Consider the following 57,671-nt stretch of genomic DNA (forward strand, 5'->3'; position numbering starts at 1 on the left):
CGAAGCGGCCGATCCTTTGATGGTCATCAATGTGTCGCCCTTCTGGCATGTCAGGCCATCTGCGATATGAGTGACAATCTCAAGCGTCGGATCGACCAACCGAAAGGCAATCTCGGCGGCCTGCATGCCCGAGACACACGCATCTTCGCGTGCATTCAGCCGTGCGTCATAGGTGGTGTCTGACGGGATCACGGCGCGGGTGGTCACATCGCCATAGCTACCAAGATCCTCCATCAACGCGTTGCGGATCATCGGTTCAAGAACAAGATCGGGGACGGATGAGAAACTCATGACAGCTCCTTACAAGCTTGCGCGCGGATGGCGAGCGCGTCGGACAGATACATTTCAGATCGTGTGCCGGGACCCGCGACAGGTTCGGGGAAGTCGGAGCGTTCATGCGCGCCGCGGCTTTCTTCACGCACCAGCGCGCCAGCCGCGATCAGCGTGGCTGTGGCACACATGTTCAGGAAGGAAGGGCTGCTTCCATATGCCTTTTCCAGCGAGGCGATGGTTTGAAGTGCCCTGGTCAGACCCTTGCGGTCCCGGACCACGCCGACCAGTTGGGTCATGGTCTCGCGCAGCTCTTTCACCGCATCCGGGCAAGGGTGCTCGCCGCCCTCGTCGAAGGAAAGCTCAAGCAACGGGGCGTCTTTGTAGGATGCCAGAGTTTCCGCGATACCCTCGGCACAGATGCGGGCATAGACAAGTGCTTCCAGCAATCCGTTCGATGCCAAACGGTTTGCGCCGTGCAAACCTGTCGAGGAGGCCTCGCCGCAGACCCACAAGCCGTCAATGCTCGCGCATCCCTTTTTGTCGGTGGCAATGCCTCCCATGTGGTAATGCGCGGCGGGGGCGACGGGGATCGGCTCTTTTGCGGGGTCAATGCCATTGCGCGCGCAGTATTCCGCGACGGACGGGAATTGTGTTTTGATCGCCTCCCCCAGCACCTCGCGCGTGTCGAGCATTGGGCGATTACCCGCCTTCACCTCGGCATGGATCGCGCGGGCCACAACATCGCGCGGGGCCAGTTCGGCGTCCGGATGGATGGCCTGCATGAAGCGCTCGCCATGTTTGTTGATCAGGATCGCCCCTTCACCGCGCAGGGCCTCGGTCGCCAGGGGAGCCGGGTCTTCGCCCACATCCATGGCGGTCGGGTGGAACTGGACAAATTCGGCGTCAGTAATCAGCGCGCCGGTGCGTGCGGCCATGCCGATGACCTGTCCGCGGATGCGTGGCGGGTTCGTGGTCAGCGCATAAAGCCCGCCCGAGCCGCCGCCTGCCAGCAGGATCGCCGGGCTACGCAGCATGACAGGAGCCGAGCGCCCTTCGCCTGCGTCCTGAATGGCGACCCCAGTGACGCGCCCGCCCTGAACTTCAAGCTCCAGCGCCATTGTGCCTTCCAGCACCTGGATCGACTGCGTCTCGCGCACCTGTTCGATCAGCGCGGCCATGATCTGAGCGCCCGCCTGATCCCCCTTGACCCGAACCACGCGGGCAAAGCTGTGCGCGGCCTCGCGCGACAACACATAGTCGCCGTCTTCGGTCCGGTCGAAGGGGGTGCCCATCGTTGTCAGATCAAGAATGTAGTCGCGCGCCTCGCGGGTGACGAGGTCCGCCACTTTCGGGTCAACCGTGCCTGCACCTGCATTCACGGTGTCATTGGCATGGTTTTCCGGGCTGTCATTGGCATCCATTGCTGCAGCCACACCACCCTGCGCCCAAGCCGAGCTTGCGCCTTCGCCCAAGGTTTCAGGCGAAATCATCACCACCGGGTGTGGCCCAAGTTTTAACGCGGCATACAAGGCGCCCAGACCGGCGCCCACGATAACAACGCGGTCGGTGGTGATGGTTTTCATGTCAGATCAGAGACCCAGTTTCTTCGACAGGTCGATCATGGCCTGCACGGAATGGCGGGCTTTTTCGGCCACTGCGGGATCAACCTCGACCTGATCATCCATCGTGTGCAGCACATAGAGGATCTTTTCGAGCGTGATCTTCTTCATGTAGGGGCACATGTTGCAGGGACCGACAAAGTCGACCTCGGGCAGTTCGTCAGCGATGTTCGACGCCATCGAGCATTCGGTGATCAACATCGCCTTCTCCGGCTTCTCGTCCGTTACGTATTTGATGATGCCACTGGTCGAGCCCGAGAAATCTGCCTCGGCCACCACGTCCGGCGGGCATTCCGGGTGGGCGATCAGGCGGGTGCCGGGATTCCATTCGCGGAAATCCCGCAGGTCATTTGCTGTGTATTGTTCGTGCACGATGCACGACCCAGGCCAATAGACGACATTCTTGTCTGCCTCGTTGGCAACGTTCTGCGCCAGATACTGATCAGGCGTCATAATGACGGTGTCGCTGTCCATCGCGTTCACGATCTGAACCGCGTTGGACGAGGTGCAGCAGATGTCCGAGGCCGCTTTCACCTCAGCGGTGGTGTTCACATAGGACACGACCGGCGCACTAGGGTATTTGGCGCGCATTTCTTCAATGCCCTCTGCTGTGATGCTTTCCGCCAGCGAACAGCCTGCCTCCATGTCCGGCATCAGCACTGTCTTCTCAGGGCTTAGTATTTTCGAGGTTTCGGCCATGAAGTGCACACCGGCCTGAACGATGATGTCTGCCTCGACCTCGCTGGCCAATTCAGGGGAAGGCATCAGATCATAGTGGTCCGAGAGTTTGTTGTTTCTCTTCGGTTGATGAACATTCATACCTGTCGCCTTGCTTCGCGGATAGGGGTGGATAGTTCATCGGTTCTGTCAGTGTCCAGTGGACCTTTCAGCAAGCGCCGGTTTTCAGGACGCCCGGTATCGGTGAAACCGGCCACGGCTTCGCGGAGACAGTCATGAATGAACGTTTTTGCGGTTTCGCAGGCCAGATCAAGGTCGTTTCCCTGAGCAAGTCCGCAGGCTATTGCCGTGGCCAATGTGCAGCCTGTGCCGCGTCTGGTTGCGTCAAGCCTCGGAGCCGCGAAGGTGTGGCGCGCTGTCGTGGCGAACAGATGATCGACAGAGGTTTCGCCCGACGCATGGCCTCCCTTGATCAACACGGCCTGCGCCCCTTTGGACAAAAACCATTCCGCCTGGGTCGCGATCTCGGCGTCGGTCTGCGCTATGAGGCAGCCTGAAAGTGTCGCTGCCTCAAGGAGGTTCGGCGTGACGACATGAGCCAGAGAGAACAGCACATCCGGAAACCGCCCTGACATCAGTTGCCGGCCAGAGCTGGAAGCCAATACCGGGTCAAGAACGATGGGGCATGATTGGCCCTGAATGGCGTGACCCACCGCGCTGGCGGTTTCCTCATTACCCAGCATACCGATCTTGATGGCAGCAGGACTTGTGGTGGCCAGTGCGCTATCGATCTGGCTGGCGATCAGTTCAGGAGGCATGATCTGCATGTCGGACACCATTGAATCTGATTGCGCAGTGACGACGGGAAGACCCTTGCAACCGAGTGTCTGCGCCACAACCGCGTCACGTGTCAGACCAGCGCCTCCGCTGCTGTCCGTGCCGCCTATGATCACGACAGGCTTCATGTGCTTGCCTTCGCTGCAAGCAAAGCAAGGTCGGTTAGGCGTAGCGTGCGAGTGATCTGCACATCAGGCGCATACAAGATCGCCATTTCGCCACGCACGGGCCGCAGGTCTGGCAGCGCAGCCGCCCCACCAGTGCAAACGAGCTCAACGTCCTCCGGCGCAGGAGTGCCGTAGTGGATTTCCACCCCTAGCTTCACCAGCTTTGCCTCCAGATCCAGCAGCGCGCGGCGTGGGTCGAGATGCGCCTCTTCGGCAAAGAACAGCCCCTGCGAAAACCGGCCCCCAAGCGCAGGTTCCAGCTCTGTGATCTCCGCCGTGCTGATCAGCCGATGCCCTTTGGTGCGTCGGGCAAAGCGGGTCAGCTCGGCCCGGTCGCGCTGGGGTGCGACCACCAGCGTGCCACGCCGGGTGACGGGCGTGATCTCCGCCCACCAATCTGCCGCCTGCCGCCCTAGGCGTACCACCTCATCCTCAGCGCTTTCGCCCTCACAGAAGGGCGCCAGCATGCCGCCCGCATAGCGCGAGACGCTGCCTGCGCCGGGTTCTGCGGCGTCATGGACGGTCACCTCAGACCCCCGCTTCACCAGCTCCCACGCGGTGGCGAGGCCCGCAAGCCCCGCCCCCGCGATGCGGATCATTCCTCCGCCTCTTTGACGGGTACATAAAGGTCGCCGCCCTCGCGGAACTTGGCCGCCATCGCCTCCATGCCGTCTTTCTGAGCCTCGGCGCGGATGTCATGGCTGATCCGCATGGAGCAGAACTTCGGCCCGCACATGGAGCAGAAATGTGCCACCTTATGCGCCTCTTTCGGCAAGGTCTGGTCGTGGAAATCGCGCGCGGTATCCGGGTCAAGCGAGAGGTTGAACTGATCCTCCCAGCGGAATTCGAACCGCGCCCGGCTGAGCGCGTCGTCGCGGCGTTGTGCTCCGGGCAGGCCCTTGGCCAGATCGGCGGCATGGGCGGCGATCTTGTAGGTGATCACCCCGGTTTTCACGTCGTCCCTGTCGGGCAGACCTAGGTGTTCCTTGGGCGTCACGTAGCAAAGCATCGCGCAGCCGAACCAGCCGATCATCGCAGCCCCAATACCGGAGGTGATATGATCATAGCCCGGTGCAATATCCGTGGTGAGCGGCCCAAGCGTGTAGAACGGAGCTTCGTGGCAACACTCCAGCTGCTTTTCCATGTTTTCCTTGATCTTATGCATGGCCACATGGCCAGGCCCTTCGATCATCACCTGACAATCCTTGGCCCAGGCGATCTGGGTCAGCTCGCCTAGCGTCTCCATCTCGGCAAACTGTGCCTCATCGTTGGCATCCGCGATGGAGCCAGGACGCAGACCGTCGCCGAGAGAGAAGGACACGTCATAGGCGCGGCAGATGTCGCAGATTTCTTCGAAGTGTTCGTAGAGGAAGCTTTCCTTGTGGTGATGCAGACACCATTTGGCCATGATCGACCCACCCCGGCTGACAATGCCGGTCACGCGCTCCACGGTCATCGGCACCATGTGCAGACGCACGCCGGCGTGGATAGTGAAATAATCCACCCCCTGCTCGGCCTGTTCGATCAGCGTGTCGCGGAATACCTCCCAGGTGAGGTCCTCTGCGATGCCGTTCACCTTCTCCAGCGCCTGATAGATCGGCACGGTGCCGATGGGCACGGGGGAGTTGCGGATGATCCATTCGCGGGTGTTGTGGATGTTACGCCCAGTAGAGAGATCCATCACCGTATCGGCGCCCCAGCGGATCGCCCATACCAGTTTCTCTACCTCTTCCTCCATCGAAGAGGTCACGGCGGAGGTGCCCATATTGGCGTTGATCTTCACCAGGAAGTTGCGCCCGATGATCATCGGCTCGGTCTCGGGGTGGTTGATATTGGCAGGGATGATCGCGCGGCCTGCTGCGACCTCATCCCGCACGAACTCTGGCGTGACATAATCCGGGATCTTCGCGCCAAAATCCTCGCCATACCGCGCCTCGACGACATCTTCGCGCAGCTGGTTTTCGCGGATCGCAGTAAACTCCATCTCGGGCGTCACGATACCTGCGCGGGCATAGGCCAGCTGCGTCACCGGCTCGCCATCCTTGGCACGCAGCGGCCGCGTGCGGATAGGGAATTCCGGCGTCAGACGGTCACCGGTGACAAAGCCGTTGTCTTCGGGTTTCACGTCACGTCCCTGATAGGCTTCCACGTCGCCGCGCGCCTCGATCCAGGCGCGGCGCAACGGCGCGAGTCCCTGGTTGATATCCGTGAGAACATCGGGGTCGGTGTAGGGCCCGGAGGTATCATAGACGGGCAGCGGCGGCTCCCCCGCCGTTGGGTGTACCGAAATCTCGCGCATCGGCACGCGGATGTCGGGATATTGGCTGCCGGTCACGTAGATCTTGCGTGACGCGGGCATCTCATCGGTGGTGATCTCTGGGGTCGCGATGTTCATTTTGGTGCTCCTCAAGCTCAGGTCTCAAAAAGACACCAGATGAGTTTGGGGAGGAGGCGAAGGCAGTTCTTGCCTTGCTGTCGGGGGGTACGAGGTCGTCCGTGCCACCCTGTGCTTCCTACGCCAGTGTCAACTGGGTCAGGTTCAAAGGGTCGCATCACTGGGCAATTGCCCTGTCAGCCTCTCAGTCCCCTAAGCGGGACTCCCCTGCGTAGGTCGACTATAGAACGGAACATCCGGATTGTGAAGTTGCGCGTCTCGTCGGTCAGAACAATCCTCCGCGAATGTGCGGTTTCGGTTTGGGCAAAACCCACACCGGCGAATGACCGGATTGGCGACTCGCGCTGCGTCGCAACCACAAACGTGCCGCGTTTCCGAGCGAATGCTGCGCCAGCAATTGCAGCAGGTGCACAAGGCCGCTTTGTCCCGCATTGTGTGAGTTCGACCCGCATCAGTTTTTGCTTTTGCGGCGAATGTCGGCAATGCGGGCTGCAACCGCAGTATCGGGGGACTGGGTCGGATATCGTCTGTGGGTGGCTCCTGCATTGCAAGAGTTTTTTGCGCGATTGTTGCGGTCGTTTTTGTCAGTACCGTCGTCTGTCCGGCCTGTTTGTGCGGTGGTGTTCCGCCTGCCTTGATGAATTCCGCGATCGAGGTTCCAATCGGCTTGTCGACCTTAGGAGAGGGCCGCTGACATTCCCGGAGTGTCCATGCTCTTGGTTGACTTACTTTCGCATCATCACTTCAACGTCTTGCATTTCGTAGGCAGCTGGCGCGGTTAGAACGCGGGCTGTCGATATTCCTGTTTCTTCCTCAGCATCGCCCAGATGATCCTGGCTGCCTTATTCGCCATTGCAGTCGTGGCCAGCCGGAACGGCTTGTCAGCGATGATCTTCGCTGTCCAGAGATCGACTTTCTCTGGCGAACGATTCGTCATGACCGCGCACGACGTCATGCCGACGACCAGCAGCTTCCGGATATAGTGATCGCCTTTCTTGGTGATCTTGCCCAATCGTTCCTTTCCGCCACTCGATTTATTGAGTGGGGTGAGGCCTAGCCAAGCGGCCAGATCACGACTTGTCCGGAACTGATGCGCGTCACCGATTGTCGCGACAATCGCTGAGGCGGTGATCGGTCCTATACCTGGCATACGCATCAACCTGCGCGCATCCACATTGAGTAGCGCGTGTTGCTCAATCATTTTGGAATAACCTTCGATGCGCTCGTTCAGGCCGATGAACTGATAGCACTGAATGCCGAGCATGCCGTTGACGATCTCCGGCATGTCCGGGTGGTCACCACCCAGGTGACGCGTTGCAAAGGCCGTGACTGCTTCGATTCCGATGGGCAGGATATGCCCGAACTCGCGCGGCAAGCTGCGGATCATGTTGGCCATCTGCGTGCGTTGTCGGATTGCCAGATCCCGCGTGCGATGGATTGAGAGAATGGCCTGCTCCTCCTCCGTCTTGATCTCGACAAACCGCATGGTCGGGCGACGAACGGCTTCACAGATCGCTTCCGCATCAACGGCATCATTCTTGCCACGCTTCACATAGGGTTTGACGTAGCCAGCTGGCATCAGTTTCATGTCGTGGCCAAGCTTGGATAGCTGGCGTCCCCAGTGATGGGACGACCCGCATTACCCACACGCCGATCTCGCATAGCGTCCGTCCAGTCTTGCAGCGTGTCAGATGCAAGGAGAGCCGCGCCAACGCCAGTCAGAGCGCGCAAGCCGCGTATCGCTTCGGCAGGGTCTAGAGCCGGAACACCGCCTGCCGTGGGTGCAAAGTCAGCAAGCACAACATTGCTCTGAACTCCCGGTACAACAGGTTCAGCATAGCACCGGCAATTGTGCTCCTCGCCTGGATGCCCGCCTTCTGGGGAGCTGTCCCATCGGAAAACCCGGTCATCAAAGGCGGCGTGGCTGTCACGAACTTTGGCATCATCTTGCGAGCGCCAGATGTACTGTACAATCTCGAGGTCTTCCTGCCGGAGCTGGTTGATTAACCCGGCGAAAGCACGCAGCAGCCGTTCTTCCATGGCCGTTCGCAGTGGCCGCAGTCGCTGTTGGTGGTTTTGGTATTCGCTGAGAATGCTTTCCATGCGCACGTCCCATGCGCTCAAAGCTTCTTCTTTGGCATCTGACACATCCCTCAGATCGGATGCGGATACAGTTGGGACTGTGTCAGGCGGTGTTAGCGCGTTCAGGAGCATCCGAGTGTTTTCGGAAATCACCTGATCGAGGCGTTCGCTGAATTCGGCCCCTTAGAGCGGAATAGTTTGGGAACGTCGATTTGAGTGCCAATCCTAGACGACGACCAACGATACGGCCATCGCGCTGTGCAATAACATACTGGCCGTTGCCGCCATGCCTGAGGAAATCGCCGAAACTGTGTTGCATGGAACCTCCGCGTACGTGCGGAACAGGTTCTATTCATTATTGGTAAAGGAAGCCTAAGATCACCGTTCGCCATGTTCTCATCAAGCGCAACGAGGAGGCAGATGTTTACGCGCAAGATGGTCAAAAACCCTATGACAATACCTATGCGTCAAAAACGGTCGTTTTTGACCGTGTGCGCTGCGCAGCCCCAGATCAATCCCTTAGCGATGACAAAAACCCTCGGCAAAAGCTTTGCGGTTTTGGCAGGTTTTTGCCCGGAGTAATGATGGATAGCCGCCACTTTTCAATGCCCGCTTCCGGGAACGCTGCGGCGCAGCACCGGATGGCACGTCCAAGGTCCGGAATGGGCCGTGCGTATCCAGTACCGCCCAAACTTTGCAATTTTGCAGTGTCCGCTTTCTGCGCATTGCGAATTTTTGTTGTTGAGCCGAAGGTCAGAAATCTCCCAGAATGAAGAGTATCCTCTCTCCAAACCCTAACAAACGGTAAAACCGTCTCTATAACCCATTGAAATCCCATGATCCGAAATCTGTCCCACCATGGGACACCTGATTTCTCCGGGGCCCATCACTCCTCGATCCGGCCCCTCAGGGCCTTCACGTCCCCCCGCATTTTCTTGGCCTTCAATCTGCGTTTTTTTGACCCCAAAGTCGGCTTCGTCGCGATCCTTTTTTTCGGCGCCACCAACGCCTTCCGGATCAGATCCACCAGCCTTTGCCGGGCAATGTCCCGGTTTCTGGCCTGGCTGCGCGTCTCATCACATTGAATGATCAGCGCCCCCTCGGTCGTCCAGCGCCGCCCCGCCAGGCGCTTGAGCCGTGTCTTGACCGGGCAGGGAAGGGACGGGGAGCGTTCGGCCTCGAACCGCAGTTCAACGGCCGTCGCCACCTTGTTCACATTCTGCCCACCGGGCCCGGAGGCGCGCACAAACTGCTCGCTCAGTTCCCAATCCTCAATGGTGATGTCGTCATCAATCCGCAACATAGCCTTGGATACACCGAGTGGCGCGCACGAAAAAGGGCCACCCGATGGGCGGCCCTTCTCGAAATGTTTCGGAGGTTGTGCCGGTTAGATCAACCGACCAACTTGGCGGTCTGCACCGCGAAGGACTGCCTTAGCAGGAGACCTCCCAAGCTGTTCCGACACCTCTCTCCAATACCTTTCTCGACACTGGATCACCTCCTTTCAAATGTTGAACTCAAGGTGATGGTGGCACAGCGCCGGTAAAAGTCAACTGATTTAGGTGGCAGTGCCCGCGCGGGCGGTTACCCACCGGAAAGGTGCCAATGCAATAAGCGCCAGGGTCAGTTTCACCATCCAGTCCGCCACGGCGAGCGACACCCAAAGTGGCGCTTCGGGACCAACACCCAGCATCGGGAGGACTTCGCCCGCCCATGACACATCGTTGCCGGGCTCAAGCCATGTCAGGCTGGCTGAGAATGCGAGGGTAAAGAAAATGGCCGTGTCGACCGAACTGCCGATGATGGTCGAGGCCAGCGGCGCTTTCCACCATGTGCCGTTGCGCAGTGCGGAAAAGATGCCGACGTCCAGCAATTGGGCCGTCAGGAAGGCGAGGCCAGAACCAATGGCGATGCGGAAGGTCACGGCGGGGTAGGTGAACCCGTCACCCTGCAACATGATCTGGGTGCCGATGAGCGAGCAGAACACGCCAACGATGAAGCCGACAAAGACGACCGTGCGGGCTGGGCCTGCGCCATAGACCCGGTTCATGATGTCCGTCACCAGGAAGGCCAGCGGGTAGGTGAATGCTCCCCATGTCAGCCAATTTCCAAACAGGTATTGAACAAGGATGTTCGAGGCCACGACGATCATGGCCATGGCAATGATGCCGGGAAGGTGTGCGCGTGTCATATCTGGTGCCCGTTTTTGCAAGGTAGCGGCGACTTGGCCCGGCAACATGCCGGACGGGCGCCTCTTAGTCGCAGGTGGCGCCGCCCGCAAGGGTTTCCGTGAGGGCGTATTCAACCAGTTCTGTGCGCTGAACCGATATGAAGTTGTCATCTGAGACCATCGTCAGGCAGGTTGCGCCGCTGTCTGACTGCCAGATCGCCAAGCCTTCAAGATTGTCATGCCGTCCCGCACCGGTGGTCAGCAGCGTTTCGGCAGGTGTGTCTGGTTGGCTGGGATCCATACGGCGTATCCGGTTGCGAAAACCAAGAGGCGTGAATGTACGTTCCAGGATATAGAGCCGCCCATCCGGTCCGATATCCGCGCCTGCAGGCAAGAATGGCCCCGTGCGCGGCAAGGTTGCAATGATGTCCCAAGTGCCGTTTCGAAAGCGATAGATCGGGAACGGGCGCGCCAGATCACCCGACCGTTCCGGCAGCGTATAGAGCGTGCCGTCGTCATCCGCGGCCAGTGCCTCTAGCGACCCATTCGGATGGTATGTTGCGAAATCCGGGTGAGGGGGGATCCGCGTGCCATCCTGTGCAGCAATGGCCGCTGGCCCTTCGTAGCTGAAATACAGTGTGTCCCCGGCACGCGCCAACCCTTCGCTGTCGCGCTTAGGATAGGGTTGTCGGACCGGTTCAATCGTTACGCTGCCAGTTGAACGGTTCAAGATCAGCGCAGAGGCCATACCCCGATCCGATAGAACGATTGCCGAATTCGGATCCGACATCTCAATAGCGGACAGGCCGCCAAAATCCTGCCGGTCCGATCTGAGCGGCCAGCTTTGGATGAAGGTGAGCGGTTCGGCAAACGCAGCTGTTGCCGACAGGATCAGCGCGAGGCCAAAACGCCAGAGCATTGTTGTGGCAAGTCTCCTACACGCAGTTCGCGGCGCGGTCTGGGTTTGGGGGCGTTGGGATCGGGTGGTGGCGGATTCAAGATGTTGTTCACCCATTGCTGCGCATCAGCACATCCATCACCAGGGGGCGGGGCGGTCTGATCTACGCAGCCACGTGTGCCCGCGGGACAGTTGAGGCGGACGTGGAAGTGATAGTGGTGTCCCCACCATGGACGCACTTTGCGCAGCCAGCTTCGATCCCCTTTTTCGTCCTTGCACATCTGTACCTTGGCACCAGGGAAGACAAAGATGCGCGCCGTGCGGTTGTCGCTGGCGGCGGCCTTGATGATCTCGTGATGGGCGCGGGTCCAGCTGGAATTCGTATAGGCCCCGGACGCGCGACGGGTGGAAATGGAGCTGATGTTCTCACGTTCAGCTGCGGACAGCGTCAGATTGCTTGCGGGCAACATCCATATGTCAGCATCAAGGCCGATCTGGTGGCTGCGATGTCCGGTCAGCATCGGCCCGCCACGGGGTTGGCTCATGTCGCCGATATAGAGACCCGACCAACCCGGTTGCGCAGCGGCCTTGCGGCTGAGGTCCTGTACATAGTCTACCAGCTTGGGATGCCCCCAGTTCCGGTTGCGCGACAGACGCATCGCTTGCCACGTGGGGCCCGTCTCGGCCAGCTGTGTCCCACCTGCCAGACATCCCCGTGAATACCCGCCAAACGCTGCCGCCGTCTGCGCTGAGGCGCGGCGCTTGCCGCCAAACTGTCCCTTGGCGATGTTTTGCAGGGTAGCTGGATCCACATCCGGTGTTGGCGTTCCGTCAATGTCAGTCCCCGCGCCGCTTGTGCAGGCGCAAAGCAAAAAGGCGGTGATCAGGGTAAAGGAACGTCGGACTTTGACCATTGGGCGTGGTCTCCTTCGGGGTTCACGTAACGCAACAGGTATAGGCCAAGAATAAACAGCACTATGACGGGAATATAACCCAACTGCGCACTGCCTGTCATCGTCGAGAACAGTGCAATCATCATTGGGGCAAGAAAAGCGGTGGCCTTGCCAGACAGGGCAAACAGGCCAAACGCCTCGGTGGGCCGTTCGGGGTGGGTGTGACGCACCATCATCGAACGCGAAGCCGCATAAATTGCCCCGCCCGCGCCCCCGATGGCCGCGCCGCAGATGTAGAATACGATGTCTGGCAAGGCAGATCCTTCGGGCAGCGAGATCACGCCAAATATGCTTGTTCGTTTCATACCCACGATGACGAACGTGACGCCGATCAGGATAAAACAACAGGTCTTGATGACCGGTTTGGGGCCAAGGCGGCTGTCAAACCGGCCCCCGATCTGCGTCGCCACAGCCGCGGTGATGGCGCCCACGATGCCGAACACGCCGATCTGGATGATGCTCCACCCCAGAATGAGCGTGGCATAGACGCCCCCTGCAGAATAGAGTGCATTGAGCGCATCGCGGTAGAACATGGACGAAACCAGGAAGTTCAGAAGCGACCGCCGCTTGAGTGCGCCGGACAGCGACTGCTTGAGGTCGGCGACGGCCTCCGACACGCCGCCTGTGCGATTGGCCTGGCGCGGTTCACGCACCCACATAAAGAACGGGATCATAAAGACGGCAAACCATACAGCGATAAAGGGGCCGACAGAACGGGTACCCTCGCGCGCACTGGCATCTAGGCCAAACAGAGGATCGAGGCCGATAAGCGTTTTACCACTTTCGTTTTCGGCCAGAAGTAGCAGCATAATGAACAGCGACATCACGCCGCCCCAATAGCCAAGGGCAGCCCCGTTTCCTGAAATACGCCCAACATCTTCCTTGTTACCCAGCGAGGGCAAGATGGCATTGACGAAGATCAGCATGAATTCTGACGCGACCAGGGCCACGTTGAATGCGATGAGGATCAGAAACAGTGTCGATGCATCGGGCAATGTCCACCACAAGGCCGCGGTCATGGTGATGTAGATCAGACTGAACATCCAGATCCAAGGCATGCGCCTGCCGGTGCTATCGGCATAAGCCCCTATCAGCGGGGCCGTGAAGGCGATGAACAGCCCGGCAATAGTCGATCCCCAGAACCACAAGGCTTGACTGGACGCGCGCGCGGCGTCGGGATCAGAGGTCTGCGTCTCGAAATACCCAAGCGAGACCGCGGCGAAATATGGACCAAAAATAAAGGTCAAACCAAGGGTATAAAACGGCTGCGTGGCCCAGTCGAACGCCATCCAGCCCCATATGCGCTTTTTCAGCCCAATCTCTGCCATGCCCCATATCCCGTCTTTTTGTTTAGGCGACCAAAGCAGGCCGAAGGGCGTGTGGCAAGAAAAGGTTTAGGCGGCTGATTTCAAGTTGGGGCTCTCTGCATCTTGCATCGGTGGCCAAGGCCGCTGTGCCTCCGCCTTGATCCAAGCGGCAATCCATCCGGGACAGGTAGGTGAGGTCGGATCCTGACCCATGGCGGCCAGCACCCTGTGGGGTGGTACAATCCCGTTCTTGTCGGTCACAGCGGATCGGTACAGCACGTGGCTCGCGCATTCTCCGTCCGGTTTCCACATTGACTGTTCGAGATAGGTGAACTTGTCATCCCAGCACACGGCACGGCTGCGCATCTCGAACTTCTGAAAGGCGTGCAATCGGCGGCGATAGCGCACGGAAGAGCCCGCCATGGTCATGCCCCAGCGCTTGGCTTTCAGAACCTCGACCAGCCCGGCGCGCTGGCCAAGGCCAAGACGTCCAAGATCATAGAGCGTCAAGGCGCGCCCGTTGTTCAACTCCATGAAACCATCAAGGTCCCAAGGCCACACGCGGTGTTGCGAGATGTGCATATCGGTCATCCCCAGCGGCTGCTGTTGGCGGACTTTGATCATTTCTTTGGCAAGGCGAACGAATGGAAACATGGGTTGGCACTCCTTGTCTTGTAGTTGCGGCGTTGCAGCGGAAATTCAATGGGTTCTCAGCGTGACCTTGCGCCACATGGGAGTACGGCCTACGTCTTGGCCCGGAACAACGAAGGAAACCGCCCATGCTGGTGATCTATCAATTGCTCGATCTGGTCCTAAGCGTCGTCTACGTGATCATGATCGTCCACATCATCATGAGTTGGTTGATCAACTTCCAGGTGCTGAACATGCATCAGCCACTGGTTGGTCAGATATGGACCGGGCTGAACAAGTTGCTTGAACCGATCTATCAGCCGATCCGCAGGTTCATGCCGGACACGCATCCGCTGGACCTGGCGCCGCTTGTGGCATTTATCATCGTAATTGCATTGCGCAGCATCATCCTGCCTGCGATCTTCTTCTGATCCCCCTTGTTCACGGCCTGTTAAAATGTGAGTCTGTATCCAACGAGCAGACTACATAAAATTTGACAGGGTTTCGGACATGGCCAGCGCTGCCACGCTGCTAGGGGAGGTGTTTGGGTTCGACGGCTTCCGCCCCGGGCAGGAAGAGATTGTTGAGGCCGTAGCGGCGGGCGAAAATGCCCTTGCCATAATGCCCACAGGCGGCGGTAAGTCCCTTTGTTTTCAGTTGCCTGCATTGATGCGCGATGGGGTGACGGTAGTAATCTCACCGCTCATTGCTCTGATGCGCGATCAGGTTCGTGCGCTGCAAGAGGCGGGCGTGCACGCCGGTGCGCTGACCTCGGGCAACACGCCGGAAGAGACGGACGCCGTGTGGGAGGCGCTGGATCGGCGCGAACTCAAACTGCTCTACATCGCGCCGGAACGGCTGGCGGCAGGGTCCTCTATCGGCATGCTGCGCCGGATCGGCGTCAGTCTGATCGCCGTAGACGAAGCGCATTGCGTCAGCCAATGGGGGCACGATTTCCGTCCCGACTACCTCCGTATTGGCGAGTTGCGGCGTGCCTTGGACGTGCCCTTGGCCGCCTTTACCGCGACCGCGGATGCCGAAACACAGGTCGAGATTATCGAGAAGCTGTTTGACGGGGGGCAGCCACGCACCTTCCTGCGCGGGTTCGACCGGCCCAACATCCATCTTGCCTTTGCCGCCAAGAATGGTCCGCGTACGCAGATTCTGAACTTTGCCGCCGCGCGCAAAGGACAGTCCGGAATCGTCTATTGTGGGACACGGGCCAAAACCGAAACGCTGGCGCAAGCCTTGCGCGAGGCGGGGCATGCCGCCATCCACTATCATGGCGGAATGGAGGCGGAAGACCGTCGCGTCGCGGAACGCCGGTTCCAGCAGGAGGATGGCTTGATTGTGGCGGCCACGGTCGCCTTTGGCATGGGCGTGGACAAGCCCGACATCCGTTGGGTCGCGCATGCCGATCTGCCCAAGTCCATCGAAGCATATTATCAGGAAATTGGGCGTGCGGGTCGCGACGGTGCTCCTGCCGAGACGCTGACCCTGTTTGGACCGGATGATATCAAACTGCGTCGATCACAAATCGACGAGGGGCTGGCCCCGCCCGAACGGCGCATGGCCGATCACGCCCGGCTGAACGCGCTTTTGGGTCTGGCCGAGGCTTTGGAGTGCCGCCGCAAGACGCTGCTGGGATATTTCGGTGAGGCAGAGGTGACCTGCGGCAAGTGCGATCTTTGCGACCAACCTGCAGAGTTGTTTGACGGTACAACAGCGGTCCGCAAGGCGCTGTCGGCCATGCTGCGCACCGAGGAATGGTTTGGCGCGGGGCATCTGATCGACATCCTGCTGGGGATTGAGACAGACAAGATCCGGCAGCGTGGTCATTCCAGCCTGCCGACCTACGGCGTGGGCAAGGAATATTCGAAACCGCAATGGCAGACGGTGTTTCGGCAGATGATGGGCCATGACCTCGTCCGGCCCGATCCTGATCGCTACGGCGCATTGCGCATGACGGATGCAGCCTTGCCTATCCTGCGGAACGAGGCGCAGATCACGCTGCGCAAGGATACGATCAAGGCGGCTGCGTCGCGTCGCCCGGCGGTCAAGTCCATGGTGTCTGAGGAAGATGCGCCGCTCTTGTCCGCACTCAAGGCCAAGCGCCGCGCTTTGGCTGAGGCGGCAAAGGTACCCGCCTATGTTATCTTTCCCGACCGCACCCTGATCGAAATGGCCGAGCGACGTCCCGCGAACCTTGATCAGATGGCGCAGGTCAATGGGGTGGGGGCCAAGAAGCTGGAGAAATTTGGGGCGGCCTTCCTTGAAGTGATCAACGGCGAAGCTGAAGCCGTGCACCCGTCACGTCGCAAGTTGGCGGGGCACAGTGCGGGTACGATCTTTGACCAATTGCTGGCGGTTCAGGCCGAACTGTCACGCGGTGAGGATGGGACAGACAAGCCGCTGAGTTGCTCTGCCTCACAATTGGCGAAGGTGGCGCAGTTGCGACCGGACGATGATGCGGGCCTTGAACGCTTGCTGGGTGATCGCAAAGCAGAACGTTTTGGTCCTGCATTTCTGGACGTGCTGCGGGCGGCGGGCTAGATCAGCCGAGACGAGGATGAGGGGGCAGACATGCTTGTGGTGATTTCCCCGGCCAAACGGCTGGATTGGGCAGAGCGGGACGTTGAAATGACGACCCCAGCCATGCAGAACGATGCAGTGCGTTTGGCGCGTACGGCGCGCAATCTGACACTGGGCAAGCTCAAGTCCTTGATGGACCTCAGTGACGGTCTGGCCCGTCTGAACCGCGACCGGTTCCTGGCATTTGCTGAGGACCCCAACGCAGAAACAATTCGCCCGGCCATGCTCGCCTTTGCCGGCGATACTTATCAGGGCCTGGACGCCGCGACGTTGTCTGCAGATGACACTGCATATGCGCAGGATCATTTGCGCATTCTTTCGGGGCTCTATGGCCTGCTGCGCCCGCTTGACGCGATCCAACCCTACCGTCTCGAGATGGGCAGCCGCCTCAAGACCCGTCGGGGCGCCTCGCTATATGACTATTGGCGGACCGATCTGGCCAAGGCACTGAACGCGCAAGCTGAAGAAACGGGTGCCGACATGCTCGTGAACTGTGCGAGCCAAGAGTATTTCGGCGCCGTCCCGGAAAAGACGCTGAAGCCCCAACTGATCACGCCCGCGTTCATGGAGGACAAGGGGCAGGGGCCAAAGATCGTCAGCTTCTTTGCCAAGCGGGCGCGTGGTGCTATGGCGCGGCACATTATCCAAAACCAGATCACGGACGTGGACGGCGTGCACAGCTTTGCGACGGATGGGTATGTGTATCAACCTGACCTGTCGACATATGCCAAACCGGTTTTTGTTCGGCCCTACCCAACAAACTAGGCCGCGCCTTCCTCGGGAACTTCGCCGAAGGGAGGTGTGACCCCTTCTGGGCACATCTCGTGCAGCATGCCGTGGATTTCAGGCTTGCGCAGGGGTTTGGTCAGGTAGTGATCCAACCCCGCTTCCAAAATCCCCTTGTCGTCGCCATCCATTGCGTGTGCGGTGAGCGCCACGATGGGCACATGGCCACCGATCTTTTTCTCCTTTGCGCGGATTGTTTCGGTTGCTTCTTTGCCGTCCATCTTGGGCATGGAGATGTCCATGAATATCAAATCCGGGGACATCCTTTCGAACATCTCGACCGCTTCGAGCCCATTGTTCGCAAAGTGCAGGTCGATATCCGCATCCTTGACCATCTTGCCAAAGACAAGCTGGTTGGTCTTGTTGTCCTCGGCCGCCAGCACGACCATCCGTCGGGTTTCAGTCGGAGCAGGCGATGCACCATTTGCACCGATCACCGGGCCGACGCTTTCAAGTCGGGCAAACAGGTCAGCACGGGGTACGGGTTTTTGCATAATGGCATGTAGGTGCTTGGCACCTGGATCATTGGTGGCAAAGCTTGGATTTGAGCTGAGCAACAGGATCGGCGTGGTCACACCCGTCGTCCGCACCGCTTCAGCCAGCTCCAATCCGTCCATGTCGGGCATGTTGTGATCTGTCAGGATCAGATCGATGTCGGTCAACTGTTCAAGCGCCTCTGCACCGGACGCACAGCACACAACACCGAGACCCAGCTGTTCCAACTGACGCTGCAGGATCGTCCGATTTGCTTCGATGTCATCAACAACCATGACACGCCGCAGCCCTTCGGGCACCGGGGGATGCTCGGGCAGCTTCGCCTCGCTTAGCTTGAGAGGAATGCGGAATCCAAAGACAGACCCGATTCCCTCTTCACTGCTGACCCAGACCTCGCCCTCCATCAGCGACACAAGTCGTTGCGAGATGGCAAGGCCCAACCCTGTGCCGTCAAACTGGCGATTGCGTTCATTTTCGACCTGATTGAACTCGCCAAAGATGTGGTCGATCTTGTCTTCGGGAATACCGATGCCCGTATCCTCGATTACGATCGTGACGTCGGCATGTCCGTTTTCCAGATCGGGCACACCAGTCACGCGCACCAGCACGTGGCCTTCGCCCGTGAATTTGACGGCATTGCCCATCAGGTTGGTCAGAACTTGCCGGATGCGGCCGGGGTCACCCACATACATGGTGGGCAGGAACAGGTCATAATCCAGCAGGAGGGTCAGCCCCTTGTCGCGGGCTGATGGCTGCAGCAGCATAATGATTTCATGAATGCTGCGTTCGAGATCGAAGGGCTCAAGATGCAATTGCAACTTCTGAGCCTCGATCTTCGAATAGTCGAGAACGTCATTGATGATGACCAAAAGCGCCTCGCCCGAGTTCTTGATCGTGTCGACATAAAGCTGCTGTTCCTCGCTTAGCCCTGTGTCCCCTAACAGCTCTGCCATGCCGACGACGCCGTTCATCGGGGTGCGGATCTCGTGGCTCATATTGGCAAGGAATGCGGACTTGGCGCGGCTGGCCGCTTCCGCCTCGGTCCGGGCGGTCTTGAGTTCTTGTTGGTAGCGCACGGATTCCGTGATGTTAAGGCCGAGGGAAACGATATCACCGCCCTGTCCGCGTCGGTCGACCAGTTTGATGTATTGGTTGTTCCAGAGCCGTACCGTCACCGGGTCAGGTTGCGGCTGCATCCACCTGTCCAGCATCTTCTGGCGCCAGGCCTGAGCGTCCACCCCTTCGGTATTCACGATACCTTCGTCCGTCAGCACTTGCAGGATGGTGACATAGTTCACGCCGGGTCGAATGGTGTCGATGTTGTCAAAGATCGCCAGGTAGCTTGCGTTCGCAGCGATCATCTGGTTGTCCGAGTTGAAGAAGGCGAAACCGTCCGTAATCGTCTGCACCGAATGCCAAAGGCGGCGTTCGGCGATCTGGACTTTCTGGTTGGCTTGACCAAGCTCGGTTTTGACGCGCTCATTCTCTGTCTTGACCGTTGCCACCTCGGCCCGGGTTTCAACGATTTCTCCCTGCAAGGCGGCGGCGTGTTTACCCAGCTTGCGGTTCGCGGCTGACAGTTCGGCTTCCTTCAGCTCGAGCAAACGTTCTGCGGCCAGACGGCCGCGCCGCTCTTCTGCCAATTTGTTTGCCAGACTCATACCAGTCCTCCACCACACAAGATTGCCACATCATATGTCACGCCGACGGTGAAGAACCGCTTAACTGCTTCGGTGGCCCGTTGCGCCGCTCGCATCGGGCGTGTCAGACTGACGGCATTCTTAAATTGAATTTGGGAGCGGCATCATGCGCCACGCGTTGGTTGGACTGTTTGCACTACTTTGGGCAGCGGCAGCGTGGGGGCAGGGCGCGATACCGGATGATCGGTACATCGTGACCCAGGATGTCGACTATCCTGGTGAGGATCGCACCTCTCTGTTCGATACAACCTTTGATGCCTGCGCGCGCGCCTGCAGTACGGATGATGCATGCATTGGCTTCACGTTCAACGATCGGTCAAACGCTTGTTTTCCCAAGGCGCAGATCAATGAAGAACAACCCTATGCCGGTGCGCGCTCGGCCAAGCGGATTGTCATATCTGACGATCTGAAAACGGCGGCTGCGCGCCGCGCCACTGCGTTGGATTTGCCTCAGGCCGATTTTGATGAGGCACGCGGATTGGCATCCGACATCGGTTTGCGCTTTACCCAGTCAGGTCAGACGTTGGACGTGTCGCTGACGGCCTCCCGCGCTGCGTGGGATCGTGGGGACAGGGCTGCAGCCCTGCGCTGGACGGGAGTGGCAGTTGCATTGACGGATGCGCCAGACCTGTGGACACGCTACGCATACATCGCACTGCGCCAGGGCGATGATGTGCCGTCAGGCCCGCGTCGCAGCGCCCGGCAAGCTGCCGTGCCTGCTGCCTTGAACGGCTACTTGCGTGCTGACACCCCAGGTGGTCAGGTGAGCGCCTTGCAAACCCTTGCAGATGCTTTGGAACGCAACGGGCGGGGACGAGATACGATCCGAGCCTTGCGTCTGGCCCAAAGTATCCAGCCGCGCGATGACGTGGGCCGGGTGTTGGATGAAGTGATCGCGAAATACGGTTTCCGTGTCGTCGAACATCAGGTGGACAATGACAGCGCGGCCCCCCGCATTTGCGCCACCTTCTCGGAACCTTTGGTACAGAGCGGCGTGGATTACGAGCCGTTCGTGCGTATGGCGACACCCGGTCTGGTCGTTGCTGCAGATGGACGCGACCTGTGCATCGACGGGGTGCGGCACGGAGAGCGGTACAGCGTCACATTCCGCTCCGGCCTTCCAGCCGAAAGCGGAGAGGTGCTGGCCAAGGACGTGTCGCTGAACCTCTATGTCCGCGACCGCACGGCGGTCGTCCGCTTTCCGGGGCGAGGTTACGTTCTGGCCCGCGGGGCTGGGGCAAGCATCCCCATCGAGACGGTGAATGTGAACGAGGTTGATCTCGTGCTCAGCCGGGTCAGTGACCGCAATCTTGTCCAATCCCTGCGCCGCGATTTCTTTGGTCGTCCATTGTCACAATGGCAGGCTGAACAGTTCAATTCGGATATCGCGCAGGAAATCTGGCGCGGCACGGGCGAGGTGCAGAACGACCTTAATACCGAAATGCGCACGCGCCTTCCTCTGGATGAGGCGTTGGGCGACCAGCCTCCCGGCGTCTACGTCCTGTCTGCACGCGAACAGGGGCGTGATGGTTATGACGTTGTGGCCGCAACGCAGTGGTTTGTGCTGTCTGATCTGGGGCTCAGCACGTGGCAGGGGAATGACGGACTGACAGCCTCGGTCCGCGCGCTCAGCGATGCGGGTGCCGTGGATGGGGCAAAGGTGCGGCTGATTTCTCAGGCAAATGCCGTGCTGGGTGAGGCGCAGACAGACGGCGATGGGTTCGTGCAATTTGATGCAGGCCTGACCCGTGGAACAGGTGCCGCGCGTCCGGCCATCGTGCAGGTCGAAACAGCGGATGATTTCGCGTTCCTGCCGCTGACAGACCCGGCCTTTGACCTGTCTGATCGCGGAGTTGAGGGACGCCCACCTGCACCGCCCATCGACCTGTTTGTGACGACGGATCGCGGCGCCTATCGCCCCGGCGCCACTATCTACCTGACAGCGCTGGCGCGTGACGACAAAGCGCGAGCTATCGATGGCTTGCCGCTGACCGTCATTCTCAGCCGCCCGGATGGTGTCGAATACAGCCGAACGGTAAGTTCCAACGGACAAAGCGGCGGCCACGTCGCGTCGCTGCCACTTGGACCAACAGTGCCGCGCGGGACGTGGCGGATCGAGGTGAAGGGCGATCTGAAGGCGCCCGCGCTCGCCACCGAAACCGTGCTGGTCGAGGATTTCATCCCTGACCGTATCGATGTGACGCTGACGGCTGACGACGCACCGCTCGACCTTGATACCCCCGCAATCGTGGATGTGGACGCGCAATACCTGTTTGGTGCGCCCGGTGCAGATCTGGCGGTCGAAGGCGATATTCAGGTGCGGCAACGCACCGGACTCGCGGCGCATCCCGGATATCTATTTGGTCGGCATGACGCGGCTTTCTCTCCACAACGTCGCTACGTGCAGGGCGGGCGCACGGATGCGGAGGGTCGGTCCTACCTGTCCTTGCCTTGGCCAGAGGTAGAAGCTGATGACGTGCTGCTCGAAGCCGTGGCGACTGTCCGCGTGTCCGACAGTGGCGGCCGCCCGGTTGAGCGCAGCCTGACCCGCCCCATCGCGCCTGAAGGTACGGTGATCGGGATCAAGCCCGCTTTCGACGATGTCCTGCCCGAAGGCGGCAGCGCCGATTTCGAAGTGATCGCAGTGGATGCACCCGCCGACCTGCCGGTGCAGTGGACAGTCAACAAGATCGAAACGCGGTACCAATGGTACCAGTTGAATGGCAACTGGAACTGGGAACCGATCACGCGCCGTATCCGCGTGTCTCAAGGCGCTGCGGTTCTTGGCGATATACCGGTTCAGATCAGCACACCAACCGAATGGGGCGATTACGAGCTGGTCGTCGAAAGCACGCAAGAGGCCTATACAGCCAGCTCGGTTGCATTCGCGTCCGGCTGGTATGGCGCCGCAGACAGCAGCGCGACCCCGGATCGCCTAACGCTGTCACTCGATGCCGAGAACTATCGGGTTGGCGATACCGCGCAACTGCGGATCGTGCCGCCCCACGACGGCGTGGCGCTTGTATCCGTCCTGTCCGGCAACGTGATCTCGCGGCAGGCCATCCCTGTGCACGCGGGCGAAACGGTGATCCCGCTTGAGGTGACGGAAGGTTGGGGCACAGGCGCCTATGTCACCGCGTCAGTCTTGCGCACTGGCCTGTCCAGTAATCCCGGCCCGGCCCGCGTGCTCGGACTGGCCCATGCCGCCATTGATCCAGAGGACAAAGCACTGACTGTGGCCATCGACGCCCCGGAAGAGGTGGGTGGCCAAGAAGGACAGACCGAGGTGGCAGTGCGTGTCGATGGACTTGAAGGGGCCGACGGCTTTGTCACCCTCGCTGCTGTCGATGTCGGTATCCTGAACCTGACGGGCTTCGAAGCACCGGACCCCCAGGGACACTATTTCGGCCAGCGCCGTCTTGGCGTTGACTTGCGCGACGTCTATGGCCGCTTGATCGACGGTCAAAGCGGTGCGCTGGGCACGGTCCGTTCCGGCGGGGATGCAGGCAGCGCCATGCAGCGGCAAAGCCCACCCCCGACCGAGGCGGTCATGGCGGCCTTCTCTGGCCCTGTGCCCGTGGATGCCAACGGCGTTGCCAACGTCACGATCCCACGTCCGAACTTCAACGGCACCATCCGGCTAATGGCTGTGGCTTGGTCGGACAAAGGCGTCGGACAAGCCGCTTCCGACCTCATCGCGCGCGACCCCGTTGTGATCTCGGCGGCCTTGCCGCGCTTCCTTGCCCCGGGGGACCAAAGCCGCGTACAGTTTGAATTCGTGCACGCCGCAGGTGTATCGGGTGTGATGCCTTTGGAAGTGTCAGGCAGCGGCCTATCGGTCGGAACAGCACCACAAACCATTGACCTGGCCGACAACGGCACCGTCCGCGTCTCTCTGCCCCTCACCGCACAAGAGATCGGAGATCACAGCATCGACGTGGCGTTGACCACACCCGGTGGCACGGTCCTGACAAAGTCACTCACACTTGGCGTCCGCGCCAACGACCCCACCATCGCCATCACTCAACGCCTGGAACTGGCAGCGGGCGACGCGCTCACCTTCGACGACAATGTCTTTACCAATCTCCGGCCCGACAGCGCGCGGGCGACACTGGCAGCGGGACCGCTCGCCCGGTTCGATATGCCAGGGCTGATCGGGCAGCTTGACCGGTATCCCTACGGCTGTACCGAGCAGGTCACATCGGCGGCACTGCCGCTTCTTTATCTGCCGCGCACGGCGCGGGCGGCGGGTCTGACGGATGTCGACCAGCGGATCACGACGGCCATCAATCGCGTCCTGACCCGACAGGCCAGCAACGGGGCATTTGGTCTCTGGCGGGCGCAGTCGGGGGATTTCTGGCTGGATGCCTACGTCACCGATTTCCTCCTGCGAGCAAGTGATCAGGGGCACGAGGTGCCAGAGCGCGCCTTGCGGCTCGCCCTCGACAACCTGCGCAATCGGATCAACTACGCACCCGATTTCGATACAGGGGGCGAAGACATCGCCTACGCCCTCATGGTGCTGGCCCGCGCAGGATCGGCATCGATTGGCGATCTGCGTTACTACGCCGATACCAAAGCCGAGGCGTTCTCGACCCCGCTGGCCCGTGCACAACTGGGCGCGGCACTTGCCAGCTACGGTGAACAAACCCGTGCTGACCGGCTCTTCGGTCTGGCGCAGGACCTGGCGCTGCGGAACAACACGGACACCGGCCTGTGGCGTGCTGACTACGGCACATCTTTGCGCGATGCGGCGGGGCTGCTGCATCTGGCGGCAGAGGCCGGCAGCACCCGTGTCGATCAATCACGCCTTGCTGCAACGGTGACGACGGGCCATGCGGGGTACTCCACCCAAGAGGCGGCTCAGCTCCTTATGGCTGCGCAAGTGTTGCGCGACGGGACAGGCACCGGTGCTTTCCGTGGATGACACACCGGTGTCCGGCCCCGTGGTTCAAAGCCGCGCGTTGGGCGATACCTCATCGATCATTCGCAACGTTTCGGGCCAGCTACAGGATGTGACACTCACCACCTACGGCGTGCCGGTCACTCCGCCCGAGGCGGGAGGCTACGGCTACAGCATCACACGCGAAGCGTTTACGCTTGAGGGGGGCATTGCCGAAGGACCGTGGACCATCGGAGAACGGCGGGTGATCGTGCTAGCGGTCACACCGTTTGAAAAAGTCGATCCCCGCTGATAGTGGATGATCCACTTCCAGCGGGGATCGAGATCGACAACCCCAACCTGATCCGGTCGGGCGACGTGGCGGGCCTTGAATGGTTGGAGACAGCCAACACCGAACACGCCGAATTCCGCTCCGATCGCTTCCTTGCTGCGGTGAACCACACGGGGGCAGAGACATTCCGTCTTGCCTATATTGCCCGCGCTGTCAGCCCCGGCGATTTCCACCACCCCGCAGCGTTGGTTGAGGATATGTACCGCGCTGAATACCGTGCGGTGACGGGCACAGGCCGTACGGTTGTGACCGAGTGAAACGGCCACACCGTCCCCTGTTCGCCCTCGCGGGCGCCATGCTGGCTGTCGCCAGCCTGCATGACGCGTGGGATGCGTGGGTGGACCGGACAGTGCTGCCCACGACATTGGCCGAGACATCGGTAGAGATGCGCGACAGACACGGTCACCTGATGCGCGCCTTTGCGGTCGAGGACGGGCGTATCCGGCTGGCGGTCCCCCGCGGTGGCGTTGACCAGCGTTTGACCGACATGTTGATCGCCTATGAGGACAAGAGGTTCCGCACCCACAACGGTGTAGATGGTCGTGCCATGGCACGCGCGGTGGCGCAGGCTTTTTGGTCGGGTCACGTTGTCTCTGGCGGATCAACACTGACGATGCAGGTGGCCCGTCTGCTCGAAAACTCAGGCACTGGATCGGTCGGGGGTAAGCTGCGCCAGATGCGGGTGGCCTGGGCGCTGGAGCGGCGTCTGAGCAAAGACGATATCCTGCACCTCTACCTGCTACACGCCCCTTATGGCGGGCGGATCGAAGGGGTGCGCAGCGCCACATTCACATGGTTCGGCAAGGAACCCACACGTCTGACCGAAGCGGAAGCGGCCCTGCTCGTGGCGCTGCCGCAAGCGCCGGAGGCACGGCGCCCGGACCGCCATCCGGATACCGCTCAAGCCGCCCGAGACCGGGTGCTTGCCCGCGTCGGGGCGGGCCCGTCGCATACAAGCGTTCCAACACAGGCTCGTGCCTTGCCCCGGTTGGCCCCGCACCATGCGGACGCCTTGCGCGCCGCAGATCCCGATAAACAAAGGTTCGACACAACCCTGTCGACGGGGGTGCAAAAGAGCATGTCCAACCTTGCCCGCCTGCACGCGGCGGGTCAGGCGCGCGGTGTCTCTCTGGCGCTGATGGTAATGGATCACGAAAGCGGTGAGGTGCTGGCCCGCGTAGGCGCTCCGCATTATGCCGATACGGACGGCACACCGGGGTTCATCGACATGACACGGGCCAAGCGCAGCCCTGGCTCGACGCTAAAACCCCTGATCTATGCGCTGGCCTTTGACCGTGGCCTGGCCCACCCCGAAACAGTCTTTGCTGACCGACCCACGCGCTTTGGCCGCTACGCACCGCAGAACTTTGACGGGCTGTTCCGTGGCGACGTCACCGCCCGGCAGGCCCTGACCCTATCGCTCAACATTCCGCCCGTGGCTCTGACCGAGGCGCTTGGCCCGGAACGCCTGATGGCTGCGCTGCGCGCACTTGGGGCCAAACCCAAGCTGCCGGGCGGGCAGGCGGGGCTTGCCGTGGCGCTGGGTGGCGTGGGCCTCAGTCTGGAAGGCCTTGTAACTGTCTACAGCCACCTTGCCTCGGGTCGCGCAAACACACTGATCGCGCCGCGCGCTGCATGGCAAGTTGGTGATATCTTGCGGAGGATTGCGCCGCCGCCCGGTGCGCCATCAGGGCTGGCCTATAAAACGGGCACCTCCTACGGGCACCGCGACGCATGGGCTATCGGGTTCGACGGACGGCATGTCATCGGCGTCTGGATGGGCCGGCCGGATGGCACGCCTGTGCCCGGCGCTTTCGGCGGCGCACATGCGGCCCCGATCCTGTTCGAGGCGTTTGGTCGCCTGAAGCCACAGCTTGCACCAGCCCCGCCACCACCGCCGGACACATTGCTGCTTGCAACTGCGGATTTGCCGCTGCCCCTTCAACGCTTTGGCGCACGGATGAACACGGGCGACGGACCAGAAATGGTCTTTCCGCCGGACGGCGCGCGGCTTGCGCAACGCGATGCGGTCGTAAAGGTTGCAGGCGGAGCATTGCCCCTGACCGTTCTGGTCAACGGGGCCGTGGTCGCCACAGGGGCACGAGACCGGCAAATCACTATCGGCGCACTGGACACAGGGTTTTCCGAAATAGCTGTGATCGACGCATCGGGCCGTTCAACCCGCGCCGCGGTCGAGGTCCGGCCCTAGCGCCGCCCCTCGCGCAGCCACGCGCCTATGATGAAACCGGACGCCAGCAGCAGAACCAGCCACGGGGGCAACAGCCCCATCTGGCGTACATCCTGCGTTTCATAAGCACCGCGCGGCGTGATCCCGATCCATCCACGCCCGCCAGCGGGCCGCCCTTCGCGCACTGTTCGAATGCGCGGCGTGCCGTCTTCCAGCCGCAGCACGCCACCACGTGTATCTTCCACCCGTGGTCCAAGCAGATCAGCGGTCGCAATTGTCGCCTCAAACTCCTTTGGGGCCGCAGGACCCAAGCCAATGACGGTTTCGGCGTCGCCGTTCTCAAGACGGTAAAGACCGATATCCGGCCCCTCGTACCGCGTCTCGAACCGGCCCGGGCTGACTTCGGTCATCTCCAGTTCCACCATATTGCCGGACGGGTCGGTGATGGTCACTGGCGGCACGGTATCGGACAGCGTGCGCCGCTCGATCCGCATGGATTGGCCCGTTGCGGTGGCGGTCAGGGCCTCTTCCTCAAGCTCGGGTTCCTTCATCATCCAGTGGGCCAGACGGCGCAGCAGTTCCAACTGCGGCCCGCCGCCTTCGTACCCACGGTTCCACAACCACGCATGATCCGATGCCAGCAGCGCCACCCGGCCTTCTTCCACACGATCAAGGATCAGAAGGGGCCGTTCGTCCACACCTTCCATCACCACGCTGCCGGACTCGGCGGCCACATCAATCTGGCGCAACCAACGGCCCCAATCCCCTGCGGCAGGCAGGCCCGTGGTCACAGGGTGCTTCTGTCCCAGCTCGGACACTTGCGGGCGAAACGCCTCCTCCAGCACGCGGGCCGAGGGTTGGGCCGGCATCACCGACCCAAGGGGTGAGCGATAAAGACTGTCGGCACTGGCAAAATCCGGTCCCGCCGCCACCAGCACCGCGCCTCCGTCACGCACGTACCGCGCTACATTGTCGAGGTAGAGGGCAGGCAGGATGCCTCGCCTCTTGTACCGGTCAAAGATGATCAGATCGAAATCATCGATCTTCTCGAGAAACAACTCGCGAGTCGGGAAGGCGATCAGGGACAGCTCACCCACCGGCACACCATCCTGCTTTTCAGGCGGTCGCAGAATGGTGAAATGGACTAAATCGACAGAACTGTCCGATTTCAAAAGGTTGCGCCATGTGCGCCCCCCGGCATGGGGTTCACCCGACACCAGCAACACGCGCAGCCGGTCGCGCACGCCGTTGATCTGAATCAGGGCGGTGTTGTTGCGATCCGTCAGCTCTTCGTCCGCTTCGGGGACGGTGAACTGGATCACGTTGCGACCACCGTGGGGCAGACTGATGGGGAGTTCGAAGTCTTCGCCGGTGCGCACGTTGAAGCGCTGCGGCGGCGCCCCGTCGACCGAGATATCAAGCGGGGCAAGCCCGACATCAGGGGGCACAGCACCCATATCCTCGATCCGCAAGGTCAGCGTGACCGGCTCACCAATGATGGCAAAGGCCGGGGCGTTCTTGACCAGCAAGCGGCGGTCCCAATCCGTCTCACGCCCCGTCAGCAGCAGGTGCAGGGGGGCGGGCAGATCAAGGGGCAGGTCAGCGTCATGCACTTGCCCGTCGCTGAGCGCGATCAGGCCTGCAACACGGGCGCGCGGTTCTTCGGCCAGCGCGTCAGACAGGGCGGTCATCAGGCGGGTGCCTGCGTCTTCCTCTCCATCCGGGACGGTGACACGGCGTACCTCGGTGCCTTCGCGGGCGGACAGGGCCGCTTCGATTGCATCTGCGGCGGATGTCGTTTGATCAGGGCGATCCCGCAGCCTTTGGCTGGCACTTTCATCTTCGGCGACGATGACAATGTCGGACAGAGGCGCGCGGTCCTCTTGTTGCAACGATGGTCCCGCCAATGCTGCGAGCACAACAAGGGCTACCATACCGCGCAAAGCCCAGCCGTTCAGACCGCGCATCAGGGCCAGGACAACCCCGGCAATCGCCAAGACAGCAACAATAGCCAGCACAGGCCAAGGCAGCAGCGGATCAAACAATACCGTTCCGGTCATTGGCCCAACCGATCCAGCAGGGCAGGCACATGGACCTGATCGCTTTTGTAGTTGCCGGTCAGCACGTGCATGACCAGGTTCACACCAAAGCGGTAGGCCAGCTCGCGCTGCCGTTCGCCGCCAAAGCCACGGCCCACGGGTAGCATGGCTTGCCCGCTTGATGTTACCGCCCAGGCCGAGGCCCAATCATTGCCGCCGATGACCACCGGGGTCACGCCGTCGTTGAGATTGCGGAAGGGCATGCCCTCGACTTGCTCAGCCCCGGGTGGGGCCGCCTCGACCCAGACCTCTCCGTTCAAGTGACGACCGGGGAAATCCTGCAATAGGTAGAATGTGCGGGTCAGAACGTGGTCACGCGGCACTGGTTCAAGCGCCGGTATGTCGAGGGGGGCTGCCAAATCCTGCAGCTTGCGTCCGTTCGGGGTCGAGCCGCCAAAGCCCGCCACATCGCCGTCACGGGTGTCGAACAGGATCAAACCGCCGGACCGTAGATAGTCGTTCAGCTTGACATACGCCTCTTGTGAGGGACGGGGCTGATCCGGTGTGATGGGCCAGTATAGGATCGGAAAAAAGGCCAGTTCGTCCGTTTCCAGATCGACGGCGAAAGGCGTAGCGGGTTCAACCGATGTGCGGAAGAATAATGTGTCCGACAGACCGCGCAGACCGGCCTGCGCCACCTCGTCCACCTCTCCGTTTCCAGTTACGACATGGGCCAGCACAACCTCAGCCGCCGCTGCCACCTCGTCCGCTGGTTCATTCTGTGCCCGCGCGATGGGAGCATTGAAAGCCAACAGCATCGCGGCCCCAATCAGGGTCGCTGCAGTCGCCCGCACGCGACCCGTCAAACGGCCTGATAGAGCGAGAGAGGCCAACACATCTGCCAGCAAAAACCCGATAGCGGCTGCCAAAAGCAACCCACCCAAGGGGCGTTCTGGCGCTGCGGTCAGGCCTGAGACGGGAACATCGGCAGGCCATGTGGCGGCCTGCAATGTGGCGTCGGCCGTCAGCACGTTACGGGCCAATGCCCGGTCGCTCGAGATGTAGACACCGGGCAACAGGTTTGGCCCCGTCGGATTGCTTACAAGTGCGGGCCCGGGCACGCCGGGCATTGCACCCGCATCGCGTAATGTCCCAAAACCATCCATAACCACCTCCGGCGTCCAGATCGTGCCTTCCAGGTCGCCGGCCTCAGGCGATGATGTGGTGGCGGAGACCGCCAAACGTTCGAGCATTTCAACAAACAGTCCCGACAGGGGCAATGACGACCATTCGGCATTCGCGGTGACGTGGAACAGAACGATCTGACCCTGACCTTCGCGCTTGCGCGTGACCAAGGGCGTTCCGTCGCTCAGCTCGGCAATCACGCTTTCAGCGAGCGTTGGGTCAGGCTGGGCCACGACCTGCGCAGTGATTGCGACATCATCGGGCACTGACAGGCCAAAGAAGGGTGAGTTCTCGCGGAAGGGTGCCAGCGTCTTGGGCGATCCCCAGCTCATGGCCCCTCCGACGCTACGGCCCCCGGCACGCAGACGCACCGGCATCAGCGGGTCCTGTTCGGTGCGGCTGATGTCGCTGGCCGCGACCCGCGGCCCCGCAAAGCGCAACAGTAGACCGCCCTGATCGACCCATTCAAGAATCGCCTGCGTTTCGCCATCCGACAGAGTGGCCACATCCGCCAATACAATCACATCCGGATTTGCGGGCAGCACATCGGTCAAAGCCCCACGCAACAGGTCCGCATTGGGCGCAAGCGCGCGTTCAAGGTAGTGCAGGGGCGACAACAGCTCCAACCCCTCGCGCCCTTCGCGGCCTGCGATCAGGGCAATCTCGCGGCGGCGCAAACTGTCATCGACCAGCGTAACAGCCCCGGCAGAGCGGGCATTGGCAATTTCGAAACGGGTGACGCGCGCACGCAATTCAGCAGGCAGTGACAGCGATGCGGTGGCCGTGGTGGCCCCGGTATCAAAGACGGCATTGGCCCGAGCGAGAATGGTCGCATTCCCCGCGGGGTCGCGGCCCTGCGCCAGAATGCCTACGGTGCGTTCAGGGCCATCATCGGCGCGTATCGCGGTCACTTCGACCAGACCGTCTGCATATGTGGCGGGCGTCAAAGCAGTGATGGTTGTCGCGCTTTGCACAACCCGCACTGGTCCCCGCTCCTGCAAGACGGACAGCAGATCAGGACGGGCAGGGTAGTTGAGCGCATCGCTGAACCACACCGTTTCAAAACTGCCTTCAGGCAACAAAGCTGCAATCTCGGCAGCATCTGCGGGCTGCCATGGTGATGGTGCCAGACCGGGCAGCGTTGCAGTCAGCACATTCGCAGCCCGGAAGACGGGTTGTTCAGGATCGGCAAGGTCCAACAGGGCCACTTGTCGCCCGTTTGCACCGGCTCGGCGCATCTCGGCATCCAGTGCCTCAACCAGTCGCGGCCAGCGCGCCGCACCGGCCCAACTACCATCTATTGCAACCAGCAGGGGGCCATCGCCCGCCGTTCCATCGTCTTCAGGGTTCAGCACCGGCCCGGCAAGGCCGATGATCATCGCGGCCACGGCCAGCATCCGGATCAGCAGCAGCCACCACGGGGTACGATCCGACACGGACTCGTCATCCTGCAACCCCAGAAGCAGTGCCACGCCCGGAAAGCGCTGGCGGATCGGGGCGGGTGGGATCGCGCGCAGGATCAGCCACAGGATCGGTAGCGCGATCAACGCGACCAGCAACCATGGGGCAGCAAAGCCGATGGGTCCAAACACGGTCATGTCCGCGCCCGCCCGCCATCCAGCGCGCGCCATAGCCACAACAGGCCGGATTGTGCGGGTGTGTCGGTGTGGTGCAGCCCGTATTGCCAGCCCGCAACGGAACACAGATGCTGCAATTCGGCCTTCCGTTCGGCAAGGCGCTCCAGATACCTCCCCTTCAGATCAGACGCCTTGAGTGTTTCATGTTCCAGCGTCCCACCCACGCTTTCAAAGATGGTGCGCCCCCGAAAGGGGAACGCCTCTTCCGCTGGATCAAGGACATGCAGCAGCACGCCACGCACACCCCGGTCGGCGGCTTTCGTCAGCGCGGTTTTGACGTCGTCGATATTGCCCATGAAGTCCGAGATGAACACGGCGCGGGCGTGCGGGATCATTGCCCGGTGTTCCGGAGGGGCATAATCTTCGTTTGCATCCTCGGTAAACATTTCGGCCAGGCGCAGCACCTGCGTGTTGCCTCGGCGCGGCGGCAGGCTGGTCCCGGTCAGGCCCACACGCTCTCCGCCCCGGATCAGAAGGATCGCGGTGGCCAAGCCCAGAACGCGGGCGCGTTCGGCTTTAGTTGGCAAATCGTTGTTTGAGGCAAAGCGCATCGCTGCCCCCTGATCGACCCACAGCATCACGGATTGCGCAATCTGCCACTCGCGTTCGCGCACGAACTGCACATCACCCATGGCACTGCGGCGGTGGTCGATCAACCGGCGGCTGTCGCCGATCTGGGCCGGTCTGTATTGCCAGAAATCGTCACCCATCCCCGCACGACGCCGACCGTGGTCGCCCAACAGAACGGCGCCCGCCAACTGCTCGGCCCGGGCCAGCAGCGCAGGCAGCCGGGCCGCTTGCGTTTCGGCCTTTTCGCGCAGGGCGAGGGGTGTGATCACGCGGCGGCTTCCTTGCGGCTGAGACCGGCGGCGGTCTCTTCGATCAGGTCAGACAGGCTGTCGCCACGGGCACGGGCGGCAAAGTTCAGAGCCATCCGGTGGATCAGAACAGGGCGGGCCATGTCGATGACATCTTCCGCCGAGGGGGCCAGGCGACCCTGCAAAAGCGCGCGGGCGCGGACGGCCAGCATCAAGGCTTGGGCCGCACGGGGGCCGGGCCCCCAGGCGACCGTCTCGCGTACCTTGTCGGACGCATCGGCCTCACCCGGCCGGAAGGCTCGCACCAGGTCCAGGATCATCTCGACCACGCTGTCGCCCACAGGCATCCTGCGCAGCAAGGTTTGGGCCGCCAGCAATTCTTCGCCGGTGAATACGGCGGTTGATTGCGCGTCCTCTGTCCCGGTGGTGGCAATCAGGATATCTTTTTCTGTCTCGCGGTCGGGATAGAGCACATCGATCTGGACAAGGAAGCGGTCCAACTGCGCTTCGGGCAGGGGGTAGGTGCCTTCCTGCTCGATCGGGTTCTGCGTTGCTAGCACGTGGAAGGGTGTCCCCAGGGGACGGTCCTGTCCTGCGACGGTCACAGTCTTTTCCTGCATGGCCTGCAACAGGGCGGACTGGGTCCGGGGCGAAGCACGGTTGATCTCATCTGCCATCAAAAGCTGGCAGAACACCGGACCCGGTACAAAGCGGAAAGCACGTGTCCCATCCTCGGCCGTGTCCAGAACTTCCGATCCCAGAATGTCCGCTGGCATCAGGTCCGGGGTGAACTGGATGCGGTTGCCGTCCAGCCCCATGACCGTGCTGAGTGTCTCGACCAGACGTGTCTTGCCCAGACCGGGCAGACCGATCAGCAGGCCGTGGCCGCCGCACAGCAGCGCGGTCAAGGTCAGGTCCACGACCCGTTCCTGCCCGATGAAGCGCTTGGTGATCGAGGCCTTGGCCTCTGCCAGCTTGTTGCCCAGCGTCTCGATTTCGGCAACAAGGTCCTCTGCTTCGGTCATGACATCTCTTTCATTCGGGATATATATTTCTGTACCAACCTATTCCCTCAATTGAGAATGGCAAAACATATGAGCGGACAAAAAACCGTGACACCGGATGCAGATGGCCTTGTGGCGTCGATCACTGCTGCAAAAACACGCGGATTGCCGCCGGTACACCTTTGGAATCCACCCTTTTGCGGTGATCTGGACATGCGGATCGCACGGGACGGAACCTGGTTCTACCAAGGGACGCCCATAGGGCGACCGGGTCTGGTCAAGCTGTTTTCGTCCATTCTGAAGCGGGAGGAGGGGAAGTATTTTCTTGTTACTCCGGTTGAGAAGGTGGGAATCACCGTCGATGACGCCCCGTTTGTCGCCATCGATTTCGAGGTTGAGGGGACCAGCGAGACGCAGGTTCTGACCTTTGTGACCCATGTAGATGATGTGGCCGTCGCCGGGCAGGATCATCCGATCCGCGTTGAACGCGACCCGGAGACCGGCGAACCATCCCCCTATATCCTAATCCGGGCGGACCTTGAGGCGCTGATCGATCGCAAGAGCTTTTACCGTGTCGTCGACCTCGGCACACATCACGACGGTTGGTTCGGGGTGTGGTCGGGTGGCCATTTCTTTGGAATCATCCCATCGGCTGAGCTGCCCTGACGGACGGGGCGCAGGACACCTGCGCCTCACCACCTGCACAGCCAGTGTGCATCATTTCTGCTGCTCGGCCTCTACGTTCGCGTCATTTTGAAGCTGTAAGGCGGACGTGTCGTCCACCATTCGCTCGCGCATCAGCTTCATGCCCGTGGTCACGATCTGATCCTTGGTGCGCGCTTGGTCGACAAGCTGGCCACGCTTGAATCTGAAACGAACGCCGCCATCGTTGCAATGGATGGCAGCGACGCCAAACAGGTGGGTACCCTTTTTGCGTAAATCGGCAGCTCCTTGCGCGTTCCGATTTACAACCCGCCCGCTCGTCAGCGTGGGCCTATTGAGAAGCTTGATCCTGAACAGGTTCGTCGCGCTGCTGAGATACGGTGCAGGCAAGCGGCATTCAGTCTGCCTCACCTGCATCATAGGCCTTGAGGAACCGCTTGGGCGCCATGTCCCGCCATGTGCTGCGCAGCCGCGCTTCGGCCCAGTTTGGATCGATCCGGCCCGCGGTAACAAGGAGGCAGCCAAACTTGGCGTAATGCGGGTGCAGGATGAACGTGTCGGGATCGGCAGCCATCAGTGTCTCGCGTTCTTCGATGCTGCCCTTGAAGATGGCGGCTTCCACGCAGGGCGACCACCATGTCCACATCTTGCCGTGGGCCTTGAGGTTTTCGTTGCTCCAGCTTGTGGACACTTCGACTTTGGGCAAACCCAATGACAGGCCAAGAGTTTTGAGGTCTTCCCAAGTGTGGATCATGGTTTAACCTTTATTGTGCAAGGCATCCCGCAAATCTTGCATATCGTCTTCCCGGTTCCGCAGCAGCTTGGATGCTTTTTTGACCAGTCGTGCTGACCGAGACGGTAACCCATTGTCACGGGTGTTGCTGTCAGGACCTGTCAGCAAAAGAAACACGGCATAGGCAAAGGCACGCGTTTCTTATCTGAGGTAACCTTGCCACCCGGCTTCTTCCGCGCCTTGCATTTGTAGCGCGCCGAAGCCTGTCGTGATGCAGTGCAGATCGGTCGACAGTTCCTCGGCCTCCGGTCCGCCGGGCATGTCGAGTGCGGTCACGTGCAGGCGGTGGTGCATCACTTCGTGCACGAGTGTGGACAGGAAGGCGCGCCTTTGGGTGATGGTTTCAGGGTAATAGGTAATGAGAGCCTGCGTGCCGTCGCTTTGCCACGTGCCGCCAACAGAAGAGAATTGTCCATATTGATGCCGGTATTCCGCAGGCAGCCCGTTCAACGGTGCGGCGACGATAACCTGATTTTCGATGCCAAGGTGCTTCTGGATGGCGTGGATCAGCGCTTGCGCGACCTCTTGGTGAGGGCCATTCGGTGCCGGGAAGTTGGACTTGGTCACATGAATGGCGCGCGTGCTGGGTGTGAGCAGGTGGTTGTCGATGGCCCAGAAGAAAGAGTCGATGACCCAGTCTTGGGTGTCTTCGTCTATGCGCAGGCCGAACATGGTATTTCCGAAGGAATGGGTGCCATGCCTATCATGAACTTACGGGGCAGGCGGGATTGATTGCAAATCAGGTGCCACGAAGGCGGCGCGCGCTGTGTCGGAGAACAGGGTGTCCTTGTGGTAGTGGGTTAGCATGATCCGCGTGTCGAGCAGGCGGTCATCCTGTTTCAGGAAGCTGTCGAAGGAGGCCGCTGGCGTCGCCTTGTCCATGAAATATGCGACCGCCATCAGCCACGAGCGGGTGAGTGTTTCGTGGTATTTGTCAGCAGGTACGCCGTTGCGTTTCAGGAAGGCGTGGAGCGCTGCGCGCATCCGGGGCATGGCGGCATCGATCGGCCCTTCGCAGAGGTAGACATAGGCCTGTCGCAGGTGGGCGCGGCGGTTGAAGTCATCCGGCGCGACGCGCCCTGCGTCGAACTGGTCGCGGAAGGTCAGGTCGTCCGGTGCGGGCATCATGGTCATGTTGGGCTCCTTTCCGTCAGTGCGCTTCGGCCCAGTTTTGCCCCTGACCTGCATCCACCGTCAACTTCACGTCGAGATGCACGACGGGGTCATTGGCGCTTTCCATGACCCCCTTTGCCACGCCGATCAGGTCGTCGACTGCGGCGTCTTCCACTTCAAAGAGAAGTTCGTCGTGCACTTGCAGCAGCATAGCGGCGGGTATGTTCTTGATCGCCTCGGGCATGCGGATCATGGCACGGCGAATGACATCTGCGGCGGTGCCTTGGATGGGTGCGTTGATCGCGGCGCGTGCGGCGAAGCCTGCGCGGGGGCCTTTGGAGGCGATCTCGGGCGTGTGGATCTTACGCCCGAACAGCGTCTGGACGTAGCCGTGTTCCTTGGCGAACGCCTTGGTGTCGTCCATGTAGGTGCGGATGCCGGGGAAGCGTTCGAAATAGCGGTCGATGAAGCCCTGCGCCTCGGACCGCGGGATGCGCAGGTTGCGCGCGAGGCCGAAGCCCGAGATGCCGTAGATAACGCCGAAGTTGATTGCCTTGGCTTGGCGGCGGATTTCCGGGGTCATTTCGTCGAGCGGCACGTCGAACATTTCCGAGGCCGTGAGCGCGTGGATGTCGATGCCTTCGGCAAAGGCCTGTTTCAGTTCCGGGATGTCGGCGATGTGGGCGAGGATGCGCAGCTCGATTTGGCTGTAGTCTAGCGCGACGAGTGTTTTGCCGGGTTCCGAGACGAAGGCCTCGCGGATGCGCCGTCCTTCCTCTGTCCGGATCGGGATGTTTTGCAGGTTCGGGTCGGTTGAGGCCAGCCGCCCGGTGGACGCGCCGGCGATGGAGTAGGAGGTGTGCACGCGACCTGTATCGGTGTTGATGTGGTCCTGCAGCGCGTCGGTGTAGGTGGATTTCAACTTCGACAGTTGCCGCCAGTCCAGCACGCGGGCGGGCAGCTCGTGTTCGGTCGCGAGGTCTTCGAGTACGTCGGCGCCCGTGGCATAAGCCCCGGTCTTGCCCTTCTTGCCACCTTCGATGCTCATTTCATCGAACAGGATTTCGCCAAGTTGCATGGGGCTACCGACGTTGAATTTACGGCCTGCGAGTTCGTAGATTTCATCCTCCAGCCCCGCCATTTTCTGGGCAAAGGCGTTTGACATGCGCGAAAGCGTGTCGCGGTCGACCTTGATACCGGACCGTTCCATGCCTGCCAGTACATGCACCATGGGCCGCTCAAGCGTTTCGTAGACTTTCGTGACTTGTACGCGGTGGAGTTGCGGTTTGAACTGCTGCCAGAGGCGCAGCGTAATGTCGGCGTCTTCGGCGGCATATTTCACCGCGTCTTCGAGCGGGACTTGGTCGAAGGTTTTGGCCGACTTGCCGGAGCCGAGAAGCGGTTTGATCGGGATCGGCGTGTGGCCAAGATAGCGTTCGCTGAGCGTGTCCATGCCGTGATTGTGCAGCCCGCCGTGCATAGCGTAGGACAGGAGCATTGTGTCGTCGATGGGCGCCACGTCGATGTTCAGACGGGCAAAGATCTTGGCGTCGTATTTCATGTTCTGGCCGATCTTGAGGATGCTGTCGTCCTCAAGCACGGGTTTCAGCATTTCGAGCGCCTGTTCGAAGGGCATCTGCCCTTCAGCAAGATCGTCAGAGCCAAAGAGGTCATCGCCGCCTTGCTTGTGCGTCAGCGGAATGTAGCAGGCATGGCCGGGGTTCACGGCCAGTGAGATACCCACCAGATCGGCGATCATTTCATTGAGGCCGGTGGTTTCGGTGTCCACCGCGACGTATCCGCGTTCATAGATCAGGTCGATCCAGGTTTGCAGCTGGTCGGCGTTCTGCACGTGCTCGTAGGTGGCATCGTCAAAGCTGGGCGCTTCGGGCGCGTCCTGCGCCGCAGGTGCCGGTTCCCTGATCTCGGGCGCTTCGACGCCAAGCTGATCGGCGATGCGCTTGGTCAGGGTGCGGAATTCCATTTCCGCGAGGAATGGCATCAGTTGATTCGGTTTCGGGTCCTGCACCTCAAGATCGTCGAGCGTGAAGTCGAGGGGCGTGTTTTCGTCGAGACGAACAAGGTCTCGCGACAGGCGGATCTGGTCGGCGTGGTCGATCAGGGTCTGGCGACGCTTGGGTTGCTTGATCTCTTCGGCGCGTTCAAGCAGCGCGTCGAGATCGCCATATTCGTTGATCAGGAGGGCGGCTGTTTTGACGCCAATGCCTGGCGCGCCGGGCACGTTGTCGACGGAGTCTCCGGCAAGCGCCTGCACGTCCACCACGCGGTCGGGGAAAACGCCGAATTTCTCGAACACGCCGTCGCGGTCGATGCGGGCGTTCTTCATGGCGTCCAGCATTTCGACCCCGTCGCCCACAAGCTGCATCAGGTCCTTGTCCGAGCTGATGATGGTGACGCGGCCCCCTGCCGCGCGCGCCTCAACGGCGAGGGTGGCGATGATGTCGTCGGCCTCGTACCCTTCTTTTTCCTTGCAAGCGATGTTGAATGCTTCGGTCGCAGTACGGGTCAGTGGGATCTGCGGACGCAGGTCTTCGGGCATAGCCTCGCGGTTGGCCTTGTACTGGTCGTACATGTCGTTGCGGAAGGTGTGGCTGCCCTTGTCAAAGATCACGGCCACATGCGTGGGCGCGTCGGGGCCGTGGTTCCCTTCGACATATTTGTAAAGCATGTTGCAAAACCCACTGACAGCCCCGATAGGGAGGCCATCGGACTTCCGGGTCAGCGATGGCAGCGCATGGTAGGCGCGAAAGATAAAGGCCGAGCCATCGATCAGATGTAGGTGACACCCTTTGCCAAACGCCATGTTCATCGCCCCCTTGGTTTTTTCAGTGTTTGCGTGATGTGCCACGATTCCGGAAAAGGGGAAAGCACAAGCGTTTTGTTAACCCGGATTTGCCACAAACCGGGCATGACAGCGATGAACCGTTTAGGCGATGTTACTGACGTATTGGGCCAGCAGTCGGGGGCCACTGGTATCGCGGCCCGTGTCGAACTGTTGCGGGCCGTTGATATGATCCGTTCCCATTGCGCACGGGCGACCTTGTATTGCGCCGCGGGGCTGCTGTTTAATGACCCCGCTGATCACAAGGCCTGCATCGCTGGCATCGACCGCGCCATGCCGGGTGCACATGCCGGGATGCGCCTGTTGTCTGGCGGGCAGGTTGAGCGGGGTATCGATCCCGTCGCACTGGCGTGGTTACGCGAAACCGTGGCGGACATGTCGGACAGTGTTGCGCAGATGGGTCAGTTCGTGGCCGCGGTATCAGATTTGGCAGGGGCGTTCACGGCTGGAACCTGTACGCCACAACATTTGCGTGACGTCACCCGTTTCGCCGCGGGTGCGTTCAACGAACATTTTGCCAAACTGGTCAATCGGCTGAGTGAGCATTTGCACAGCGATAGGGTTGTACGTCGCACAACGGCCAACCAGACGGGCGCAGATGCCCGCAACGCGTTGCAAGAGATCAGCGAGATTTCACGGAATGTCGGATTGATCGCCATCAACGCATCCATCGAGGCGGCGCATGTTGGGGAACAGGGGCGTGGCTTTGCTGTCATCGCCGCAGAGATTCGCGAGTTGTCTGAAAAGATCGAGCATGCCAATGCCCGCGTACAGTCTCAGGTAGACGCATTGATCCACCAGGTGATCGACGACTGACCGCTTAGCTGTCAGCCTTGTCTGCGTATACATACTTGCAGTCGCAATAGGCGCATTCGACCCAACCGGTATCTTCGGGAATCTGCAGCCAGACCCGTGGGTGCCCCAATGGCCCTTCGCCCCCGTCACAAGCCACGCGGTGGCTGTGGACCGTCTTGATTTCGGGCGCTTCGATGGTCATGTCTGGTATCCTTGGTTGGGGCGCGTGCGCCCGCTTTTATGGGCTAAGGGCGTAGGCCACACAAGAGGTTACACACCCCGATCGATACGAGCCTGATAACAATTGTTGCGGGCAGACCGCACATGGATATAGGCCACATTCGGATCTGCAAAGATGGCCGTTAAACGGGTTTGGATATCAGTCGTGGGCGTGATCGCCCCGGTGCCGTAGACGATGCGGTCGTCTGCCGAATACCCTTTGATCAAATAGTCGGGCGAGGTGGTCAGAATCTCTGGCAGATCTGTGCCGCCGCCGCGGGGGCAATCATCGGCACAGAGAAAGATCGGGCCCACCTCGGCATAGGGGTGGGTGCCCTCAAACGGCTTGTGTGCGAGCACTAGCATCTCTTCTCCTGCCGAAATGTCGCACAGGCAATGGCGGCAGGGGTTACCTGCACCGTCTGAAATCTTGCGCTCGGGCCGGTTGCCAAAGGCATCCGGGCCGCCTGCGCGGTAGGCTTGGACAGTATCTGTCGGAAGTGCTGTAAAAACCGTCATGTGCGATCAATCCTCACCTGGTAGCAGTTATTGCGGCTGGACCGGACGTGGATAAAGGCGACGTCCGAGCGTTGAAAAAGCGCCCGTGCGGCAGGGATCATATCGCGTGGAGCAACGATCTGTCCCGTGCCGTAGATGATCCGTTCGTCTACCGAATACCCTTTGATCAGATAGTCGCGCGATGTCGTCATGGCCTGCGGCAGAGTTCCGTCATCTTGGTGACGCGGACATTGGGCGGCACAGACGAACAGCGGGCCGACCTCTGCATAAGCGTGCAAGTTCTCGAATGGACGATGCGCAACGATTAGAAATGGTGCGTCTTTGGGAATCAGACAAAGACAGTGCCGACAACGATTGCCGTTCCCGTCCGAGATTGCACGTTCGGGCAATTGGCCATTGGCATCGGGTTGACCGACACGCCAGCCAGCGACGATATCTGTAGGCAAGGCCTTGAACGAGGGCATGATGGAACTCCTTTGCCCGAACTTATGCAGGCGGTCCCAAACCACGCGACCCGAAAGCTGCGCAACTGTACTGGTCTTGGCTGTGCATCGCTGACGCGTTTGAGGCCACGGCTGTCTTAAAGTGCAGGGCTAAAGATCAAGCAGCAACGGGCAATGGTCCGAGACCTCCGGATCGTAGACCACGGTGAATTCCCGCACGGCTTCGACATCGTTGATGAGCATGTAATCAGCGAACTGACCTGGCTTCTTGTAGTGGGAATTTCTTGTGCCAGCGAAACCTTGTCCTGTCACCAGTTCAACTAGACCGGCATCTGCCAATATCCGCAGCGTTTCACTATCAGGCTCGACGTTGAAGTCACCACAAAGAACAATCAGGTCCTCTGGTTCTGTAACTTGCCGTGACAGGTCAAGCAGCCTCCGGGCTTGCTCTGCCCGTTCCGGTGTGTCCATTTTCCCGCGAAGATCGCGTAGCCCGTGCATGTGCGTGACGCTGACCGAACGGTTATTTTTGTAGTCGTACACACGAATGCCGTGGGCGCTGCGGGATCGAGGGTGGTCGCCATACCCAACGGGCGAATAACCCTTGTGAACGAAACCCTGAACCTGTCCGATTATCGGAACCGATTTGTGCACAAAGGTCGCCAATCCCCACTGTGATGGGGTCGATTGGTCTTTGTCCCAAAGGACACCTTGCGCTGCCGGACAAAATACGGCGGTGTGATCGGGCAAGGTTCTGGCCACATCACGGAAGAAGTTTGCCCGCTGTGGGAGGATATGATCCCCATCTCGGTAGGTCAGCCAGTCTTTTGCGGTAGCGGGGCTATGGACAACCTCCTGCAAACAGAGGATGTCAGGCGCCGTTTTTTCCACGTAGGGCAAAAGGTCTTCGTGTAGCTTTCCGCCCCAACCATTGAGACACATTATTCGCATAGCTTGGTCCTGCAAACCTGGGAAACCCGACATTCGCTGCATTGAAGGAAATCTACAAGTTGGGCGCATTCGAAACCTTGACCGCAAGTGAAGCATGACGGGCCTGGTACATGTGCGTGATGCGCAACTCAAAATCACATGGCCTTCCGTCCCGGGTGCGGCATGTGTGAGGGTTGGACCTCTTCTATTTCAAATAAGAACAAAATATGAATATAGTGGAGGTGTCCGCCCCCCGAATCTGCCATGCCAATGTTCATAGAACTGTCGATCACATCGAACTTCACTTTCCTCACCGGGGCGTCCCACCCCGAAGAGTACGTGAACCGCGCTGCCCTTCTGGGGATGGCGGCGTTGGCCATTGCAGATGACAATTCTGTTGCTGGTATCGTGCGGGCGCATACGCAGGCCAAGATGATCGCGCGGGCCGTGAAGGAAAGACAGGCGTTCGACACGCAGCACGGTCTCATTGGTCCGCCGCAGCCCGATCACCTGCCCAATCCGCCCCGGGCCCCTTTCACAACGACCCCGCGCCTGATCCCCTCAGCAAGGCTGCTGTTCTCTGACGCGCCTCCGATCACCGTACTGCCATTTGACCGACAAGGTTGGCGCAGCCTGTGCCGCATTATCTCACGAGGGCGGTTGAGGGCAGAAAAGGGGGAATGCGACCTTCAGCTCCAAGACCTCGAAGAGTTTGCAGAAGGTCTCCACCTGCTTGTGTGGCCACATGCGCAGGCGGTGCAGGGCGGCGCGGTTGATTGGGTGCACACCGCGAAACGGCTGACGCGCCGCTTTGCCGGAAACATACACGTGCTGATGAGCCCGCGTTATGATGGGCGTGACACGGTTCGCTTTGATCGGCTGGCGGATCAGGCGCGGATGTTGGGGTTGCCCACCCTCGCCTCGGCTGCCCCCCGTATGCATCACGGCGCACGGCGCAAGCTGGCGGATGTGGTCAGTGCCATCCGTCTCAAGTGCCGCGTCGATGCGCTGGGCCGTGCGGCTCTCAGCAACGGGGAAGGGCGGCTGCGGAGCGAGGCCGAGATGCTGCGGTTGTTCGTGGGCCACGAAGAGGCGGTGCATCGGGCAGGGCAACTGGCGAACAGCCTGATCTTTTCGCTTGACCAGTTGCGCTATGAATACCCGTCGGAAATCACCAGGAACGAAACGCCCAGCCAACGGCTGAACCGGCTGGCCTATGAGGGGTTGAAATGGCGCTATCCCGGCGGGGCGCCAGACAAGGTCAAGACCCTTCTGCGCCATGAACTCGCCCTGATCGCCAAACTAAAATACGAACCCTATTTCCTGACCGTCCGCGACATCGTCCACTTTGCGCGCAGCCGTGGCATCCTGTGTCAGGGCCGGGGTTCGGCCGCCAATTCGGTGGTGTGTTATTGCATGGGCATCACTTCGGTCAGTCCCGAGATGGGCACGATGGTGTTTGAACGTTTCGTGTCCGAAGCCCGCGATGAGCCGCCTGACATCGATGTCGACTTTGAACACGAACGGCGTGAAGAGGTGATCCAGCACATTTACGAGCGCTATGGCCGCCACCGCGCGGGCCTGTGCGCTACGGTCGTGCATTACCGCGGCAAGCGTGCCATCCGCGAGGTGGGCCGTGCCATGGGGTTGACCGAGGATACGATCAGCGCCCTCAGCTCGCAGCTTTGGGGTTTCTTTTCCACCAAGGGGTTGGAGGCGGAACGGATGGCCGAGATCGGCCTCGACTTCCGTGACCGCCGCCTGCGGCAGACCATCGAACTGGTCTATGAGATCAACGGCTTCCCCCGGCACCTGTCCCAGCATGTAGGCGGGTTCATCGTGACCGAGGGGCGGCTGGATGAACTGGTGCCGATCGAAAACGCCACGATGGAGGATCGCACGGTCATTTGCTGGGACAAGGATGACATCGACAGTCTTGGCATCCTGAAGGTGGATGTGCTGAGTCTTGGGATGCTGACCTGCATTCGAAAGGCCTTTGACCTGCTGAAAATGCACCATCAGCAAAGCTACACCCTTGCCACCCTGCCAAAAGAAGACCCGCGCGTGTACGATATGCTGTGCAAGGCTGACAGCATCGGAGTGTTCCAAGTGGAAAGCCGGGCACAGATGAACTTTCTGCCCCGAATGCGGCCGCGCAATTTCTATGATTTGGTGATCGAAGTGGCCATCATCCGCCCCGGCCCAATTCAGGGCGATATGGTGCATCCTTACATCCGCCGTCGGAACGGGGAAGAGGAGGTGTCCTTTCCTTCGGATGAACTCGGTCAGGTGCTGGGCAAGACGCTGGGCGTGCCGTTGTTTCAGGAGCAGGCGATGCAGATCGCCATCGTGGGGGCCGGGTTTACCCCCGACCAGGCGGACCGGCTGCGGCGCTCACTTGCTACCTTCAAGAAGCACGGGAGTGTCAGTGAATTCCGGGCGCTGTTCCTGCATGGCATGCGCAAGAACGGTTATAAGGATGACTTTGCCGAGCGGTGTTTTTCCCAGATCGAAGGGTTCGGCAGCTATGGCTTTCCCGAAAGCCATGCGGCGAGCTTTGCGCTCTTGGTCTATGCCTCAAGCTGGATCAAATGCCACCATCCGGGCATCTTTGCCTGTGCGCTGCTGAATGCACAGCCCATGGGGTTCTATGCCCCCGCCCAAATCGTGCGGGATGCACGCGAGCATGGGGTCAAGGTGCATCCCATCTGTGTGAATGCCAGCTATTGGGACAACACCATGGAACCTGATGGCAAAGGGGGCTTGGCTCTGCGTTTGGGGTTCCGGCAGCTCAAGGGCATGAGCGAGGAAGATGCCAGCTGGCTGACCGGCGCGCGCGGAAACGGCTACCAGTCAGTGCGCGATGTGTGGCGGCGGGCGGGGTTAATGCCCACTGTGATCGTACGATTGGCCGAAGCTGATGCCTTTGCTGCCGCTGGTATCAATCGCCGTGAGGCGCTTTGGGAGGCCAAGGCGCTTGCCCCTGGACCTGTGTTACCCTTGTTTGCCACGGATCTGGATGGTGAGGTGGTAGATGAGCCCGCAGCCTTGTTGCCCGAGATGACGCTGGGCGAAAATGTGGTCGAGGATTACGTATCGACGCGCCTGACCCTCAGGGCGCATCCCGTCGGCCTGCTGCGCCATATCCTAACCCCCGGAGCGGCCCCCATTGGCATGTTGCCGACGACGCAGACTGCGCCGGACCTCTCGAAAACCAGCTTTAGCCGTGGCAACCCGGATTGAAGGAGCCTTTTTGTGACCGCACTTATCCATTACAGGGCGGCATCTGGTACATTTGTGCCGGTGTGGACGCTTGAAATACAGACCTTGCCTGAAGACACGGATCGCATCTTGGATGCCGTGATGGTGGTACATCCGTTGGGCTATGGCCGCTATCAACGCAATGCCAGCATCTCGGCCACAGGGGCAGAGACGGCGCAGCCTGAACCCGGATCGACGACCACAACCCATGCGGACGGGTTCGAGGCGGGTGGGACCGAGACCTATCCCATGGTCGAACTGAAAATTTCCATTGAACGCGATGTGGCGGTACTCGAAAAGGTGATGGATGCTGTCATGGAGGTTCATCACTACGAAGAGCCCGTGATTTTCCTGCGCGAGGACTGGGCGAGCCGTGCGACCTACGATCCAAAAAACGACAATCCAAACAGGTGGTGGAACAACGGGCGTGGTCTGCCTGACCGTGTTGCATGATCCCGGCACTCTTTTCTGACCCATTTTGCTATGCCGTGCAGAGGAGTCGTCAGGTTTTTCCTGTCGGAAAACAGCTGGAAACCGCATCGGTTTCCGTTTGCCCGCCTCTTGCCTTTCAAAGCGCCAAAGCCCGCGTTAGAACCAAGCCATGACCGTTGACACCACACCGCCCAAACCCGTTGTTCTGTGTATCCTGGATGGCTGGGGCCTGCGCGAGGATGAAACAGGTAACGCCCCCAAACTTGCCCGCACCCCCACCGTTGATCGGATCATGGACACGTGTTCGCATGCGACCCTGATCACCCATGGTCCGGATGTGGGTCTGCCGCGCGGTCAGATGGGCAATTCGGAAGTGGGTCATACCAATATTGGTGCCGGTCGCGTGGTGGCGATGGATCTTGGTCAGATTGATCTGGCGATTGAGGATGGCAGCTTTTTTCGCAATCCGCGCCTTGCCGACTGGATTGCCGGGATCAAGGAAGCTGGCGGTCGGGCACACCTGATGGGTGTCCTGTCAGATGGCGGCGTGCATGGACACATCGACCACATGATCGCCGCGGCCAAGGCCTGTACCGATGCGGGCCTGCCGGTGGTGATCCATGCCATCACCGATGGGCGTGATGTGGCCCCAAAATCGGCCCTGACCTATCTGGAGCAGTTACACGATGCGTTGCCTGCAGGTGCGCGGATTGTGACGCTGACGGGCCGCTATTTTGCGATGGATCGCGACAACCGTTGGGACCGGGTTGAAACGGCCTTTGCCGCGATGGTGCGGGCCGATGCGCATATTGTTGAGAGCGCTCAGGCGGCGATTGAAGCCGCCTATGACGAAGGCAAGACCGATGAATTCATCCCGGCTGCTGTCATGGATGGCTACAAGGGCGCAAAGGATGGCGATGGGCTGTTCTGCCTGAATTTCCGGGCTGACCGTGCACGCGAGATCTTGGCCGCGCTGGGCGATCCCGGTTTTGACGCCTTTGCGCCCGAAGGTCGCCCCGCGTGGACCGGACTGATGGGCATGGCGGATTACTCGGAAGATCACAAAGCCTATATGACCACCGTTTATCCCAAACCCGAGATCGTGAACACGCTGGGCGCGTGGGTGGCCAAGGCCGGACTGCGCCAGTTCCGGCTGGCCGAGACCGAGAAGTACCCGCATGTGACGTTCTTCCTGAATGGAGGAGAGGAGAAGCCAGAGGATGGAGAGGATCGTGCGATGCCGAAATCTCCGCCCGTTGCCACCTATGACCTGCAACCCGAGATGTCGTCCGTCGAAGTGACGGACAAGTTCATTGCGGCGATCAAGGACGGCTATGACCTGATTGTCGTGAACTATGCCAACCCGGATATGGTCGGGCACACCGGCGATCTGGATGCGGCCATTGCGGCGTGTGAAGCGGTGGATACGGGGCTGGGCCGCGTGTTGCCCGTTCTGGAGAAGGCCGGAGGGGCGATGATCCTGACTGCGGATCATGGCAATTGCGAAACGATGATTGATCCTGACACGGGTGCTCCGCATACCGCACATACCACGAACCTGGTCCCAGTCGCATTGATCGGTGCAGCAGGTGCGTTGAGGGACGGCAAGTTGGCTGATCTGGCACCGACGATCTTGCAGCTCATGGGCTTGGGGCAACCGGCTGAGATGACGGGCGTTAGTCTGATCGAATGAGAGCGCTGGCCGCAATCCTCCTGTCTTTCTTTGCGCTTCCACTTTCAGCGCAGGAGGATGCAGGTAAACTTGCCCGCGACGCTGGCGCGCAGCTTGAGGCCGCTTCTATCCGTTTGTCGGAGGCTGACAGCGCGCGTAACCGTGTTCGCGCTTTGACTGATACCGTGCACGCCTATGAATCCGGGCTCGTGGCGATGCGGGCGGGCTTGCGGCGGGCATCGATACGAGAGGCGCAGCTGCGCGGCCAGCTTCAGGCCCGCGATGAGGAAATCGCGCAGCTTGTTGCCGTTTTGCAGACCTTGACTCCAAACCAGTCGCCCACCGCCTTTCTGCACCCAGGTGGCCCCAATGGAACAGCGCGCGCGGGGATGCTGCTGGCCGAGTTGACCCCGGCGCTGAACCAGCGTGCAAGCAAGTTGCGACAGAACCTCAGCGACGTGGAAAGCCTACGCATATTGCAGGAGCAAGCCGCCAAACAGCTACAAACTGGTTTGTCAGAGGTCCAGACAGCGCGTTCTGCTCTGAATCAGGCCATGGCCGAGCGGACGGACCTGCCGCAACGGTTCACAGAGGATCCGGTGCGGACTGCGATCTTGATCGCGTCGGCCGAAACGTTGGACGCGTTTTCGAGCGGACTGGCAAGCATCGCCGAGGGGGATGCGGGATGGACACCTCCGCAGATTGATGACCTGATCGGCGAATTCCCAATGCCCGCACGCGGCGTGATCCTGCGGCGCGCCGGTGAACCGGATGCGGCTGGCATCACCCGCCCCGGTGTTCTGCTGGCGACCCGCCCCGGCACGTTGGTGACGTCACCAACCGCGGCCACATTGCGCTATGTCGGCCCGCTTTTGGACTTCGGCACGGTCACCATACTTGAGCCACGTCCAGAGACCCTGATCATCCTTGCGGGGATGACAGTCAGCTACGGCAAGACGGGGCAGATCATCGCAGCCAGCACCCCTTTGGGCCTGATGGGCGGATTTCCGGCACAAAATGGCGCATCAACAGGTGGTGAGGGGGGTGGTGCTGATCGCTCGGAAACGCTCTATATAGAAGTAAGAGAGAGTAATGTGCCAATGGACCCACTCACGTGGTTCAGCACCGAACAGGATGGATAAGCTGGAATGAAGAAATTCGTGATGGCCGCTTTGGGCGGGACTCTGGCAGGTGCAATCGCCACGACGCAGGTTGCAGGCCCGCTTTTGGCGCAAGAAGGCGCCGCGAATGCAACCGTGTATGAACAACTGGATTTGTTCGGCGACATCTTTGAACGCATTCGGAACCAATATGTCGAGGATGTGGAGCCCGGTGAACTGATCGAAGCTGCCATTGACGGCATGCTGACGTCGCTTGATCCACACTCCAGCTATCTGTCGCCGGATGATGCCGCGCAGATGCAGGTGCAGACCCGGGGCGAGTTTGGCGGCTTGGGCATCGAAGTGACTCAGGAAGAGGGGTTCATCAAAGTTGTTTCGCCTATCGACAGCACCCCCGCTGCCGAGGCCGGGATCGAAGCGGGCGACTTCATCACCCATGTCGATGGCGAGTCGATGCTGGGCCTGACCCTGGACGAGGCCGTGGATCGTATGCGCGGCCCGGTCGGATCCGAGATCATTGTTACCGTCGTTCGCGAAGGCGAGAATGAGCCTTTTGATGTATCTATCATTCGGGACACGATCGAGTTGCAGGCGGTGCGCAGCCGGACCCAGGGCGATACGGTTGTGTTGCGTGTGACAACCTTCAACGACAAGACTACGCCAAACCTTGTGTCCAAGCTGGAAGAAGAGGTTGAAACGCTTGGTGGCATGAACAGCGTCAATGGATTTGTTCTGGATTTGCGCAACAACCCTGGTGGACTGCTGACCCAGGCCATCCGCGTGTCGGACGCATTCCTTGAAAAGGGCGAGATCGTATCGACCCGTGGACGTGATCCAGTAGATGGCGACCGTTTCAATGCGACGCCGGGCGATCTGGCGCAGGGCAAACCAATCGTTGTGCTGATCAACGGGGGGTCGGCGTCGGCTTCCGAGATTGTGGCGGGGGCCCTGCAGGATCACCGTCGGGCGATCGTTGTCGGCACCAAGAGCTTTGGCAAGGGTTCGGTTCAGACGGTTATGCCATTGCGTGGCGAAGGTGCCATGCGTCTGACCACGGCGCGTTACTACACACCGTCCGGACGGTCGATTCAGGCGCTGGGCGTGAGCCCCGACATCATTGTAGAGCAGCCCCGCCGCAGCCCCACGACCGAGGAAGAGGATGAACCGGCAAGCGCAGTGGGTCCCCGGACCGAAGGCGATCTGCGCGGTAGTCTCGACAACGACTCGTTGACCGACGATCAGGTGCGCCAGATCGAGGAAGATCGCGCAAAGGCGCAAGCGGCGGCTGATCTGCGGGAAGAGGATTACCAGCTGGCCTATGCCATCGACATCCTGAAAGGTCTGAACGCACTGGGGCCGGTCGAAGAGGACCGCAGAGCAAGTTCCAAGTGATCAGAGTGCGCGGTGGATTGGTCCACCGCGCCCCAATCATACGAACGAAACCCGTTGACCAATCAAACGCAGCGGATGCCTCCAGTGAATTGGGCCAGCGGCTGAAATGATCATGGATGTAGACATTCTCTACACGCTTGCGAGGCAAGGACGTAGGGCTTTAGGTCAAGATGGGTGTTCCAGTAAACATGTCGAAGTAGGCGGAAAGAACGATGCCTGCTTGCAAATCAACAGACGCAACTGAGAATACGGACGGTTGATTGGATTTGACCGCGCTTCCGACCGTGTTGAAAAGCCACCAAGCGCGCCTGATGCCGCTGTGTGGGGTGAACATGGCGGCAGCGGACACGTTGATCGTCATCATCAGCTTCTTGGCACACTAAAGGGTGATGGCGTGGCTGAAATTCTTCAGGCCGCTTCTGACGTCAGGCGCCAATCGCACTGCAAATTATCCAATCCCAATAGTACGGGATACGGTGCATCTCGGTGACCACGAGTTCAATTTTCAGACAGGCGACACGTCCCCCCGGCGAGGGTGCGGATCAAATCCACGACCCGTTCCATGCGCCGATAGTAGTCACTGATGGTCTGCTGTTCTTCGGGTATGCGACTGACGTCCGCATCGTCACCTGACACGTTTGCAATGAATCTGTAGTATCACGCAGTTAAAGCATAACCTCGTGCGGTGTCAGTTTGCTCCAGTCGAACGTTACACCGACGCCTGGAACGTCCGGCGCGACAGCAAGATGGTTCTCGATCACCAGAGGGCGGGTCGTGTAGCGGTCGATGGGGAAGCTGTGCACTTCGAGCCATCCGCCATGCGGTTGGCTTGCCACCAAAGAGACATGCAGCTCCTGCATTCCGTGACTGCAGACCGGAATGCCGTGGTTTTGCGCCATCTCTGCCACCTGCAGCCAACCGGTGATCCCGAGGCAGTTGGACGCGTCGGGTTGGATGAAATCGACATGGGGCAGGGCGCGTCGGAACTCGTGCATCGTGTGCAGATTCTCACCCTGTGCCACCGGCATGCCTGTAGCTTCGCGGATGCGTGCGAAATCTTCGTAAAGGTCGGGTTCAATGGGTTCTTCGAACCATGTGATGTTCTGATCCTTGACCGCATTTGCTATGCTAATGGCCTGATCGGGCGTCATGGAATAGTTCGCATCAACCATGAACGTGACATCGGGGCCGATGAGGTTGCGGACGGCCTTGATCCGTTCGACGTCTTCGGCTTCGGTCGGTTGGCCGATCTTGATTTTGACTGCGTTGTGGCCCCGTGCGAGGTAAGTACGGATGCTGTCGAGCAGCTTGGGCAGGTCGAAGCCCAGGTCGATGCCGCCCGCATAGGCCTTGCAGCGGTCAGACGCACCGCCAGCGGCCTGCACCAGTGATTGCCCCGTACCGTTCAACCGCGCATCCCACAGGGCGATGTCGACGGCTGAGATGGCGAAGCTTAGGATACCGCCCCGGCCTACATAGTGCAGGTGGGCGTCCATGGCGTGGGTGAGCTGTTCCACGTTCTCCGCGTCTTTCCCGATCAGGAAAGGCGCGAGGTCGTGGGTGATCATGGCCGCCGTTGCGTGCCCGCCCCGCCCGCCATTGTAGGTGTACCCGGTGCCCGTACGCCCATCGTCCAGCGTGACTGTTGCCGTGATCAGATGGAAATGGCTGTGATCGCCGTGCTTGGCGTCGACGAGGATTTCGTCGAGTGGCACGGCGAAGAGCCGTGCGGTGACGTCGGTGATCTTAGCCATTGAGATGTTTGGTTTCCGGCACGGGTGTGATCACCAGCCCGTTGTCGAGATGGCTGATGAGGTTGTCGACGACCAACGTGCCCATCGCGGCGCGCGTTTCATGCGTGGCGCTGCCCACGTGGGGCAGAAGGATGACGTTGGACATGGTCTTGAGCGCGTCGGGGATTTTGGGTTCTTCCTCGAACACGTCGAGGGCGGCGTATCCGAGCTTACCGGATTGGAGGGCGGCGACCATCGCGGCCTCGTCAATCACCGAGCCGCGCGAGACGTTGATGAGCGTCCCGTCCGGTCCTAACGCTTCGATTACGTTGGCATTGACAATGTGGTGCGTCGAGGGGCCGCCGGGGGTGATGCAGATGATCACCTCGACCGCCTTTGCCATGTCCACGAGGTTGGCGTGGTAGGTGTAGGGCACGTCCCTTTCGCTGCGGGTGTGATAGTGGATGTCGGCGTCGAACGCTTTGAGCTTGTCCGCGATGGCCTGGCCGATGCGCCCGAGACCGAGGATGCCGACGCGCCGGTTGTCGGCGCTGCGTGATAGGGGTGCGTTGCCGTTTTTCTCCCAATTGCCGGAGCGGGCGTGCGCCTCGTCCGACAGGAAACTGCGGAAGCTGGTGAGCATGAGCATGATCGCCGTCGTTGCCACCTCGGCGTTCAGCACGTCGGGCGTGTGGGTGACGATGATGCCCCGTTCGATGCAAGCGTCGGTGTCGATCGCGTCGTAGCCCACGCCATAGCTTGCAGCGACCTTGGCGTTTGTGCACTTGGCAAGGATATCCGCAGGCACGCCGTCATGGCCGTTGGTGACGATGTGGGTGATCGCCTCTGCCGGATAATCGCCGCTGGCCTGATGGATGGTGAACCGTTCGGACAGACGGTCACGCATGGTATCGGTGATGCCGCCAATTTGCAGAAGATCAGGCATCCTGTTTCACCTCTTGCCGTTGGGTGCCGAGGCCAGCGATTTCCAGTTCCATGACGTCGCCCACCTTAAGGTAGGTTTTCGGGTTCATCCCGTCGCCCACACCCGGAGGGGTGCCTGTGCTGATCACGTCGCCGGGGTGCAGGGTGAAGAGTTGGCTGAGGTGTTCAATGATCTCGGCCACGGAAAAGATCATGGTGGCGGTGTTGCCTGTCTGCATCCGCTGGCCGTTGACCGACAGGCTCATATCGAGCGCTTGCGGGTCGGGGATTTCATCGCGCGTCACGAGATACGGACCCGTAGGTCCATAGGTGTCGCAGGATTTACCCTTGGTCCATTGGCCCGTCAGGTTCTGCTGGAACTCGCGTTCCGACACATCGTTGACGATGCAATAGCCAGCCACGTAGTCGAGCGCGTCGGCCTTGGAGACGTATTTGCAGGTCTTGCCAATGACAGCACCCAGCTCGACCTCCCAATCGGTGCGCTTGGAACCGCGCGGCATGACCACATCGTCATTGGGGCCGACGATCGCCGAGTTCGCCTTGAAGAACAGGATGGGATGCTCGGGGATCGGCAGGCCCTGTTCGGCGGCGTGGTCGGAATAATTAAGGCCGATGCACAGGAACTTGCCGATATTGCCGACACAGGGGCCGATGCGGGTGGAGCCGTCGACCGCTGGCAAGGTTGCCGGGTCGATGGCGCGGAGTTTGTCGAGCGTCGCGTCGTCCAGTGTTGCGCCATTGATGTCGTCCACGTGACCGCTCAGGTCGCGCAGCGTGTCGCCGTCGAGTAGCCCTGGTTTTTCGTGACATGCGTCACCGTATCTTACGAGTTTCATATGGCGGCCTCTCAGTGGTTGTCGCGCGGCATGTGTTTGCGCGAGATGTCTTGGTATTTGGTTGCGCCACGCAGAGTCATGCCTTCGTCAAAGCGGCCCACATAGTCGCGGAAGATCTCTTGCCATGGGCTTTGGTTTTCGGGGACGGGGTAGCCGCCTGCGGCCATGATCGCTTCGGCGCGCGCCTGAAGCGTGGTGTCGTCCACCAGCATATCGGCGGTGCATTTCTTGAGGTCGATGCGCACGCGGTCGCCGTTTTCCAAGAGTGCCAGGCCGCCGCCATCCGCTGCCTCGGGCGAGGCGTTGAGGATTGAGGGCGAACCTGAGGTGCCGGATTGGCGACCGTCACCGACGCAAGGAAGCGCCTGAATGCCTTTTTTCAGCAGGTAGGACGGCGCGCGCATGTTCACGACTTCGGCCCCGCCGGGGTAGCCCTTGGGGCCCGCGCCACGCATGAAGAGGACGCAGTTTTCGTCGATCCCTTCGGCTTCGTCGTCGATGCGGTGGTGGAAGTCCTCGGGTCCGTCGAAGACCACGGCACGCCCTTCGAACGCTTCGGGGTCGTCGGGATTGGACAGGTAGCGGTTGCGGAATTCCTCGGAAATCACAGAGGTTTTCATGATCGCGCTGTCGAAGAGGTTGCCCTTGAGGTTGATGAACCCGGCTTCCGCTTTCAGCGGGTCGGACACCGGCTTGATCACCTCGGTATTCTCGCTGCGCAGATCGGCGCAGTTTTCCCGCATCGTCTTGCCGTTGGCAGTGATGACGTCGGGGTGGGGCAGGAGGTCGGCAGCGATGAGTTCGCCGATAACTGCCGGGACGCCGCCGGCGTGCTGGTAGTCTTCGCCCAAGTATTCGCCTGCGGGCTGGAGGTTCACCAGAAGCGGCACGTGGTGGCCGTGTTGCTGCCAGTCGTCGTTGTTTAGCGGCACGTCTAGGTGCTTGGCCACGCCGTTCAGGTGGATGGGTGCGTTGGTTGACCCGCCGATCGCGGAGTTGATGACGATCGTGTTCTCGAACGCTTCGCGCGTCATGATGTCGGAGGGGCGCAGGTCTTCCCACACCATGTCGACGATGCGTTTGCCGGTCTCGTAACTGATCTGGCTGCGCTCGCGGTATGGTGCCGGGATGGCGGCGGAGCCAGGCAGTTGCATGCCGAGCGCTTCCGCCAGCGAGTTCATCGTGGTGGCCGTGCCCATTGTGTTGCAATAGCCGACGGAGGGGGCGGAGGAGGCGACGAGTTCCATGAACCCTTCGTCGTCGATCTCTCCCTTGGCCATCATCTCGCGCGCTTGCCAGACGATGGAGCCGGAGCCGGTGCGTTCGCCGCGGAACCAGCCGTTGAGCATGGGTCCGACCGACAGGGCAACGGCTGGAATGTTGACGGTGGCAGCGGCCATGAGGAGAGCGGGCGTGGTCTTGTCACAACCGATGGTCAGGACAACGCCGTCGAGCGGGTAGCCGTAGAGGGTTTCGACGAGGCTCAGATAGGCGAGGTTGCGGTCGAGCATGGCCGTGGGGCGCTTGCCGGTTTCCTGGATCGGGTGGACTGGGATTTCGATGCAGGTACCGCCTGCGGCTACGATGCCGTCGCGCACACGTTTGGCGAGTTCGATGTGGTGCCGGTTGCAGGGCGACAGGTCGCTGCCCGTTTGCGCGATGCCGATGATCGGCTTGCCGGATTGCAGCTCTTCCCGCGTCAGCCCGTAGTTCAGGTAGCGTTCAAGGTAGAGCGCGGTCATTTCCGGATTGTCCGGGTTCATGAACCATTTGCGGGAACGCAGGTCTTCTATTCCGATCTTCTTCTTGGTCATTGTCCTGACCAGCCTCCATCAATGATGTGGGTGTGTCCTGTGGTGAATGCGCTTTCGTCGCTGGCAAGGTAGACGACGAGGGCGGCAATTTCTTCGGCTTTGGCCACGCGGCCCATGGGTTGGCGGGCGACGAATTGTTCCATGGCCTTATCGTAGCTGCCGAGCTGCTCGCCCAGTGCCTTGACACGGTCGTGCCAGCTGGGGCTTTCGACGGTGCCGGGGCAGATGCAGTTACAGCGGATGCCTTGGGTGATGTAGTCCACGGCGACGGATTTGGTGAGACCGACGACGGCGGCCTTGGTCGTGCCGTAGATGAAGCGATTGGGCGCGCCGATGATGGACCCGAGGGCGGACGACATGTTGATGATCGAGCCGTTGCCGCGCTCCAGCATCCCCGGCAAGGCGGCGCGGATGGTGTGGTACATGGACCGAACATTCAGATCGAAGGCGAAATCCCATTCATCATCCGTGCTGTCCATGATCGTGCCGTGATGCACGAAACCTGCGCAGTTGAACAGGATGTCGGGTTGGGCCTTGGCCACCCCGTCCCGAATGCTTGCTGCATCACGCGCATTGAGAGGGAAAGCATCGATGTTTGCGTGGTCAAGTGTGCTTAAAGCGTCGGCGTTGATATCGGTGGCAAAGACATGTGCCCCTTCGTTTGCCATCGCCAACGCGCTTGCACGGCCGATCCCTTGGCCCGCTGCGGTCACAAGTGCGCTCTTTCCGTCAAGACGGCCCATGCACTCCTCCCTATTCGATCAGGTGTTGCGCAGCCCGAAGGTCTGCGTTTTGGTGTTAGCGTAGGACAAGCTGTGGGTGTTGACCAGACGTCACGGCAAAATCGGAGGATTGTCATGGCGTTCGAGAATGTGGCCCTGTTAGGCACCGGGTTAATGGGCTTTCCCATGGCGCGGAATCTGACGCGGGCCGGTGTGCCGGTCACCGTTTGGAACCGGACGCAGGCGAAGGCGGAACCACTCGCGGATGAGGGTGCAGCGGTAGCGGCCAGCACGAATGCCGCCGTGACAGGGGCGGATGTCGTTATTTCGATTATGAGCGATGGTCCCACGGTGCTGTCTGTCATTGCCGAGGTATCGCCCAGCCTGTCCAGGGGCGCGTTGTGGATCGACATGTCATCGACCAAACCGACAGAGGCACGCAAGGCCCGTGCGCTGCTGTCAAAGGTGGGTGTCGGATTTCTGGATGCGCCAGTTTCCGGCGGAACCAAGGGGGCCGAGGCGGCGTCCCTTGCCATCATGGTTGGTGGTGAAGCTGCTGACTTCAATCGTGCGCGCCCGGTCTTCGAAGAGATGGGTCGGCCTGTGCATGTCGGCCCCACCGGATCTGGGCAATTGTCGAAGCTCTGCAACCAAGCGATTGTCGCAGTGACTATCGGTGCTGTGGCTGAAGCGATGCTGCTGGCCGAGGAGGGGGGCGCGGACCCTGCCGCGCTACGCGCCGCGTTGAAAGGTGGCTTCGCTGACAGCACCATTCTGCAGCAGCATGGTGAACGCATGACCACTGGTAACTTCGAGCCCGGAGGACTGTCGAAGTTTCAACTGAAAGATCTGGACAACGTATTGGTCGAGGCATCGGCTGCTGGTGTGACCCTGCCCATGGTGCGGGACGTCCGCGATCGATTTGCCCATTTCGTCGATCATATGGACGGCGCGGACCGGGATCATTCTGGGCTGTATCTTGAACTGAAGGCACGGCAGGGGGATCGCGCATGAAGCGCATACTGATTCTTGGCGGCGGCGGCATGGTCGGTCAGAAGTTGGCAAAGAGGCTTGAAACGCAAGGACTGACCGGTTTTGGTGATTTCACCGTGACTTTGCACGATTTGGGGTTTGCCGAAGACGCTGTGGGTGACGACAAGCGCGTCGGTAACCTGTCGGTTCTGGCAGAGGGGGCGGCTCTGGCGGCTGAGCGGTTTGACGTGATCTTTTTCCTCGCTTCCATCGTGTCGGGTGAAGCGGAGACGAATTTTGATTTAGGCTGGCAAACGAACCTTTGGCCGATGTGGCATTTCCTTGAGGCGCTACGGGCACAGCACCGGGCTACGGGCGGCGCTTATGTGCCTCGGGTGATCTTTACCTCATCGATTGCGGTCTTTGGCGGGCCGTACCCGGACAAGATTGGGGACGAGTTCCTGACCTCACCCCAGACCAGCTATGGCGCGCAGAAGGCGGCGTGTGAGCTGTTGGTCCAAGACTTTTCTCGCAAGGGTTTCATTGACGGCATGTCGCTGCGGTTGCCGACAATCTGCGTACGGCCCGGCAAGGCGAACCTGGCCGCATCGTCGTTCTTTTCCGGGATCATTCGCGAGCCGCTGAACGGGTTGGAGGCCGTCCTGCCCGTGGACGACACTGTGCGCCACTGGCACGCGTCACCACGGTCGGCGGCGGGGTTCTTGGCCCATGCTGCCGTTCTGGAC

The 57,671-nt window shown here is 60.6% G+C and carries 48 protein-coding genes, 2 pseudogenes and 1 riboswitch (1 of these 51 running past the window's edge); of the genes and pseudogenes, 16 read left to right on the top strand and 34 right to left on the bottom strand.

The window, feature by feature from the left end; all coding sequences use genetic code 11:
- The 14 genes and pseudogenes from Q1A75_RS10170 to Q1A75_RS10235 all read right to left on the bottom strand — a co-directional run.
- Positions 1-291 (bottom strand): annotated as a pseudogene (locus tag Q1A75_RS10170) (nicotinate-nucleotide diphosphorylase (carboxylating)); the annotation flags it as partial.
- A complete protein-coding gene (locus tag Q1A75_RS10175) occupies positions 288-1,856 on the bottom strand; it encodes an L-aspartate oxidase (RefSeq protein ID WP_299592298.1) in 1,569 nt (522 codons plus the stop codon). The pseudogene Q1A75_RS10170 and the gene Q1A75_RS10175, both read right to left, overlap by 4 nt.
- 6 nt (positions 1,857-1,862) lie before the next feature.
- Positions 1,863-2,651, bottom strand: a pseudogene (nadA, locus tag Q1A75_RS10180) (quinolinate synthase NadA); the annotation flags it as partial.
- Between the two features lie 56 nt (positions 2,652-2,707).
- On the bottom strand, positions 2,708-3,535 hold the full coding sequence (locus Q1A75_RS10185; protein WP_299592296.1) for a hydroxymethylpyrimidine/phosphomethylpyrimidine kinase: 828 nt from the start codon (positions 3,533-3,535) through the stop codon (positions 2,708-2,710).
- The gene (locus Q1A75_RS10190) at positions 3,532-4,173 is read right to left on the bottom strand and encodes an FAD-dependent oxidoreductase (RefSeq protein WP_366142195.1); all 642 of its coding nucleotides are present in this window, start codon (positions 4,171-4,173) and stop codon (positions 3,532-3,534) included. The genes Q1A75_RS10185 and Q1A75_RS10190 overlap by 4 nt, the downstream gene beginning before the upstream one ends.
- On the bottom strand, positions 4,170-5,969 hold the full coding sequence (thiC, locus tag Q1A75_RS10195) for a phosphomethylpyrimidine synthase ThiC (RefSeq protein WP_299592294.1): 1,800 nt from the start codon (positions 5,967-5,969) through the stop codon (positions 4,170-4,172). Before thiC ends, Q1A75_RS10190 begins: the two co-directional genes overlap by 4 nt.
- A gap of 98 nt (positions 5,970-6,067) precedes the next feature.
- Positions 6,068-6,188, bottom strand: a riboswitch (TPP riboswitch).
- 559 nt (positions 6,189-6,747) lie between these two features.
- Positions 6,748-7,557, bottom strand: a complete 810-nt coding sequence (locus tag Q1A75_RS10200) for an IS110 family transposase (RefSeq protein ID WP_366142196.1) — start codon at positions 7,555-7,557, stop codon at positions 6,748-6,750.
- Positions 7,554-8,183 (bottom strand): phage minor head protein, encoded by a 630-nt coding sequence (locus tag Q1A75_RS10205; protein WP_299550745.1) that lies wholly within the window; start codon positions 8,181-8,183, stop codon positions 7,554-7,556. The genes Q1A75_RS10200 and Q1A75_RS10205 overlap by 4 nt, the downstream gene beginning before the upstream one ends.
- 754 nt (positions 8,184-8,937) lie before the next feature.
- Positions 8,938-9,354: an alternative ribosome rescue aminoacyl-tRNA hydrolase ArfB gene (gene arfB / locus Q1A75_RS10210; RefSeq protein WP_299550747.1), complete on the bottom strand. Its 417-nt coding sequence runs from the start codon at positions 9,352-9,354 to the stop codon at positions 8,938-8,940.
- Positions 9,355-9,609: 255 nt separating this feature from the next.
- A complete protein-coding gene (locus Q1A75_RS10215; protein WP_299550749.1) occupies positions 9,610-10,242 on the bottom strand; it encodes a queuosine precursor transporter in 633 nt (210 codons plus the stop codon).
- Positions 10,243-10,306: 64 nt separating this feature from the next.
- Positions 10,307-11,140 carry an esterase-like activity of phytase family protein gene (locus Q1A75_RS10220; RefSeq protein ID WP_299550751.1) on the bottom strand — a complete coding sequence of 278 codons (834 nt, stop codon included), beginning with the start codon at positions 11,138-11,140 and terminating at the stop codon, positions 10,307-10,309.
- The gene (mepA, locus tag Q1A75_RS10225; protein ID WP_299550753.1) at positions 11,113-12,033 is read right to left on the bottom strand and encodes a penicillin-insensitive murein endopeptidase; all 921 of its coding nucleotides are present in this window, start codon (positions 12,031-12,033) and stop codon (positions 11,113-11,115) included. The genes Q1A75_RS10220 and mepA overlap by 28 nt, the downstream gene beginning before the upstream one ends.
- Entirely contained in the window at positions 12,003-13,400 is a 1,398-nt protein-coding gene (locus Q1A75_RS10230; protein WP_299550755.1) for an MFS transporter, read from the bottom strand. The genes mepA and Q1A75_RS10230 overlap by 31 nt, the downstream gene beginning before the upstream one ends.
- A gap of 66 nt (positions 13,401-13,466) precedes the next feature.
- Positions 13,467-14,033, bottom strand: a complete 567-nt coding sequence (locus Q1A75_RS10235) for an acyl-CoA thioesterase (protein ID WP_299550757.1) — start codon at positions 14,031-14,033, stop codon at positions 13,467-13,469.
- A 125-nt stretch (positions 14,034-14,158) separates the two neighbouring features.
- Between Q1A75_RS10235 and Q1A75_RS10240 the strand changes: the two genes are divergently transcribed.
- The 3 genes from Q1A75_RS10240 (at position 14,159) to yaaA (ending at position 17,366) form a co-directional block, all read left to right on the top strand.
- Entirely contained in the window at positions 14,159-14,440 is a 282-nt protein-coding gene (locus Q1A75_RS10240) for a YggT family protein (RefSeq protein WP_299550759.1), read from the top strand.
- Positions 14,441-14,519: 79 nt separating this feature from the next.
- Positions 14,520-16,562 (top strand): DNA helicase RecQ, encoded by a 2,043-nt coding sequence (gene recQ / locus Q1A75_RS10245; protein ID WP_299550761.1) that lies wholly within the window; start codon positions 14,520-14,522, stop codon positions 16,560-16,562.
- A gap of 30 nt (positions 16,563-16,592) precedes the next feature.
- Positions 16,593-17,366, top strand: coding sequence for a peroxide stress protein YaaA (yaaA, locus tag Q1A75_RS10250; protein WP_299550763.1), 774 nt, complete (start codon positions 16,593-16,595; stop codon positions 17,364-17,366).
- On the opposite strand, the gene Q1A75_RS10255 is transcribed toward yaaA, so the two are convergent.
- Positions 17,363-19,543, bottom strand: coding sequence for a response regulator (locus Q1A75_RS10255; RefSeq protein WP_299550765.1), 2,181 nt, complete (start codon positions 19,541-19,543; stop codon positions 17,363-17,365). The two genes, yaaA and Q1A75_RS10255, sit on opposite strands and share 4 nt — an antisense overlap.
- Positions 19,544-19,688: 145 nt before the next feature.
- Between Q1A75_RS10255 and Q1A75_RS10260 the strand changes: the two genes are divergently transcribed.
- Genes Q1A75_RS10260 through pbpC form a run of 4 tightly spaced genes read left to right on the top strand, consistent with a single transcriptional unit; the run spans position 19,689 to position 27,025 of the window.
- Positions 19,689-24,509 carry an alpha-2-macroglobulin family protein gene (locus Q1A75_RS10260; protein WP_299550767.1) on the top strand — a complete coding sequence of 1,607 codons (4,821 nt, stop codon included), beginning with the start codon at positions 19,689-19,691 and terminating at the stop codon, positions 24,507-24,509.
- Complete coding sequence (locus Q1A75_RS10265) at positions 24,502-24,777, top strand: hypothetical protein (protein ID WP_299550769.1); 276 nt, start codon at positions 24,502-24,504, stop codon at positions 24,775-24,777. Before Q1A75_RS10260 ends, Q1A75_RS10265 begins: the two co-directional genes overlap by 8 nt.
- A 2-nt stretch (positions 24,778-24,779) precedes the next feature.
- The gene (locus Q1A75_RS10270) at positions 24,780-25,073 is read left to right on the top strand and encodes a hypothetical protein (protein ID WP_299550771.1); all 294 of its coding nucleotides are present in this window, start codon (positions 24,780-24,782) and stop codon (positions 25,071-25,073) included.
- On the top strand, positions 25,070-27,025 hold the full coding sequence (gene pbpC / locus Q1A75_RS10275; RefSeq protein WP_366142197.1) for a penicillin-binding protein 1C: 1,956 nt from the start codon (positions 25,070-25,072) through the stop codon (positions 27,023-27,025). Before Q1A75_RS10270 ends, pbpC begins: the two co-directional genes overlap by 4 nt.
- On the opposite strand, the gene Q1A75_RS10280 is transcribed toward pbpC, so the two are convergent.
- The 4 genes from Q1A75_RS10280 to Q1A75_RS10295 are packed head-to-tail and all read right to left on the bottom strand — an operon-like array spanning position 27,022 to position 33,708.
- A complete protein-coding gene (locus tag Q1A75_RS10280; protein WP_299550773.1) occupies positions 27,022-29,064 on the bottom strand; it encodes a hypothetical protein in 2,043 nt (680 codons plus the stop codon). The genes pbpC and Q1A75_RS10280 overlap by 4 nt on opposite strands.
- Positions 29,061-31,826 carry a DUF4159 domain-containing protein gene (locus tag Q1A75_RS10285; RefSeq protein WP_299550775.1) on the bottom strand — a complete coding sequence of 922 codons (2,766 nt, stop codon included), beginning with the start codon at positions 31,824-31,826 and terminating at the stop codon, positions 29,061-29,063. Before Q1A75_RS10285 ends, Q1A75_RS10280 begins: the two co-directional genes overlap by 4 nt.
- Entirely contained in the window at positions 31,823-32,704 is an 882-nt protein-coding gene (locus Q1A75_RS10290; protein WP_299550777.1) for a DUF58 domain-containing protein, read from the bottom strand. Before Q1A75_RS10290 ends, Q1A75_RS10285 begins: the two co-directional genes overlap by 4 nt.
- Positions 32,701-33,708 carry a MoxR family ATPase gene (locus Q1A75_RS10295; protein ID WP_299550779.1) on the bottom strand — a complete coding sequence of 336 codons (1,008 nt, stop codon included), beginning with the start codon at positions 33,706-33,708 and terminating at the stop codon, positions 32,701-32,703. Before Q1A75_RS10295 ends, Q1A75_RS10290 begins: the two co-directional genes overlap by 4 nt.
- Positions 33,709-33,777: 69 nt before the next feature.
- Between Q1A75_RS10295 and Q1A75_RS10300 the strand changes: the two genes are divergently transcribed.
- Positions 33,778-34,353, top strand: coding sequence for a DUF1285 domain-containing protein (locus tag Q1A75_RS10300; RefSeq protein ID WP_299550781.1), 576 nt, complete (start codon positions 33,778-33,780; stop codon positions 34,351-34,353).
- Positions 34,354-34,404: 51 nt separating this feature from the next.
- Here the strand turns inward: Q1A75_RS10300 and Q1A75_RS10305 are convergent, their stop codons facing one another.
- From Q1A75_RS10305 to polA, 5 genes are all read right to left on the bottom strand, one after another.
- Positions 34,405-34,761, bottom strand: coding sequence for a hypothetical protein (locus Q1A75_RS10305; RefSeq protein WP_299550783.1), 357 nt, complete (start codon positions 34,759-34,761; stop codon positions 34,405-34,407).
- Positions 34,748-35,104, bottom strand: coding sequence for an MmcQ/YjbR family DNA-binding protein (locus Q1A75_RS10310; RefSeq protein ID WP_299550785.1), 357 nt, complete (start codon positions 35,102-35,104; stop codon positions 34,748-34,750). Before Q1A75_RS10310 ends, Q1A75_RS10305 begins: the two co-directional genes overlap by 14 nt.
- Positions 35,105-35,284: 180 nt before the next feature.
- A complete protein-coding gene (locus Q1A75_RS10315) occupies positions 35,285-35,815 on the bottom strand; it encodes a hypothetical protein (protein WP_299550786.1) in 531 nt (176 codons plus the stop codon).
- Between the two features lie 39 nt (positions 35,816-35,854).
- The gene (locus Q1A75_RS10320) at positions 35,855-36,277 is read right to left on the bottom strand and encodes a hypothetical protein (RefSeq protein WP_299550787.1); all 423 of its coding nucleotides are present in this window, start codon (positions 36,275-36,277) and stop codon (positions 35,855-35,857) included.
- A gap of 16 nt (positions 36,278-36,293) precedes the next feature.
- Positions 36,294-39,086: a DNA polymerase I gene (gene polA / locus Q1A75_RS10325; RefSeq protein ID WP_299550880.1), complete on the bottom strand. Its 2,793-nt coding sequence runs from the start codon at positions 39,084-39,086 to the stop codon at positions 36,294-36,296.
- A 99-nt stretch (positions 39,087-39,185) separates the two neighbouring features.
- Here polA and Q1A75_RS10330 point away from each other — a divergent pair, with 99 nt between their 5' ends.
- A complete protein-coding gene (locus Q1A75_RS10330; protein ID WP_299550788.1) occupies positions 39,186-39,935 on the top strand; it encodes a methyl-accepting chemotaxis protein in 750 nt (249 codons plus the stop codon).
- Between the two features lie 4 nt (positions 39,936-39,939).
- Here the strand turns inward: Q1A75_RS10330 and Q1A75_RS10335 are convergent, their stop codons facing one another.
- From Q1A75_RS10335 to Q1A75_RS10350, 4 genes are all read right to left on the bottom strand, one after another.
- Positions 39,940-40,116: a zinc-finger domain-containing protein gene (locus tag Q1A75_RS10335; protein WP_299550789.1), complete on the bottom strand. Its 177-nt coding sequence runs from the start codon at positions 40,114-40,116 to the stop codon at positions 39,940-39,942.
- A gap of 68 nt (positions 40,117-40,184) precedes the next feature.
- Positions 40,185-40,652, bottom strand: coding sequence for a DUF1203 domain-containing protein (locus Q1A75_RS10340; protein ID WP_299550790.1), 468 nt, complete (start codon positions 40,650-40,652; stop codon positions 40,185-40,187).
- Positions 40,649-41,116, bottom strand: a complete 468-nt coding sequence (locus Q1A75_RS10345) for a DUF1203 domain-containing protein (RefSeq protein ID WP_299550792.1) — start codon at positions 41,114-41,116, stop codon at positions 40,649-40,651. The genes Q1A75_RS10340 and Q1A75_RS10345 overlap by 4 nt, the downstream gene beginning before the upstream one ends.
- A 129-nt stretch (positions 41,117-41,245) precedes the next feature.
- A complete protein-coding gene (locus tag Q1A75_RS10350) occupies positions 41,246-42,088 on the bottom strand; it encodes an endonuclease/exonuclease/phosphatase family protein (RefSeq protein ID WP_366142198.1) in 843 nt (280 codons plus the stop codon).
- A gap of 207 nt (positions 42,089-42,295) precedes the next feature.
- Between Q1A75_RS10350 and Q1A75_RS10355 the strand changes: the two genes are divergently transcribed.
- From Q1A75_RS10355 to Q1A75_RS10375, 5 genes are all read left to right on the top strand, one after another.
- Positions 42,296-45,268 carry an error-prone DNA polymerase gene (locus Q1A75_RS10355; RefSeq protein WP_299550883.1) on the top strand — a complete coding sequence of 991 codons (2,973 nt, stop codon included), beginning with the start codon at positions 42,296-42,298 and terminating at the stop codon, positions 45,266-45,268.
- Between the two features lie 12 nt (positions 45,269-45,280).
- On the top strand, positions 45,281-45,739 hold the full coding sequence (locus tag Q1A75_RS10360) for a hypothetical protein (protein ID WP_299550796.1): 459 nt from the start codon (positions 45,281-45,283) through the stop codon (positions 45,737-45,739).
- Positions 45,740-45,887: 148 nt separating this feature from the next.
- Positions 45,888-47,411, top strand: coding sequence for a 2,3-bisphosphoglycerate-independent phosphoglycerate mutase (gpmI, locus tag Q1A75_RS10365; protein ID WP_299550798.1), 1,524 nt, complete (start codon positions 45,888-45,890; stop codon positions 47,409-47,411).
- Positions 47,408-48,532: a peptidase M23 gene (locus Q1A75_RS10370; RefSeq protein ID WP_299550800.1), complete on the top strand. Its 1,125-nt coding sequence runs from the start codon at positions 47,408-47,410 to the stop codon at positions 48,530-48,532. Before gpmI ends, Q1A75_RS10370 begins: the two co-directional genes overlap by 4 nt.
- 6 nt (positions 48,533-48,538) lie before the next feature.
- Positions 48,539-49,903 (top strand): S41 family peptidase, encoded by a 1,365-nt coding sequence (locus Q1A75_RS10375; protein ID WP_299550802.1) that lies wholly within the window; start codon positions 48,539-48,541, stop codon positions 49,901-49,903.
- Positions 49,904-50,063: 160 nt separating this feature from the next.
- On the opposite strand, the gene Q1A75_RS10380 is transcribed toward Q1A75_RS10375, so the two are convergent.
- The 6 genes from Q1A75_RS10380 to Q1A75_RS10405 form a co-directional block, all read right to left on the bottom strand.
- A complete protein-coding gene (locus Q1A75_RS10380) occupies positions 50,064-50,264 on the bottom strand; it encodes a hypothetical protein (RefSeq protein WP_299639797.1) in 201 nt (66 codons plus the stop codon).
- A gap of 304 nt (positions 50,265-50,568) precedes the next feature.
- Complete coding sequence (locus Q1A75_RS10385) at positions 50,569-51,657, bottom strand: mandelate racemase/muconate lactonizing enzyme family protein (protein WP_299550806.1); 1,089 nt, start codon at positions 51,655-51,657, stop codon at positions 50,569-50,571.
- A complete protein-coding gene (locus tag Q1A75_RS10390) occupies positions 51,650-52,582 on the bottom strand; it encodes a 2-hydroxyacid dehydrogenase (protein WP_299550808.1) in 933 nt (310 codons plus the stop codon). Before Q1A75_RS10390 ends, Q1A75_RS10385 begins: the two co-directional genes overlap by 8 nt.
- Positions 52,575-53,417 (bottom strand): fumarylacetoacetate hydrolase family protein, encoded by an 843-nt coding sequence (locus Q1A75_RS10395; protein ID WP_299550810.1) that lies wholly within the window; start codon positions 53,415-53,417, stop codon positions 52,575-52,577. Before Q1A75_RS10395 ends, Q1A75_RS10390 begins: the two co-directional genes overlap by 8 nt.
- Before the next feature lie 11 nt (positions 53,418-53,428).
- On the bottom strand, positions 53,429-55,231 hold the full coding sequence (locus Q1A75_RS10400) for an IlvD/Edd family dehydratase (protein ID WP_299550812.1): 1,803 nt from the start codon (positions 55,229-55,231) through the stop codon (positions 53,429-53,431).
- Positions 55,228-55,974 (bottom strand): SDR family oxidoreductase, encoded by a 747-nt coding sequence (locus Q1A75_RS10405; RefSeq protein WP_299550814.1) that lies wholly within the window; start codon positions 55,972-55,974, stop codon positions 55,228-55,230. Before Q1A75_RS10405 ends, Q1A75_RS10400 begins: the two co-directional genes overlap by 4 nt.
- A gap of 114 nt (positions 55,975-56,088) precedes the next feature.
- On the opposite strand from Q1A75_RS10405, the gene Q1A75_RS10410 reads away from it, so the two are divergent.
- Together Q1A75_RS10410 and denD are read left to right on the top strand one after the other, a co-directional pair.
- Complete coding sequence (locus tag Q1A75_RS10410; RefSeq protein ID WP_299550816.1) at positions 56,089-56,967, top strand: NAD(P)-dependent oxidoreductase; 879 nt, start codon at positions 56,089-56,091, stop codon at positions 56,965-56,967.
- A protein-coding gene (denD, locus tag Q1A75_RS10415) for a D-erythronate dehydrogenase (protein WP_299550818.1) crosses the window boundary here: on the top strand, positions 56,964-57,671 show its 5' portion. It continues 267 nt past the right edge of the window; only the first 708 of its 975 coding nucleotides appear in the window; it begins with the start codon at positions 56,964-56,966; the stop codon falls past the right edge of the window. The genes Q1A75_RS10410 and denD overlap by 4 nt, the downstream gene beginning before the upstream one ends.

It is taken from the genome of uncultured Tateyamaria sp. (assembly GCF_947504105.1).
Lineage (GTDB): Bacteria > Pseudomonadota > Alphaproteobacteria > Rhodobacterales > Rhodobacteraceae > Tateyamaria.

Excerpts from the sequence above, each read along its gene's own strand:
- Q1A75_RS10185 (WP_299592296.1), bottom strand. The coding sequence starts at position 3,535 with ATGAAGCCTGTCGTGATCATAGGCGGCACGGACAGCAGCGGAGGCGCT.
- arfB (WP_299550747.1), bottom strand. The coding sequence starts at position 9,354 with ATGTTGCGGATTGATGACGACATCACCATTGAGGATTGGGAACTGAGC.
- Q1A75_RS10220 (WP_299550751.1), bottom strand. The coding sequence starts at position 11,140 with ATGCTCTGGCGTTTTGGCCTCGCGCTGATCCTGTCGGCAACAGCTGCG.
- yaaA (WP_299550763.1), top strand. The coding sequence starts at position 16,593 with ATGCTTGTGGTGATTTCCCCGGCCAAACGGCTGGATTGGGCAGAGCGG.
- Q1A75_RS10310 (WP_299550785.1), bottom strand. The coding sequence starts at position 35,104 with ATGATCCACACTTGGGAAGACCTCAAAACTCTTGGCCTGTCATTGGGT.
- Q1A75_RS10355 (WP_299550883.1), top strand. The coding sequence starts at position 42,296 with ATGTTCATAGAACTGTCGATCACATCGAACTTCACTTTCCTCACCGGG.
- Q1A75_RS10340 (WP_299550790.1), bottom strand. The coding sequence starts at position 40,652 with ATGACGGTTTTTACAGCACTTCCGACAGATACTGTCCAAGCCTACCGC.
- Q1A75_RS10385 (WP_299550806.1), bottom strand. The coding sequence starts at position 51,657 with ATGGCTAAGATCACCGACGTCACCGCACGGCTCTTCGCCGTGCCACTC.
- Q1A75_RS10315 (WP_299550786.1), bottom strand. The coding sequence starts at position 35,815 with ATGTTCGGCCTGCGCATAGACGAAGACACCCAAGACTGGGTCATCGAC.
- Q1A75_RS10350 (WP_366142198.1), bottom strand. The coding sequence starts at position 42,088 with ATGCAGCGAATGTCGGGTTTCCCAGGTTTGCAGGACCAAGCTATGCGA.
- Q1A75_RS10230 (WP_299550755.1), bottom strand. The coding sequence starts at position 13,400 with ATGGCAGAGATTGGGCTGAAAAAGCGCATATGGGGCTGGATGGCGTTC.
- thiC (WP_299592294.1), bottom strand. The coding sequence starts at position 5,969 with ATGAACATCGCGACCCCAGAGATCACCACCGATGAGATGCCCGCGTCA.
- Q1A75_RS10175 (WP_299592298.1), bottom strand. The coding sequence starts at position 1,856 with ATGAAAACCATCACCACCGACCGCGTTGTTATCGTGGGCGCCGGTCTG.
- Q1A75_RS10205 (WP_299550745.1), bottom strand. The coding sequence starts at position 8,183 with ATGCTCCTGAACGCGCTAACACCGCCTGACACAGTCCCAACTGTATCC.
- Q1A75_RS10295 (WP_299550779.1), bottom strand. The coding sequence starts at position 33,708 with ATGACCGAAGCAGAGGACCTTGTTGCCGAAATCGAGACGCTGGGCAAC.
- Q1A75_RS10375 (WP_299550802.1), top strand. The coding sequence starts at position 48,539 with ATGAAGAAATTCGTGATGGCCGCTTTGGGCGGGACTCTGGCAGGTGCA.
- recQ (WP_299550761.1), top strand. The coding sequence starts at position 14,520 with ATGGCCAGCGCTGCCACGCTGCTAGGGGAGGTGTTTGGGTTCGACGGC.
- Q1A75_RS10190 (WP_366142195.1), bottom strand. The coding sequence starts at position 4,173 with ATGATCCGCATCGCGGGGGCGGGGCTTGCGGGCCTCGCCACCGCGTGG.
- Q1A75_RS10235 (WP_299550757.1), bottom strand. The coding sequence starts at position 14,033 with ATGTTTCCATTCGTTCGCCTTGCCAAAGAAATGATCAAAGTCCGCCAA.
- gpmI (WP_299550798.1), top strand. The coding sequence starts at position 45,888 with ATGACCGTTGACACCACACCGCCCAAACCCGTTGTTCTGTGTATCCTG.
- Q1A75_RS10390 (WP_299550808.1), bottom strand. The coding sequence starts at position 52,582 with ATGCCTGATCTTCTGCAAATTGGCGGCATCACCGATACCATGCGTGAC.
- Q1A75_RS10410 (WP_299550816.1), top strand. The coding sequence starts at position 56,089 with ATGGCGTTCGAGAATGTGGCCCTGTTAGGCACCGGGTTAATGGGCTTT.
- Q1A75_RS10285 (WP_299550775.1), bottom strand. The coding sequence starts at position 31,826 with ATGACCGTGTTTGGACCCATCGGCTTTGCTGCCCCATGGTTGCTGGTC.
- Q1A75_RS10240 (WP_299550759.1), top strand. The coding sequence starts at position 14,159 with ATGCTGGTGATCTATCAATTGCTCGATCTGGTCCTAAGCGTCGTCTAC.
- Q1A75_RS10380 (WP_299639797.1), bottom strand. The coding sequence starts at position 50,264 with ATGACGATCAACGTGTCCGCTGCCGCCATGTTCACCCCACACAGCGGC.
- Q1A75_RS10370 (WP_299550800.1), top strand. The coding sequence starts at position 47,408 with ATGAGAGCGCTGGCCGCAATCCTCCTGTCTTTCTTTGCGCTTCCACTT.
- Q1A75_RS10330 (WP_299550788.1), top strand. The coding sequence starts at position 39,186 with ATGACAGCGATGAACCGTTTAGGCGATGTTACTGACGTATTGGGCCAG.
- Q1A75_RS10215 (WP_299550749.1), bottom strand. The coding sequence starts at position 10,242 with ATGACACGCGCACACCTTCCCGGCATCATTGCCATGGCCATGATCGTC.
- Q1A75_RS10300 (WP_299550781.1), top strand. The coding sequence starts at position 33,778 with ATGAGCGGACAAAAAACCGTGACACCGGATGCAGATGGCCTTGTGGCG.
- Q1A75_RS10255 (WP_299550765.1), bottom strand. The coding sequence starts at position 19,543 with ATGAGTCTGGCAAACAAATTGGCAGAAGAGCGGCGCGGCCGTCTGGCC.
- Q1A75_RS10280 (WP_299550773.1), bottom strand. The coding sequence starts at position 29,064 with ATGACCGGAACGGTATTGTTTGATCCGCTGCTGCCTTGGCCTGTGCTG.
- Q1A75_RS10260 (WP_299550767.1), top strand. The coding sequence starts at position 19,689 with ATGCGCCACGCGTTGGTTGGACTGTTTGCACTACTTTGGGCAGCGGCA.
- Q1A75_RS10400 (WP_299550812.1), bottom strand. The coding sequence starts at position 55,231 with ATGACCAAGAAGAAGATCGGAATAGAAGACCTGCGTTCCCGCAAATGG.
- Q1A75_RS10395 (WP_299550810.1), bottom strand. The coding sequence starts at position 53,417 with ATGAAACTCGTAAGATACGGTGACGCATGTCACGAAAAACCAGGGCTA.
- polA (WP_299550880.1), bottom strand. The coding sequence starts at position 39,086 with ATGAACATGGCGTTTGGCAAAGGGTGTCACCTACATCTGATCGATGGC.
- Q1A75_RS10345 (WP_299550792.1), bottom strand. The coding sequence starts at position 41,116 with ATGCCCTCGTTCAAGGCCTTGCCTACAGATATCGTCGCTGGCTGGCGT.
- Q1A75_RS10200 (WP_366142196.1), bottom strand. The coding sequence starts at position 7,557 with ATGAAACTGATGCCAGCTGGCTACGTCAAACCCTATGTGAAGCGTGGC.
- Q1A75_RS10335 (WP_299550789.1), bottom strand. The coding sequence starts at position 40,116 with ATGACCATCGAAGCGCCCGAAATCAAGACGGTCCACAGCCACCGCGTG.
- Q1A75_RS10405 (WP_299550814.1), bottom strand. The coding sequence starts at position 55,974 with ATGGGCCGTCTTGACGGAAAGAGCGCACTTGTGACCGCAGCGGGCCAA.
- Q1A75_RS10320 (WP_299550787.1), bottom strand. The coding sequence starts at position 36,277 with ATGACCATGATGCCCGCACCGGACGACCTGACCTTCCGCGACCAGTTC.
- mepA (WP_299550753.1), bottom strand. The coding sequence starts at position 12,033 with ATGGTCAAAGTCCGACGTTCCTTTACCCTGATCACCGCCTTTTTGCTT.